Genomic DNA, 55,495 nt, shown 5'->3' with positions numbered 1-55,495 from the left:
AAGCACGATGGACACGATCTGCGTCCCCGACAGTTTTTCCTTCAAGATCACGGCGCCGAGGAAGATCGAAAACAGTGGGTTGATATAATAGCCGAGCGCGGCCTCGATTGCCCGCCCCGCCGCAATCGACCAGACATATATGCCCCAGTTGATCGTCACCAAAACCGCCGTGATCATCGCCATGAAGACCATGCGCGGCGATCGCAGCGCTCTCCAGATGTCCGCCGTGCGACCGAGCCAGAGAAGCACCAGGCCGGCGATCGGAACGGACCAGACGATGCGGTGCGCCACCACCTCCGGCGCAGGAATATGGGCCACTGCCTTCATGAAAAACGGCAGGATCCCCCAGAGCAGATAGGCAGTGAGCGCAAAGAAAAATCCGCGCAGGGAATCGCCGTTCGTCGCCTCGGGTGCGTTGCTCTGTTCGGCCATGGGGCTGGATCCTGCTTTGGTGTGGCGCGGCGCGAGGTTGCTTCCGCGCGACAGTTCAGGATGGGTTTTTAAAGCAACCGCGGTGAATACACCAATTCATTTCGGTGAAGGGTAGATGAAGCGGGCTTCATCTATGCCGCCGGCGGCGCGCCGCGTCGCCCTCGCAACCGGAGAACCGCCGGCCGGTCGTTTCGGCTAGCGTTCAGCACATCGCTACTGCGCCGCCACCCTGCCCGCTTCATCGCGGTTTTTCAGGAGCTTGTAGATGATGCTGTCCATCAGCGCCTGGAACGAGGCGTCTATGATGTTATCGGAAACGCCGACGGTCCACCAGCGTGCGCCCGTCGCGTCCGTCGATTCGATCAGAACGCGGGTGATGGCTCCCGTGCCCCCGTTGAGAATACGGACCTTGTAGTCCGCCAGTTCCAGATCCTCGATCTCGCTCTGGAACTTGCCGAGGTCCTTTCGCAGCGCCAGATCCAGCGCGTTGACCGGGCCGTGTCCCTCCGCCACCGACATCATCGTTTCGCCGTCGACGACGACCTTTACCACCGCTTCCGAGACGGTCTTGAGGTTGCCATTGGCGTCATAGCGGCGCTCGACCATGACGCGGAAACTCTCGACATGGAAGAACTGCGGAATGGTGCCCAGTGTGCGGTAGGCGAGCAGCGCGAAGCTCGCATCCGCGCCCTCATAGGCATAACCCGTCGCCTCACGCTCCTTGACGACCTCGATCAGCCGGTCGAGCTTCGGGTCGTCCTTGGAAACGACGATCCCGCGCAGCTTCAGCGCGTTGATGAAGTTGGCCTTGCCGCCCTGATCGGAAACCATCACCTTGCGCAGGTTGCCGACGCTTTCCGGCGGAATGTGCTCGTAGGTCCGCGGATCCTTCAGAAGCGCCGAGGCATGGATGCCGGCCTTGGTGGCGAAGGCGGAGGCGCCGACATAGGGCATCTGGTGATCGGGGGAGCGGTTCAGCAGCTCATCGAACTGGTGCGACAGGCGGGTCAGCCCCTGCAGGCGCTCCCGGTCGATCGAGACCTCGAAGCGCTCGGCATAGCTGTCCTTCAGCACCAGCGTCGGGATGATCGTCACGAGATTGGCGTTGCCGCAGCGTTCGCCGATGCCGTTCAGCGTGCCCTGAATCTGGCGCACACCCGCTTCCACCGCCGCCAGCGAATTGGCGACCGCCTGGCCGGTATCATTGTGGGCATGGATGCCGAGATTGGCGCCCGGAACCCCGGCGGCGATCACGGCGGCGACAATGTCGCGGATTTCCGGCGGCTGCGTGCCGCCATTGGTATCGCACAAGACCACCCAGCGCGCGCCGGCGTCATAGGCCGCCCTGGCGCAGGCGAGCGCATAGGCGGGGTTTTCCTTGTAACCGTCGAAGAAGTGCTCGCAATCGACCATCGCCTCCTTGCCGGACGCGGCGACCGCCTCGACCGACGCGCGGATCGATTCCAGGTTTTCCTCATTGCTGCAGCCAAGCGCGACGCGCACGTGGTAGTCCCAGCTCTTGGCAACGAGACAGACGGCGTCGCTTTCTGCTTCCAGAAGTGCCGCAAGTCCCGGATCGTTGGAGGCGGAGACGCCGGCGCGCTTGGTCATGCCGAAGGCGACGAAGCGTGCACTGCGCGTGCGCCTCTTTCCGAAGAAGGCGGTATCGGTCGGGTTGGCACCGGGATAGCCGCCCTCGACATAGTCGAGACCGAATTCATCGAGCATTGCGGCAATCGCAATCTTATCCTCGACCGAAAAATCCACGCCCGGCGTCTGCTGGCCGTCGCGAAGCGTCGTGTCGAAGAGGTAGATGCGTTCTTTCTTCATTTCGTGTTCCCTCCTTGGGAACGGTATTCATGTTTCATAGCCCCTCATCCGGCCTGCCGGCCACCTTCTCCCCGCGGGCGGGGAGAAGGCAGTTTGCTGCAACCGTTTGCGTACCCTCTCCCCGCCTGCGGGGAGAGGGTCAGGGTGAGGGGCAAACGCCTCAGATTTTCAGCCCCTGTTGTGGCCACCGATCGGTCTCGTGGTCGGGGTGCTGGAAGGAGATGATCGCCTCCTGCCGCGAATAGTAGTCCGGGTCGTCGTGGATCGGCTGCTCGAAGATCGTCTCCACCCAGGCCAGCCGCGCGCCATGGTTGACCTGGACCTGCGGCGCGAGATCGGAACGGTCGTCGAAGGTGCCGATGGCAATTTCGAGCCCGCCCGGATGGCGATAGGTCATCGGCGTGCCGCAGTTCCGGCAAAAGCCGCGATCGATGTTGACGGACGACTGGAAATAGCTCGGCTGCTCGCGCGTCCATTCCACACCATCCTTCGGCGCCGTGACGAGCGCGGAGAAGAAGCCGCCGAACTGCTTCTGGCACATGCGGCAGTGGCAGATCGACCGGCGCCCGAGTTGACCCTGGATGCGGAAACGGACGGCGCCACACTGGCAGCCCCCGGTGCGATAGGTTTCGGTCATGTCAGTCCTCCGGTGGCCAGTGGTCGGTATCGTAGTCCGGGTGCTGGCGGTTCGACTCCAGAACGGCGATGTGATGCTCGCGCCCGGCCGGCCCATCCGGATCCGTTTCCCGCTCGGGCAGGCGCGAGAGCTGCGAGAACCAGGGCACGCGCGACTCGACGCCGGACTGCGAATGCGGGCGCACGTCCTGGGGATCGTCGAGCGAGCCCAGCACGATGTTGAGGTAGCCTTCCGTCGGCATGTCGTAGAAGAGCGGCGTGCCGCAGTCCCGGCAGAAGCCGCGGCGCACGTGCTGCGACGACTGGAACCAGCCCGGCTCGCCGCGCGTCAGCCGGAAGGTTTCGCGGGCAGCGTTCGCGAGCGGCAAAAAGTAGTTGCCCGCCGCCTTCTGGCACATGCGGCAGTGGCACAGATGCGGATCGTCGAGCGTGCCCTCGGCGCGATAGCGCACCGCCCCGCACTGGCAGCCGCCCGTATAGATCCGCGCGATGCTCATGGCCGACCCTCCGGCGGCCAGGTCACGGTATCGTGGTCGGGGTGCTGGTTGGAGACGATCTGGAGGACGAAGGGAGCTTCCTCCAAATCCTCCTCCGTCGTGCGTCCAGGCAAGGCGTGGAGGCGATCCACGAAGGCGACCTTGCCTTCCGTGCCGAACTGGATGGTCGGCGGCAGTTGGGAGGGATCGTCAAAGGCGCCGGCGGCGATCGCGACTCCGTCCGGTGCCTCATAGGTCAACGGCGTGCCACACGCGGCGCAAAAACCGCGGCTTACGAAATTCGAGGACCGGAAGCGCTTCGGCTCGCCGCGCGTCCAGGCAAGCTCGGCGCCGCGCGTCGAGACCAGCGGCGCATAATAGGCGCCGAAGGCCTTCTGGCACATGCGGCAGTGGCAGATGGAGGCGTCCTTCAGCTTGCCCTGAACGCGGAAGCGAACAGCACCGCACTGGCAGCCGCCCGTATAGACGGTGTCGGTCATGGGGCGGTCTCCTGCCAGTTCTCCACTTTCAGGCCCCTGACGCGAATGAACTCGCGCACATTGTCGGTCACGAGGGTCAAGCCGAGCGATAGCGCATGGGCGGCGACGAACAGGTCCGTGTATCCGATCGGCTGGCCAATTTTCTCAAGCTCGAATCTCGCCTCGGCATACTTCCAGGAAACGTCTTCGTCGTATGGTACGATGGCGATCCGCTCCAGTGCGTTCTCGACAAGGCTGGAGAGCCGATTTGATCCCTTTTTCCTAAGCCCATATCGCAACTCCGACGCCACGATCGCGCTGGTGCACAGGCTGTCGGTTCCGACCTCGGCAACGCGCGTCGTGACTGCGCCGGCGGGGCTGCGCACCATCTGCGAAATGACATTGGTATCGAGCATGTAGCGGAATCCGGTCATAGGTCGACGTCCTCGGGAGGTGGCTGCTTCTCGTCCAGCTCCGGAAATTCCTCATCCCAAGGCTCCAGCGTCGCGAGCCACTCCAACAGGCTGCTCTTCTTCGCCTTCGGCTCGATGACCAGCCGGTCGCCCTCCTTGCGCATGATCGCCTCGTCGCCCGGTAGTTCGAATTCCACCGGGATCCGCACAGCCTGATTGCGGCCATTGCGAAACAGCTTGACAACCCTCTCGCCGGCTTCCGTCTCGTGGGCCTTTTCGACGCGGACAACATTCATGGCAGCCTCCGTGGGAGTGGCATATGCCGCAGCATATGCCTTTCATACCCTGTGCGCAAACCTCACCGCTTCACCTCCCATGTCGTCACCCGCTCGCCCGTCGCCGGGTCCTTGCCGTCCTTGAGCTGGACGCCTTTGGCCAGCAGGTCGTCGCGGATCTTGTCTGCCTCGGCGAAGTTTTTGGCTTTAAGCATTTCCAGGCGGAGTTGAATGATCGAGTCAACACTGGCCTCCAACGCCGCTGAAATCTCGACCTTTTTCGGCCTGACGCCGAGAAGTGCCGCGCTCGCCTGGAAGCTTGCGGCAGCAGCAGGATCATGGGCCGCCTTCTGCGCCAGCGCGTGCAGCGCCTGAACGGCAGCGACCGTGTTGAGGTCGTCGGCAAGGGCTGCAAGGACGGCCGGGTCGGCGTCACCCTCGCCCGCCTGCTCCGCTGGCCAGCGCGCCATCAGCCGCTCGGCCTCTTCCAGCCGCTTCACCGAGAAGTCGATCGGCTCGCGATAGTGCGTCATCAGCATGGCCAGCCGCAGCACCTCGCCCGGCCATTTTCGCCCGCCGAAGGTTTCGGTGTGCAGCAGGTCGTGGATGGTGACGAAGTTGCCTTCCGACTTCGACATCTTGCGGCCTTCGACCTGGACGAAGCCGTTGTGCATCCAGACGTTCGCCATGACCTTGGTGCCGTGGGCGCAGCGCGACTGGGCGATCTCGTTCTCGTGATGCGGGAAGATCAGGTCGAGCCCGCCGCCGTGGATGTCGAAGGTCTCGCCGAGATAGGCGGCCGACATGGCCGAGCACTCGATGTGCCAGCCCGGACGGCCCCGGCCCCACGGGCTGTCCCAGCCCGGCTCTTCCGGCGAGGACAGCTTCCACAGCACGAAGTCGCCGGGGTTCTTCTTGTGTCCCTCGACGGCGACGCGGGCGCCGGCCTGCTGCTCCTCCAGATTGCGCTTGGACAGTTCGCCATAGCCGGACCACGAGGTATCGAACAGCACCTCGCCGGCGGCCTGGTAGGCATGGCCCCGCTCGATCAGCCGCTCGATCAGCGTGATCATGTCGGCGCGGCCGTCCGACCGCTTCTGCACGAACTCGGTGGCGCGCGGCTCCTGCGTCGGCGGCAGCGTGCCGAGTGCTGCAACGTCGCTGTGGAACTGGTCGGCGGTCTTCTCCGTCACCCGGCGGATCGCCTCGTTCAGCGTGATCGTTCCATCCTTGATGTCGGCGCCGAAGTCGCGCAGCGCGCGGGCGTTGATCTTGTCGTCCACGTCGGTGATGTTGCGCACGTAGGTCACGTGCTGTTCGCCGTAGACGTGACGCAACAGGCGGAAAAGCACATCGAAGACGATGACCGGGCGGGCGTTACCGATATGGGCGAAATCGTAGACGGTCGGACCGCAGACATACATGCGGACATTGGTCGGATCGATCGGCTCGAACGGCGCCTTCGACCGCGTGAGCGTGTTGTACAAGGTCAGGACCGGTTTGTCGGCCATCAAAAATCTCCCATGGGGCAAGCGTCCGGTCGGCCCGGCCCGTTTGTCATCTGGGGATTTCAGGAGACGAAAACGGCCAAGCCAGCGGTGAGGCTAGCGAATAATGCTCCGGCAAATAATGCAGAGACCCGTTTTCATGGCAGGCTTTATCGCGCCGGTTTCATCGATGGTCAAGAGCACCCTGCGCCTTCCACGACACACATCTGGATTTTATTTCGTACGTGCGCCCTCACCCGCACCCGCTGCCGCCAATTCGTCATGATTGCGGCCTGTTTCCTCGAATGCGGATTCGCACCACCAGACACCGCAACGGTGACGCCTGTTTCCCCGGTGACACCAGCGCGGTGGGGCATGTGCGACAACGACGGCACATGATCCGTCGACACGACCAAGGAAGATCGAAGATGACCACGAAGACGAGCGACAAACCGAAATCCGGATGTGACCTCATCCATCGCTACCGGCCGCTGGGGCTGAAGGCGGTTCTCGCCGCGGCGCTGCAATTAAAGGCGCGCATGCGCGATTCGAACGTCCCCAACGCCTGAAGAAAAACGGCGCCACCGGCAGCACGATGGCCGGCGCCGCCGGCCCTCCGCGAACCCAAACCATTCCACAACCGCGAAACTATACTCTGCACACGTTAATAAGTGTGGACAAAGTACGCCCAGCATCGAAGCAAGGCCCAACATAACTCGATTTTCCGGCGAATTTTTACCAAATTCACGCATTAATACAAAATATAGACCCAGGAATCGGCACGAATATCTTGGTGTCGCCGCAATTGTAAATGGGAGCCAATGATGGTTACTGAACGAGCGAAGAAAACGCATCGTATCGAGAACGCCAAGCCGCTCGTGGAGCAATACAAGCCGCTGGGATTGAAGGCGGTACTGGCCGCAGCGAGCCAGCGCAAGCCAGCGGTCCAGAGCGTCAAGCGGGAGCTCCCCGCCGGCGTGAAGCTGGCCGAAGCGTAAGATTGCCGGCGCCGGTTGCGGTCTCCTCGCCGCGCGGCGCCATCGCCTCAGAGCAGAGAAAGCTGGCCGGAATCGTCGCCGCTTATGGATCTTTTCGTCGAAGCTGAGGGCGCAGCCAGCGCCCCGGCCAATGGCTCCTGAACATCGGGGTCGACGTTGGCCACCTTGTTGACCTTATCGGATACCGGAATGGCCTCGAAGAAGTCGTCTTCCACCGGCGCAAGAAGATCAACGACCTCACGCGGTTCCTGCGTCCTGCAATCCAACCAGCGGCCGAAATCCTCGGGACGGATGACCACCGGCATCCGATCGTGGATCCGCCCGATCGCCGCATTGGACCTCGTGGTCAGGAACGCACCGGTATCGACTTCGGACCCGTCAGCGGAAGACCAGGTTTCCATAAGGCCGGCGAACGCGACGAGCCGGCCGTTTCGCGGCCGGATCCAGTAGGCCTGCGACTTTTCCCCCGTCTCCTTCGGCGGGCGATGCCACTCGTAGAAACCGCTCGCCGGCACGAGGATGCGGCGATGGCGCATTGCGGCGCGGAACGACGCCTTGTCGATCGCCGTTTCGGCGCGCGCATTGATCAGAAGCGGAAATTCGCGCGGATCCTTCACCCAGGACGGCGTCAGCCCCCAGCGGACCAGCATCGCCTTGCGCTCCGGCAGGTTGCTGCCCGGCCCCTGGCGATCGCCGGAGATGATGACGAGGATCGGCTGGGTCGGCGCGATGTTGTAGCGCGGCGGGAATTCCTCCACGTCCACGACATCGAGAAACTCCTCCAGCCGCGCAGCCGGTTCCGTCAATGCAAATCGCCCGCACATGATAACCGATCCCGCCTGCTGTGCTCCGCCCCCCGCGGATGGTCGGCGGTGCGCGTCATTTCAAATCCGGATGCCGCTCGTTCGACCGGCACGCCAGTCTGGAACAATCTACGGGGAGTACCTATAAAGGGTCAATGAAGAGTCCGGATTCGCCGATGCCGTCCCAAGCAGCCTCCTCTGCCATTCTCGAGCGCGACGGTCGCTACCTGCTGGTGCTGCGGCGCAACCCGCCGGCGGCAGCCATGTATGCCTTCCCCGGCGGCCGTGCCGAATTGGGCGAGACGCCGGCCGAGACGGCGCTGCGCGAGTTCGCTGAAGAGACCGGCATCGTCGCGCGCAGCCCGCGCCTCTACGCCACGTATGAGCTGACAAGCAGCACGACCGGCTGCCACTATTTCCTGTCCGTCTTTCGCGTCCAAGCAGACCCCGGCGCAGTCGCCGTCGCCGCCGATGATGCGGCCGACCTCGGCTGGTTCACGGCTGAGGAGGTCGCCACGCTGCCCGCCCCCGAAAGCGTGCGCGACTGCATCCGTCGCCTGGAGGCTGACCGCGGACGGAAAGATAGCGCACCATTCCACTGCGCCGGAATGAGTTGAGCGCGATGGTGAAGCCTGCCCGCCTCGCTCTGCCGCTGCTGCTGCTGCTGTCCTCGACAGGCCTCGGGGCATCTCAGGACAAATCCACCCCCACCCCCGGCGTGGCCGCAACGACGTCCCAGCCCGCGCCGGAAAGCAAGCCCGCGCCCTATGACGGGCGGCTGGAGCGGCTTTCGGAAATACTCGGGTCGGTGCACTACCTGCGCAACCTTTGCCTGAAGGACGGCGAGGACACCTGGCGAAAGGCGATGGAGAACCTCATTTCGATGGAAGCCGGAAACGAGCAGGCCCGCAAGGAACGCCTCACTGCCGCCTTTAACCGCGGCTATCGCTCCTTCGCCTCGGTTTATGCCACCTGCACCGCGCAGGCCGTCGCCGCAGAAGAGAAATACCGTAACGAAGGTGCAACACTGGCCACCGAAATTACCGCCCGGTTCGGAAATTAGAGGATAATTAACCTCTTTTCGCCCTGCCCCGTGTCGTTTTGGGAAAAGGCTGATAAGGTTGTTAACAGTCTGGTAAAGAAGTAGATGCCGCGCATGGATCATATGATGGAACCTAGCCTCAACGATATCGACGAGATGATCGTGCATGAGAAGATGCAGGCCGCGCTGGAATACCAGAACGAGGCCTGGGCGGACGGCATGGCGGACGGCATCGAGCCGGAGATCATCGCCGACGCCGCCATCGCGCTGGCCATGCGCGAGACGATTCGCGTTCTCGGCGAGCAAGGTGCCGAGGCCATGCTGCAGTCCCTGCGCGAGCGGATGCTTGCCGGCGAGTTCTCTCCTGAGCGCACGCTTCAATAGGGGCGAGAGATCGGGACAATGCACAGGTTCTTCGACCGCATCAGGCTGCTTCGCGGCGGCGTGTTCGCTGTTTCCCTGTCGTTGACGATCACGGGAACACTCGGCCTCACCTCGCCTGCCTTCGCACTCAGCGAGTTGCAGCAGGTTCCCGGACAGAACACCGAAGACAAGGTGAGCGAACCGCCCGCAGACGACGGCACGGCGACCGAGACCGTTCCGGACGAAGGCGCGCGGCGACTGCAACTGCCGATGCCCGACCCGCTGATCCGCAAGGACGCGGCCGAGCAGGAGGCAACGGAGCCCGAAACCGGCAAGGCGGTCACCGAGCCTGAAACGCCGGTCGAAGTGATCTACGACATCGACAAGGCGCCCCAGCCGGTTCGCCGCATGCGGGAATTGATCGTCGAGGCTGCGGCCTCCGGCGATATCGAGCGTCTGCGACCGCTGCTCGGCAAGGGAGCGACACAGACGCAGGTTTCCGTCGCAGACGGCGACGAGGACCCGGTCATCACGCTGAAGGGCCTTTCCGGCGATCCGGACGGCATCGAGATCCTGGCAATCCTGCTCGATGTCCTGGCAACGGGATTCGTCAAGGTCGACGCCGGCACGCCGAACGAGATGTATGTCTGGCCGTATTTCACAGCGAAGTCGCTCGACAACCTGTCCCCGCCGGAAAAGGTGGAGCTTCTTCGCATCGTCACGGCGGGTGACTTTGCCGACATGCAGGAATTCGGCAGCTACAATTTCTATCGCGTCGGGATCGCGCCGGACGGGCAGTGGAAGTTCTTCGTCGCCGGCGATTGAGCCGGCTCGGTTCGTGCGACCGGCGCGCACCCTATCCTTGGGCCTTGCGAAGCCGGATCCGACATTCTACCTCTCATTTGTAACACATGAATTTGTGCGTGCTTCGTCGCGCCACCTGAGAACTGGATCAAACCATGCCTGCCGTCACACTTGCCGGGCGCGCCCACATCACCGTCACTGGCGGCGACGCCGAGGATTTCCTGCAGGGGCTGATCACCTGCGACGTCATCTCGTTGCCCGAAGGCGAGGCGCGGGCTGCTGCACTTCTCACGCCGCAGGGCAAGATCCTGTTCGACTTTCTCGTCAGCCGCGCGCCATCCGGCGGTTTTCTCATCGAGGCGGGCGAAGAGCAGCGCGACGCACTGATCAAGCGACTGGCCATGTACAGGCTGCGCGCCGCCGTCGAGATTTCGCCCCTGGCGGAGACAGAGACGACCATCACCTGGGATGACGCGGGCGACGGCGCCGTCGACGGCCGCTTTCTCAAGGCAGGCAAGCGGGTGCTGCGCCGGCCGGGCGCCGGCGGCAGCGATGAAGCCGCCGCCTACGACGCGCTTCGGATTGCGCACGGCATCGTCGAATCCGGCAAGGACTTTGCTCTTTCGGACGTCTTTCCGCACGATGTCCTGCTCGATCTCTCCGGCGGGGTTTCCTTCCGCAAGGGCTGCTTTGTCGGCCAGGAAGTGGTGTCCCGGATGCAGCATCGCGGCACGGCCCGGCGGCGGCCGGTGATTCTTCGTGCGGCGGCGCCGCTTCCGGCACCGGGCACAGAATTGATCGCCGAGGGCAAGCCGGTCGGCACGCTTGGCACGGTGGTCGGGCGGGATGGGCTTGCCATTGTTCGCATCGACCGCCTCGCCGACGCCATGCACGCGGGCGTGCCCGTCCTCGCCGGCGAGGTTGAGGTGGAAGCGCGGCTTCCGGAGTGGACCGGGCTCGATTTTGCCGACGAAAGCGCCGAGGCACCGACGCAATGAGCGGCGCGTCACGGCCGAGGGCCGAGCCCCGGGCCTGGCAGCGGATGCTGTCCGGCCGCAGGCTCGATCTGCTCAATCCCTCACCGCTCGACGTCGAGCTTTCCGACATCGCCCATGGGTTGGCGCGCGTCGCCCGCTGGAACGGCCAGACCTCCGGCGACCATGCCTTTTCCGTCGCCCAGCATTCGCTGATCGTGGAAATCATTTTCCGCCAGCAGAACCGCTGCACGCCGGACGATTGCCTGATGGCGCTGCTGCACGACGCCCCCGAATATGTGATCGGCGACATGATCTCGCCGTTCAAGGCCGTCGTCGGCGGCGGCTACAAGACGGTGGAGAAGCGGCTGGAGGCGGCCGTGCATCTACGGTTCGGCCTGCCGGCTGAAACACCCCGCACCCTGAAGGACAAGATCAAGAAAGCGGATCGCGTCGCCGCCTTCTTCGAGGCAACCGAGCTTGCCGGTTTCTCCCGTGTCGAAGCGGCGAAGTTCTTCGGCGAACCACGCGGCGTCACGCTGGACCTGCTGATGATCACCCCCATGCCGGCCGTCGAGGCGCAGCGGCGGTTTGCCGAGCGCTTCGAGGCGATCGAGGCCGCCCGTGCCGGCGCGGCCCTGGAGTGGCCGGCATGAGCAGGATCGTCGTCGCGCCGCTTTCGCGCATCGCCGAAATGGCCGTGCGGAACCGCTGCCGGGAGATGATCAGCCTCGTTGCGCCGAAACAGGACTTCCACCGCCCGGCGGTGATCGATCCGGCGCGTCATCTCGTGCTCGGCGTCAATGACATCGCCTTTGCCGGCACTGGCGATCTGGTTGCCCCGCAGGAAGCTCATGTCGAGGCGATCATCGCCTTTGCCCGGACCTGGGACCGGCAGGCGCCGCTCCTGATCCATTGCATGCTGGGCGTTTCCCGCTCGCCGGCCGCCGCACTGATCGCGGCTCTCGCGGTCTCCCCCGACCAGCACGACGATGCCGTTGCGCTGCGCCTGCGCGCCGCCTCGCGCCAGGCAACGCCCAACAGCCGGATCGTCGGAATCGGCGACGCGCTCCTGTCACGCGATGGCCGGCTTGTCCGGGCGGTAGAGCAGATCGGACGAGGCGCAGACTATGTCGGCGAGCAGCCGTTTTTCTTCGACATCGAGCCCGCTGTGACCCAAACGGACGCTGGAGCCGGCCCATGATCGTGCCGCCGCCATCGCCGCCCGTCGAGATCGGTCTGAACGCGGCAGTGGTGGCCATCTTTAATCGGGGACCGGCGATCCTCACTGTCGGCGGCGGGGCTGGCGAGCGGGAGGCCCTGCCCTTCGGCCCGTTCGAACCGACCCGTCATCGCACCTTTGAGACCAGCCTGCGCGCGAGCGTCGAGCAGCAGACGGCGCTGAAGCTCGGCTACATCGAACAACTCTACACCTTCGGCGATCGTGGTCGGCAGAAATCCCCGAGCGAGGCCGGCACGCACATGGTCTCGGTCGGTTATCTGGCACTGACGCGGATGGATGCCGAGGCGACCGAAAGACTGGAGGCGACCGGCGCCCACTGGCGCGACTGGTACGCCTTCCTGCCTTGGGAGGACTGGCGGCACGGCCGGCCGGCGGTGCTTGACCAGACGATCATTCCCGCCCTGTCGGAATGGGCGGCAGAGAGCTGGCAGAACGATGGAAAGTCGCTTCCCAATCGCCGGACGCGCCTGAGGCTCGCCTTCGGCCTCGACGACTTCCCCTGGGATGAGGAGCGGGTTCTGGAACGCTACGAACTGCTCTACGAGGGCGGGCTTGCGGAAGAAGCGGTGACCGACGGTCGGGCGCCCGGCAAGGCGGCGGTGGGCCTCGCCATGCAGCACGATCACCGGCGCATCCTGGCTACGGCGGTCGCAAGGCTCCGGGGCAAGATCAAGTATCGCCCGGTCATCTTCGAGCTGATGCCGTCGGAATTCACGCTGACGGAACTGCAGGCGACGGTCGAGGCGATCTCGGGCCGCCACCTGCACAAGCAGAATTTCCGTCGCCTCGTGGAGGGAGCAGAACTGGTGGAGCCGACGGGTGGAAGCACATCGGCGACAGGCGGCCGCCCGGCGGCGCTGTTCCGCTTCCGCAGGCAGATTCTGCAGGAGCGCCCGGCGCCGGGACTGAAGGTCGGCGGGCGGTAAGTCTCCGCGCGCTGCCAGCCGCTACTTTATCACCGCGCAGGCCACGCGATCACCAGCCCCGCCGGCCGGATCGGTGCGGTAGTCGTCCGACCCGGCATGGACGACAATCGCACGGCCGCGAATGCCCTTGTCCTTGTCGTCGAGCAGAACGGATGCGTCGAAAACCTGGGTCCGCAACACGCCGTCATCGCCGACATACTGGTTTGGCATGTCGCCGGCATGAGGCCCGTCCGCGGCAAGGTAACCGTGTTTCTTGCCGAGCGGATTGAAGTGGGCGCCCGCAGACTTGTATCCCGTCGCCGGATCGCAAACGCCTGTCTCGTGGACATGCAATGCAACCCACTTGCGCGGCGGCACGCCACTGAGTTCTATCTCGAACAAAACGCCGCCGTCGCTCTGGGTGAGCGTAGCCCGGCCGCTATCGGTACCGGAAATGCCGAGGAATTCGGCCGTAGCGGTATTGCTGTCTTGAGCGTAGGACGCAGGGGCTGCGAGCAGCACTGCGGCAAGCGGGACGATGGAGATACAGCGCATCGGATGTCCTTCCCAATTGCAGTGGTTTCGGTACATCAACTCACCGTGCCGGAGAGGTGTTCCCGACGCGGTCGATACTTCAGGCCGCCGTCAACTCACAACCACGTCCAGCCCGATGTCGAGCGTCGGCGCCGCCATGGTGATCTTCGAGGTGGAGATGTAGTCGACGCCGGTTTCGGCGATGGAGCGGATCGTCTTGAGGTTGACGTTGCCGGACGCCTCCAGTTTCACCCGGCGCGGGTCGCCGACATAGTCGTCATTTGTCAGGCCGGCACAATCGCAGTTGATCTCGACGGCGCGGCGCAGCAGTTCCGGTCCCATGTTGTCGAGCAGGACCACGTCGGGAGCGGCCTCCAGCGCCTCCTCTAGCTCCTCCAGCGTGGTCACTTCGACTTCGACCTTGACCAGGTGACCAGCGAATTCACGCGCGGCGCGGATGGCGCCGGCAATGCCGCCGGAAACCGCGATGTGATTGTCCTTGATGAGGATCGCGTCATCGAGCCCGTAGCGATGCGACGAGCCGCCGCCCATGCGAACGGCGTATTTTTCCAGCGCCCGCAGGCCGGGAATGGTCTTGCGGGTGCAGCAGACCCGCGCCGTGGTATGGGCGATTTCGTCGGCGAAGGCCGCGGTGTAGGTGGCGACCCCGGACAGATGCATGAGAAAATTCAGAGCGACGCGTTCAGCCGCCAGCACGCCGCGTGCCGGACCGGAAACACGGGCAAGCACGGTGTCGGGCTCGACCCGATCGCCATCCCGGACCAGGGGCTCGAAAACGATCGCAGGGTCCATCAGCCTGAACGCGGCTGCGGCGAGTTCCATGCCAACGATCACGCCGGGCTCGCGCGCGTTCAACTCCGCCTTCGCCGTCATGCCGGCTGCGACCGTTGCCTGGCTGGTGATGTCGCCGGCACGGCCGAGATCCTCGACCAGGGCGGCGCGCACCTGATCCTCGATCAGGAACGGGGAAAGAACGGGGAGGTTGGGTACTGTCATCGCTATCGTCCAATCTGCGGGCAGCTTCCCAGCCCGCCAGAGCCTATGCCGCTGCCGTTTCCGCCAGTTCGGCCACGACCTGGTCGGCATCCGCCAGCGTCATGTAGGTGCGGTGCTTCCATTCCTTCCGCTGGTCGGGGAAATCGGCGCGGAAGTGACCGCCGCGACTTTCCTCGCGCAGATAGGCACCCACCGCAATCAGCTTGGCCGTGGTGACGATGTTGTGGAAGCGCATCCGGCTGTTCTCGCGCTCGAGGGTGGCGATGGCACGGATCGCCTCCTTCAGTCCGTTGCGATCACGGATCACGCCGACCTGCGCACTCATCAGCTTGCGCAGGGCCGTCAGTGCGGGGCTGTCTTCCACTGTCACCAGATCGTCGCTTTCGCCGGCCTTCTTGCCCCAATCGCCGGTTTTCGGCTCGGGCAGCATGCCCTTGATGTTTTCGGCGATGCGGGCGGCAAAGACCACGGCTTCCAGAAGCGAGTTCGACGCCAGGCGGTTGGCGCCGTGGACACCGGTGGAGGTCACCTCGCCGGCGGCCCAGAGCCCGTCCACAGAGGTGCGACCTTCCGCATCCGTCAGCACGCCACCCATGTGGTAGTGGACTGCCGGCACGACCGGAATCGGCTGCGTCACGGGATCAATGCCGGCAGCCATGCAGGACGCATAGACGGTCGGGAACATCTCGGGAAAATGCTTGCCCACCGCCTTGGTGCAGTCGAGGAAAGCACCGCGACCGGCCTGGACCTCGGCGAAGACGCCGCGCGAGACAATGTCGCGGGGCGCAAGTTCGCCATCCGGGTGGATGTCAAGCATGAAGCGGCGGCCGGCGGAATTGACGAGTTGAGCGCCATCACCACGCAGCGCTTCCGTGGCAAGCGGCGCGGGGTCGCGGCCGATGTCGATTGCCGTCGGGTGGAACTGGACGAACTCCGGATCGGCAATGATGGCGCCGGCGCGGGCGGCCATGCCCACACCTTGGCCGCAGGCCTCCCATGGATTGGTCGTCACCGCATAGAGATGGCCGACGCCGCCGGAGCAGAGCACGACGGCGCGGGCGGGAAAATGCACGCGGTTCTTCGACTGGCCGGCGTCAGGCCGGGCGATCACGCCGGAGACGAAGCGCCCTTCCCGCACCAGTTCTTCGACCACATAGCCTTCCAGCACCCGGATCGACGGCGTCTTGCGAACAGCGGCGATCAGCGCCTCCATGATCGCCTTGCCGGCCATGTCGCCGCGCACGCGCACGATACGCCGCTCAGAATGGGCCGCCTCGCGCGACAGGAGCAGCTTGCCCTCGAGATCGCGATCGAACGGAACACCGTATTCGAGCAGGTCATGGATGCGCGCCGGCCCTTCGGAAACCATGAAGCGCGCCATTTTCTCGTCGACGATGCCGGCACCCGCTTCGATCGTGTCGGCGACGTGCTTGTCGAAGGTATCGCCCGCGCTCATCGCCGCGGCGATGCCGCCCTGCGCCCAGGCCGACGAGGCGCCCTGGCCAATCGGTGCGGCGGCGAGGATCGTCACCGGCCGCGGGCTCAGCTTCAGCGCGCAAAACAGCCCGGCCAGCCCGCCGCCGACGATGACGATGTCGTCGATGGCGTTCCAGGACTGCGGACGAAAACTGTCGATCGGCATTCCACACTCCTCCGGCTACCGCATATTCCCTCCCCGCGACGAGAAGGGCCAGCCCTACTGCTTCAAATTCACCATCCGCTCGACGGCAAGGCGTGCACGATCGGCAATCGCCGGGTCGATCACCACCTCTTCCGTCATGTTCACCAGGCTGTCGAGAATTTTCGGCAGCGTGATGCGCTTCATGTGCGGGCAAAGGTTGCACGGCTTGATGAAATCGACGTCCTTCACCTCGGCCTGGATGTTGGAGGCCATCGAGCATTCGGTGACGAGCAGAACGCGCGGCGGCCGCTTGTCCTTGACGTAGTTGATCATGCCCGAGGTGGAGCCGGAGAAATCGCAGACGGCGATCACGTCGGGATGGCATTCCGGATGGCCGATGATCTCGATCGAGGGATCGGCTTCCTTGTAGGCAAGGAGTTCGGCCGGCGTGAAGCGCTCGTGCACCTCGCAATGGCCCTTCCAGGTCAGGATCTTCTTGTTCGTCTGCTTGGCGACGTTCATCGCCAGGTACTCGTCGGGAATGCAAAGAACCGTATCGCTCTCCAGGCTTTCCACGACGGCAAGAACGTTGGAGGAGGTGCAGCAGATGTCGGTCTCCGCCTTCACCTCGGCAGAGGTGTTGACATAGGTGACGACAGGCACGCCGGGATAGCGCTCCTTCAGCAGCCGCACGTCGCCGCCGGTGATCGATTCCGAAAGCGAACAGCCGGCACGAAGATCGGGAATGAGGACCGTTTTCTCCGGGTTGAGCAGCTTCGACGTCTCGGCCATGAAGTGCACGCCGCACTGGACGATGATCTCCGCGTCCACTTTCGTCGCGTCGCGGGCGATCTGCAGCGAGTCACCGACGATATCCGCGACGCAATGGAAGATCTCGGGCGTCTGGTAGTTGTGCGCGACGATAACCGCGCCGCGCTCCTTTTTCAGCCGGTTGATGGCGTGGACGTAAGGGGCGTAGACCGGCCACTCGATCGCCGGAATGAATTGCTTGACCCGCTCGTACAGTTGCTCGGTCTCGCGAGCGATTTCGGGGGTGAAGGAGAGATCCGGCATCGCAAGAACGCCGAAGCGCTCGGCAGCGCTGCGCGGCGTGGTCCTGCCGACACTTGAGGCAGCGGTTTGGGTCATACCCCCTCCCTTTCCACCGCCTCTCGGGCGGCGGCTGTTTTGCTCACATTGAGCATAAATGGCATCCAACAAAACCGGCAGAGCCGGCCCGGCTGATTTAGAAATTTTTGTGACGCTTCGCAAGGGAGCGCCCGCCATTTCCGGCGGGCAAATTTGTCTCAGGCCATCGCCGGACGACGAACGGCCTGTTCGCGGATCGGCCAGTGCACGATCGCCGCAAAGACGCCCAGCGCTACGCCGAACCACCAGACCGGATCGTAGGTGCCGAAGTGGTCGTAGAGGTAGCCGCCCATCCAGACGCCGAGGAACGAGCCGATCTGGTGCGACAGGAACACGACGCCGCCGAGGAGACCAAGGTGACGCGTGCCGAACATGATCGCCACCAGCGCGTTCGTCGGCGGCACCGTCGAGAGCCACAACAGCCCCATGACGATCGCAAACAGGATGACCGACAGCGGCGTCTGCGGCAGCAGAATGAAGGCTGCGACGGCGACCGAACGGGCGAGATAGATCAGCGCCAGAAAATAGGGCTTGGAATAGCGCTGGCTGATCACGCCGGAGGCGAGCGATCCGATGATGTTGAAGAAGCCGATCAACGCCAGCGCGATCACCGCATAGCGCGCGTCGATGCCGATATCGCCGATATAGGCGGGGAAGTGCGCAGTGATGAAGGCCACCTGGTAACCGCAGACGAAGAAGCCGGAGACGAGCAGGAGATAACTCTTGTGGCCGAGCGCCTCCTTGAGCGCCTCCCCGATCGATTGCTTGTACTCCGCTTCCTTCTGCGTGCCGGAGGACGAGTTGCCCCGGAGCGGCATCGCAAACATCGGGACGAGGAGCATCAGCACGCCGAGGATGATGAGGCTATCCGACCAGCCATAGGCCGAAATCAGCCCCTGGGTCAGCGGTGCGAACAGGAACATGCCGGCGGAACCGGCGGCCGTCGCGATACCGAAGGCCATCGGACGCTGCGCCGGCGTGACGTTGCGCGCGAAGGCGGAAAGCACCACGCCAAAGGACCCGGCCGCCACGCCGAGACCGACGAGGACGCCGCCGCCGATGTGCAGCGTCAGGGGCGAGCCGCCCAGCGACATCAGAAACAGGCCCGACGCGTAGAGAATGCCTGAGAGCGCCAGCACGCGCCACGTGCCGAAGCGGTCGGCAATCGCGCCGAAGAAGGGCTGACCGAGCCCCCAGAAGAGATTCTGGAAGGCCATCGCCAGACCAAAGGTCGTCCGGTCCCAGCCGGTCTCCTGCAGCATGGGAAGCTGGAAGAACCCCATGGCGGACCGCGGGCCGAAGGTGAGCAGGGCAATGATGCAGCCCGCGCCGATGATAAGCCATGGCATTTGCGAGCGGCTGGCCGCGGCGACTGTGGAGGTAGGAGCAGACATAGGAATCTCCGGATGTACGGGCGGCAAAAATAGCGGCGACGAACCATCCAAAAAAGTGAATTAAATTGAGCCGGTCATCAGCGAATCTGATGCTGCTCGCAAGGCCGACCGGCGAACCGCATTCAGCCACGAACTTTCATCGGCCAGCGCCCGGCGCGCCGGCTGATCACGATGACCGTGTCCCCAACCCGCAGCGTCCCCTCCCCGCGCGGCACGGCATTCCAGCCGAACAGCACGCCGGCGACGCGACGGTCGGCCGACATGCGCTTTTCGGCAAGCCCCTGGATCGGGTTGCCGCCGATGCGATCGCCGGTCATCTGGTCCTGCGTGGTCATGATGCAGCGGGAGCAGGGCTTGACGAGATCGAAGACGACGCCGCCGATCTCGACCGCCTCCCACAGATCCTCGTCCCAGGCCTCTTCGTGTTCGATCAGGATGTTGGTGCGGAAGCGGTCTATGCCGACCGGTTCCTGGCCCTGGTCGACAAGCGTGCGATTGAGGTCGGCGAGCGAGCCGGTGGTGGTGATGAGGATCGGAAAGCCGTCGGCAAACCCGACCGGCGCCGGCCGGCCGGCCCACGTCTCCCCCTCGTAGCGGCTTGCCTGCGCATCCATGTGGACGAGCCGCACATCGCGACCGAGCCACTCCGAGAGCGCCCGGTTGGCGGCCTCGTCGGCAAGGGCCGCATCGACGGAACTGTCCCAGACCGTGACCTGCAGCCGGCGCGCGGGATCAAAGCCGGGCACGATCTCCCGACCCTGCAGGACGAGGCGGATCGTGCCGTCCAGCGGATAGGCTTCCACCCGCGCGAGAAGCTGCAGCTCCCGTTGCGTGATGAAGCGGCCGTCCGGATCGGTCACCATGAAGCGCCGGTCGTCGGCGAAACCGTCACGGCGCACCGAAACTTCGGACTTGGCGATGGCGCGCCCGCTCTTCAGCGGGTGGATGTTGAGGCCGGAGATCTTCATTTCCTGGGACTTCATTGCGGCATCCGATTCCATCGAGCAAGAGGTGCCGCAGTCTTAGCCGAATTGCCGCACGACAGGAACAGTCGCCAGGTGCGGAGGCAACGGGCTATCCCCGGAAGGTCGCGCCCCCGGCATCGAGGCCGCGACCGGCGTCGCGTCTGTCCATCAGAGCGATCGGCCGACGCAGCAGGGCGCGCCTGAACCGGCTGGCCCGCCAGACTTCGCCGACCCGTCGCCGGCCCGGCGCCTCGATCACATTGTAGCTGACCCAGGCGGCAAGAAGGGAGGTGACGAGCGTCAGAACGGCCAGCATCGGCAGGGGCAGCAGTGCGGCGAACGTCTGGCGCGTCAGGAACATGACGGGGACATGGAGAAGATAGAGCGAGAAGCTCGTCACGCCGAGGAAGCGCAGCGGCGCCGAAGAAAGCACGCGCGCCGTCAAGGGATGCTCGCGCGCGACCAGGGCGACGATCAGCGCCGAGGCGAAGGCCGTGGGCAGGCCCCAGAAGGGTTCCCCCGAGACCGTCACCATGTGCTTGTAGCCGAAAAAGACGACCAGAAGAATGACTGCCATGACGCCGATCGCTGCCTTCGGCGGACGATCGGACAGGGCGGCGTGAAGCCGCCCGGCAACGACGCCGAAGAGAAAATAGGGCAGCTTGGCGTGCAGCAAGATCCCCGGCCCCGGAAAATCGAGCAGGCTGACAACGGCGACCACGCCCATCAGAGCGAAGCCGATGACCTGGTGGCGGCGCGGATCGCGCAGAAAAAGCCAGATCACCGGAAAGGCGACATAGAACTGGATTTCCGGCGGCACCGACCAGAAGACGCCGCTCTTGCCAAGCAGCATCACGTGAAGAACAAAATCCAGCGGACCCGCAATGGGCTGGGGATAGCCGAGCTTCGCCACCAGCGACAGAAACCCGACGAGGCAAACGGCAGCGAGGTAGACGGGGTAGATCCGGGCGAAGCGGCTGACGAGAAAGTCGCCCACGCTCTCGCGTGTCACCGAACGGCCACCGTAGAGATAGGCCATCAGGAAGCCGCTCAAGGCGAAGAATATGCCGACCGCCTCGGTGCCGATGTCGAAATAGGGAAGCGGCCCGAATTCGGGAAAGATCAGCGTGATGTGCGACACGAGCACGATGGCCGCCGCGAGTCCGCGCAGCCCGTCAAGGCTTCCGATGTGACCTGGCCCGTTCATCCTGCCCGCCGCCTGCCCTGTTTCTGGAATCAGGGCGGGCACAGCATGGATCATCACCGGTTTATGGCGGGTTAAGCCGATGTGCCATCACGCGCCCGGCGGCGCGGTGGTTGCGCGCTCCCCGTCCCGTCTGGACAGGATCTTCTGATAGAACAGACCAATGCCGATCAGCACCGCACCGAGGCCGATGAACGACAGGGCACGCAGGATGCCTTCGAGATTGGCCATGTCGAAGAGGAAGACCTTGATCACGGCGATCAGCACCAGCGCCGCCGATGCAAGGCGGATGCTCTTGGCGTCGAAGCGCGAGCCGAGCGCCAGAAGCGCCACTCCGAGCAACAGCCAGACGACGGAATAGGTGTAGGTCTCGCCCGGCAGGAACCCCTTCCAGTCGGCAATGCCCTCGCCGTGCCAATAGCGACGGACAGACAGCGAAAGCCAGGCGAAGACGAGTGCTGCGCCAGTCATCGCCAGCAGCAAGACATAGGGCGCCGGCCGCGTTGCGCGGGCGTACCAGGCAAGTCCGGCAAAGGCGATGCCCGGCAACAGGTAGCCGACGAGCAGCAGATTGAAGAACGGCCAGCGACCGGTGAGTTCGCCGGTGAAATAGGGGTTGAGCGCGACGAAGTGCGCCGACAGGATCGCCAGCATCGAAAGGCCGCCGGCCACCATCGAGCCGTAGCGGAAGACCGGGCTTGGCGATTTCAGGTCCAGCGTCATGAAGACGGCCGAGGCGCCGGCGGCAAGCAGCGTATAGATCGACTGCTCGCCGAGCGTGGGCATGGCGCTGTCGAGCACGCCGCCATTCATTGCGTGGCGGACGAGAATGGCGACCGCCAGCAGGACGAACAGGCTCGCCAGCGCCTGCAGGAGATTGCGCACCCGCGCGTGCGGCCAGTCGCGCAGTTCGTAGGCGGCAATCGCAAGCAGCAGAGCGGGCACGCCGTAGCCGGCGAGAAGCTGGTTGAACAGCGGCGTCGTCGACAGGTTGGCAGCCCCCACGACCGTCGGCTCCCAGGCGATGCGGACGGCCACGACAAGGGCGGCGCCCACCATCATCCATGGCAGTGCCGGCCAGGGACGAAGCCGCGTCGCAAAAACCAGGGCGAGACCGAGGAAGGCTGTGAGCAGCGTCGTCGCAAGGCCATCGGTCAGGGCGAAAAGCGCCAGCACGAGAAAAGCGAAGCCGCCGGCCACGAGCGCCCCCTGCGGGACCGGGGCGGTTTCCCGGGTCGAATGCCTGCGGGAAAAGATGTCCGCCCCAACAATGCAAGCCACGCCGAGCAACAGGGCAAAAAGCCCGTGCTTGAGGTCGAACGACAGATTGCCGAAGGCGAGAAAGCTGACCGTCGCGATGGCAACCGGAAAAAGGGCGATCAGCACGCCCCAGAGGGCCGCATAAGCCGGCATCCTCTCCTTCCACAGCCACAGCGCCGCGGCACCGATCGCCGCGAAGCCGGCGGCAAGCAGCAGAACGAGGTCGACCGGTTGCGAAGCTGCGGCTTCGAACGCCAGCGACCGGTCCAGCACGCCAAAGGCAAGGCCGGCAAAACCGGCAACGGCCATCGCGCCGGACAGGGCGCACAGAGCGCTCAGCACTGCCGGATAGAACGCCCAGGAACGCACCGCGCCGACTGCCGCCAGCGCGAGGACAAGCGCAACGAACCCCGCCGCCGACGAAGCGGGCAAAGGATAGAGAAAGGCGAGGATGATCGCCGGAACGACGACTGCCAGCGCCGCGCTGAGAGATGCCGGCCACCAGGCCGGAACCAGCCACTGCTGCCATCGCGCGGCAATGGGGTTCGCTGCCGGGGCGATCGGTGTGGCGGCGGCGAGGAGCGCCTCGCCCGGGGGGCTCCCTGAAACATCCGCTCCGCCACCGGAACCCGGCCAGACGATCGCGATCCCCGCCAGCATGACGCCAAGCGCCAGCGTCAAGGGCATTGTCGCCAGCGGTTCCGCGGCGGCGAGATAGAGGATCGCCCACAGGCCGAGACCCGCATTGGCGAGCGTCGGAACGGTCTGCCAGCGGCGCAGGCGCGACGCGGCGACCGTCGCCAGCCAGGTCAATGCCAGATAACCGAATAACCGCCAGGGATCGGGCTCGGGCACCGCCACCAAAAGCGGCGTCGCCATCGAGGCGAGCAGGCCGAGACCGGCAAGCGCCTGGCCGTGCAGCAGCGAGAGCGCGATCGTGGCAAAGGCGATCGCGGCAAGAAGCAGGAACGCGACCGGCGCGCCGAAATACGCATAGAAACCGTGGGCGGCATAGGTGACGCCGAAAAGAGTGAGTGCACCGGCGGCAGTCAGAATGCCGGGGATCATGGCGCTCTGGAAGGCGTTGGCGATCAATGGCTGAGTGCGCCGGCGGATGAACTCGGCGGCGGCAATCAGCGCCAGACCGAACAGGGCGGCGAGCGCCAGGCGCACGGCCGGGCTGAGCAGGCCGCTCTCGATTGCATACTTCACCATGAAGATGCCGCCGAGTGCGAGCGCCAGCCCGCCGACCCAGACGGCCCAGCGCGCGCCGATGCGGCTTTCAAGGCTTTCGCGCCCCGCCGTCTCCGAGGCAAGGCCGTCGGTGCCATCAGCCATTGTTGGGCGGCTAGCGCCTGCAATGGCAACATCTCCCGCCTGCATCGAGGCGTGTCCGGGTTTCGGCAACGGCGCCCCGCGCGACTCGCCTGCCCGCACCCATGGGCTTGGAACCGGTGCTTCAGCCTCTTTCAGTATGCCGTCTTCAGTTAGGCCGCCATGCGCCGCTTCGCCCGTTCCGGCGCGAGCTTGAGATGCCGTCGACATGGCGCCGCCGGCCTTGATCGCCTCGATCTCCTGCCGCAGTTTCTGAATCTCTTCCGTGAGTTTCGCCGCGTTCTTGCGAGTCTTGTTCATCACGGTGACCGCAAGCACGATGGCGACCAGCGCCAGAATGTCCGCCATTGTTACTCCGTTGTCCGGGGCCCCTGCCGCCGGTTACGCCCAGATGGGTTTCGACATTCATCCAGATGGGTTTCGACATTCATTCGGTTATCGCCGAGGAGGGAGCGGAGGCAAGCGCCTTCAACGTCGCCTGGACAAAACCGTCGCGGGCACTGGAAAGCTGCAGGCCGCGCGGTTCGCAAACATGCCGGTTGAGGAAAAAGGCGGTCAGCCGAAACCCGTCGGACAAGGCCTGCCGGTCGGCCGCCGTGCTGGCCTGCCTTGCCAGAAAGGCCGGCAGCGCCAGCATCTTGTCGGCCCACGGCGCACCGGCATCGCGGCTGACGGCACGACCGGATTTTGGCGAAACGAAAACCAGTTCCTCGGCCGCACCGGTCGCGGCGCATCGGGCGAGGTCGAGACCGAAGCCAAGATCCTCGAGCACCGCCAGCTCGAAGCGGACGAAAAGCTCGCCCGCATCCCTCGGATCCTCCAGATGCTCCAGGATCACGCCAAGCATATCGTAGAGATGGGCGTGCGGATCGCGTTCAGGCAGGAAGCGCAGGAGTGCTGCCATGGCCTGCACGCCGTAGACGGCGACCGCCGTCTCCATCAGGCGGCCGGCGCGCAGTTGCAGCGGCTCGATGCGGAACTCGCCGAGATGCTCGTCAAGCCGCGCCCGCCAGGTCACCGCCACCGAATTGCCGGGCTGGAGCACCGGCTGCATCGTCCGCGTGCGGCCGGAGCGGACGACGCCGAGGTGACGCCCGTGCGCACGCGTCATCATTTCGGCGATCACCGATGTCTCGCCGTGACGGCGCACGCCCAGCACGATGGCCTCGTCACTCCATTGCATGGCAAAGCCTTACGCCCGGCCGGCGGCAGGGGCAAGCGCGGAAGGCTGTGGATGGCTGCGGCCGCGCGCCGCCAATGCGTGACCTTTCAGCCACACCGGGCCACCGGGGAACCCCCTGCCGCATTTTTGCTTCGTTCTTGCCGCGCCATCGTCAGAATTGGCTTTAGAAGAGGCGGCAGGAAAAAAGACAACAGGTTAATCATTATGTGTGTGTCCGCCAGTCGTGCAGCCGTTTGGGCGCGTCCCCTCGCCCTCCTCCTGTTTTGCTTCGCGCTTGCGGGCTGCGTCACCACCAAGCCGGAGAAGAAGGGACCCCATCCCATGCATCTGGCGATGTACGGGCCGCTGCCGGAGGAAAAGTTTCCGCTTCCGGCGATGGACATCTCCGGCGTCGATCCGAAATATTTCCGCCAGCAGGTCGCCTATCCGACCACCGAGTTGCCCGGCACGATCGTCATCGATACCCAGAACCGCTTCCTCTATCTCGTGCAGGAGAACGGCATGGCGATGCGCTACGGCATCGGCGTCGGCAAGGCCGGGCTGGAGTTCGAGGGAACGGCGCGGATCGGGCGCAAGGCGGAATGGCCACGCTGGACGCCGACGCAGAACATGATCAAGCGGGAACCGGAGCGCAACGCCAAGTGGGCCGGCGGCATGGAGCCCGGCCCCACCAATCCGCTCGGACCGCGGTCGCTCTATCTCTTCGAAGGCGGCAAGGACACGCTGTTCCGCATCCATGGCACCTCCGAGCCTTGGTCGATCGGAAAAGCGGTTTCAAGCGGTTGCATCCGTCTGTTCAACCAGGACATCATCGACCTGTACGGCCGTGTGCCGGTCGGTTCCCGTGTCGTCGTCCAACAGCACCAGGCGCCGATGGACGTGCCGCCCGGCGGAATGCCGGTCGCCGATGCCGCGACCGGTTACAGCACGGCGCCCGCCGCGCTGTAACCGCCGACGTGACCCGACGCGCACGACGCGTTGGGCATCGACCGATGTCGGTTTGCGCGGGTCCGCCTAGACGAAATCCTGCTGCTCGGCCGCGACGACGCCCTTGAGTTCGCTCGGGTAATAGCCCTCGCGCAGATTGATGCCGTATTCAACATAGGCCTTCATGCAGGCGAGCATCTGCGACCAGCCCTCGCAGTTCATGTAAGAACTCTTCTGGCCGCGGGCGTTGTCGCGCCAGCCGGTCTCCGCGATCGTCACCATCGTGCCACCGTCGTCGAGCGGGACGAAACGCATCTCGACCCGCGTCATGTAGGGCGCCTCGCCCTCGTCGACCATGGCATCCCAGCGGAAGACGATCAGTGCGTTCTCCTCCACCTCGTCGACGATCACCGGCGCCATGCCCCACCAGGTGACCGTCGTGCCGGCCACGAGCGGCGCGCTCGCGCCGCCGATGGTGGTGAAATAGCCGCTCAGCTTCTGCGGATTGACCACCGCATCGAAGACCTCGGCGACCGGCTTGCCGATACGCCCGTTCACACGAAATTCCAGCGTCATGCCGTCCTCCCTCGGGGCGGAAACGCCCCTTTCGATCTTGTGTGCCGCCCATATATGTTATAAAAATATAACATGATGTCAAGTGAACCGCGCGACGACGCCGTCTTCAAGGCGCTGGCCAACGGAAAGCGCCGGCAGATGCTGGACGCGCTCAAGGACGCGCCGCAGACGACCGGCGCGCTGTGCGAGACCTTTGCCGAGATGGACCGCTGTACCGTGATGCAGCATCTGAAGGTGCTGGAGGATGCGGGACTGGTGATCGCGCGCCGCGAGGGCCGCGAGCGCTGGAACCATCTGAACGCCCTGCCGATCAAGGCGATCCACGACCGCTGGATCAGCCAGTATGCCGGCCACGCGATGAGCGTGCTCGAGGCGCTGAAGGAAGAGGTGGAGAAATAGCCCGGATCGACGGCGGCGCGCCCCATGCAGGACGCAGAGCCATCCCTCCCTTACGATGGCGGGCCGATGATCTCAGCCGCGACTTCGGGAGCCGAGCGCTAAAGCGCTGCTAGAGGGCCGACGGGCAGCGCGCGCCGTAAATCTCGCTGATGGACGGCAAAAGCGTCATCACCTCGCGCTGATGGCGCTCGTCCAGCGGCTCGACGTTCTCTTTCCAGAACGCCTCTGCCTCGGGCGGTTCGCTTTCCCAGATGCGGGTGGTGACGTGATTGTCATCGACCTTCGAGAGCCTTCGCCCGCCAAGACGGAGGTATCTTGTCGCCAGTTCGGCTGCATGTGTCTGTTCCATGACGCGCAACCTTCCGTGATCGGTGAAACCGGAGCATCGTATCACCACCAGCGGCTTGTCACTAACGGCAAATGAAGGGGGCCATTTTCCTCGGGACCTGCAATGGCGGTGAAACCTTGGCGGCGTGCCGGGCACTTGACCGCCCCTTGGCGCGGTATGCGGCGTCTGCTGCGCGGCGTGTCACACTGTCGATGGCGGCCGTTCATCGCGCCGTTGCAAGTGTGCTAGAATTTCAAGCCAGATCGTGGAAACAGATCGGATGGCGGCAGCATGAACGAGGCAAACGGGAATCTGCGCGACAGCTCGGGTGCGGTGATCCGGCCGCCGATCGCCTGGGCACTCGCGGTGATCGTCGGGCTCACGCTCAACCGGCTCTACCCGCTGCCATTCCTGGCGGCAGGCGTGCCGGCTGGCTGGTTCGGCGGCATCGTGTTCCTGGGCGGGGCCGCGCTGCTGTTCTGGGCTGCAACGACCTTCCGCCGCGCGGGAACGCAGATCCAGACGACCGAGCCAACAACAACGATCGTCGACGCGGGGCCATACCGCTATACACGCAACCCGATCTATATCGGCATGTTCCTCGGCTTGATCGGCCTCGCCGTCGCCTTCGACAGCCTCTGGCTCGTAGTCCTGCTGGTGCCGTTCTATCTCGTCATCCGCTACGGCGTCGTTGCTCGAGAAGAAGGCTATCTCGAACGCAAGTTCGGCGACGCCTATCTCGCCTACAAGACCCGCGTCCGACGTTGGCTGTAGCGTAAGTACGCCGTCAGCCCCCGGGTGTGCCGCCGAATGACCGCTACTTCCGCTTCAACGCCTCGGCCAGCGCCGCGCCGAAGGCGCCCTGGCTCGGTGTCTGCGGCTTCGGCTGCGGCATGCGATTATTGTTGCCGCGCGGTGCGTCGCGGCGCTCGCCGCGCGCAGGCTGCTCGCCGCCGCCGTCCTTGCGCATCGTCAGCCCGATGCGCTTGCGCGGCACGTCGACCTCGGTGACGCGCACCTTCACCACGTCGCCGGCCTTGACCACCTCATGCGGGTCCTTGACGAAGCGATCGGCGAGCTGGGAGACATGCACGAGGCCGTCCTGATGCACGCCGATGTCGACGAACGCGCCGAAGGCGGCGACGTTCGTCACCGTGCCCTCCAGCAGCATGCCGACCTTGAGGTCCTTGATGTCGTCGATGCCATCGGCAAAGGTTGCGGTCTTGAACTCCGGGCGCGGGTCGCGGCCGGGCTTTTCCAGTTCCGCCAGAATGTCCTTCACCGTCGGCAGGCCAAACCGCTCGTCGACGAAGAGCTGCGGATCGAGCTTCTTCAGGGCGGCGCTGTCACCCATCAGGGCGCGTACGTCGCGGCCGCAGGCGGCAACGATCTTTTTGGCAACGCCATAGGCTTCCGGATGCATCGACGAGGCATCGAGCGGCTCCTGGCCGTCCGGAATGCGAAGGAAGCCGGCGCACTGCTCGAAGGTACGCGCGCCTAGGCGGGACACCTTCAGAAGCTCCTTGCGGCTCTTGAACGGGCCGTTGGCGTCGCGATGGGCGACGATCGCCTCGGCCGAAGATTTGCCGAGGCCCGAGACGCGCGCCAGCAGCGGCGCGGAGGCCGTGTTGAGATCGACGCCGACGGCGTTCACCGCATCCTCGACCACCGCATCTAGCGAGCGCGAGAGCTTGCCCTGGTCGACGTCGTGCTGGTACTGGCCGACGCCGATCGACTTCGGCTCGATCTTCACGAGCTCGGCCAGCGGGTCCTGCAGGCGGCGGGCAATGGAGACGGCGCCGCGCAGCGACACGTCGAGGTTGGGAAACTCCGCCGCCGCGGTCTCGGAAGCCGAATACACGGAAGCGCCGGCCTCGGATACGATCACCTTGGTCGGCTTCGATCCGGGGAGCTGCGTCAGCATGTCGGCGACCAGCTTCTCCGTCTCGCGGCTGCCGGTGCCATTGCCGATGGCGATCAGCTCGACCCTGTGCTTGCGGATGAGCGAGGCGAGCTCGGCCTGGGTGCCGCGAATGTCGTTCTTCGGCGGGAACGGATAGACCGTGGTGGTCTCCAGCAGCTTGCCGGTGTTGTCGACGACGGCGACCTTGACGCCGGTGCGGATGCCCGGATCGAGACCCATGGTGGCGCGGGTGCCGGCGGGGGCGGCCAGCAGCAGGTCCTTCAGGTTGCGGGCAAAGACGCGGATCGCCTCCTCTTCGGAGCGCTCGCGCATCTCGCGCATCAGGTCGAGCGACAGCGACATGGAGAGTTTTACGCGCCAGGTCCAGCCGATCACCTCGGCGAGCCACTTGTCACCCGGCTTCGTGCCGAGCGCGTAGAAGGAGGCGATGATGCGCTCGACCGGCTTGACCGGCTCGGTGCTGTCCTGGTCGACGACGATGTCGACGGAGAGCACCTCCTCGTTCCAGCCGCGCAGCATGGCAAGCGCGCGGTGGCTCGGCACGCCCGACCAGCGCTCCGTATGGTCGAAGTAATCGGAGAACTTCGCGCCCGCCTCCTGCTTGCCCTCGACGACGCGGGAGCGCAGGTAGGCGTTGTCCTTCATGTGGTCGCGCAGCCGCTTCAGGAGATCGGCGTTCTCGGTGATCTGCTCGGCAACGATGTCGCGCGCGCCTTCGAGCGCGGCCTTGGCATCGGGCACCTCGGCGGACAGGAAACCGGCTGCGAGTTCGGTCGGCACCTTGTCGCGTTCGGCAAGAATTTGCTCGGCGAGCGGTCCGAGCCCACGCTCGCGGGCAATCTCGGCCTTGGTGCGGCGCTTCGGCTTGTAGGGAAGATAAATGTCCTCCAGTTCGGCCTTGGTGGAGACGGCGGCGATCTTGGCAGCCAGCTCGTCGGTCAGCTTCCCCTGCCCCGAGATCGACTCGAGGATGGAGGCGCGGCGCGCCTCCAGTTCGCGCAGATAGGCCAGCCGTTCGGAGAGGATGCGCAGTTGGGTGTCGTCGAGACCGCCCGTCACTTCCTTGCGGTAACGGGCGATGAAGGGCACGGTCGCCCCCTCGTCCAGCAGCCCCACTGCCGCCTGCACCTGGGCGGAGCTTGCCTTGATTTCGGCGGCGATCGTGTTGGCGATCTTCAGCGGGGTTGCAACCATCTTGCTCTCCTAATGCATCCATGCCGACAGGCCTCGGCCCCGGAGGTTCCAGGCACCCGTACCGGCGGACGGCGACCATAATGCGGCCCCCCTCCCCCGCCAACCGACACGCGGCGCGGAGTCCACAACATATCGAAGCGCGCGGCGCCCGGAAGCAACCGGTGGCCGGTTCGTTTCCATGCGATCTCGCCGCCTGCAAAGGCAAAACCGAACAACAGAATCGGCGGCGCAACACAGGCATTCGCCAGAACAGCGCAACGCAGGGTTTTCCCGTAACAATTCGTCAATTCCTGCCGCCTATCCTTCGCGAACTGGGACAGGGGGATGGGGGAGGCATGCGATCCAACTTGATTTCGGCGACGCTGTCGCTGACCGTGCTCCTGATCCCGCACGCGAGCCGCGCCGAACAGCTCCAGCTGCTGATCTGGGAGTCCTACATCGACGAGTCGATCCTGACGGACTGGACGGCGAAAACGGGCGTCGAGGTGCATCAGACCTACTATGACAGCGGCGATGCGCGCGACGAGGTGTTGTCCGATCCCAACAGCGGCGTCGATCTGGTCGTTACCGGGGAGAACGGCGCCAAGCTTTTCGGCGACCGCGGCATCCTGAGCACGCTTTCGACGGCGAAGGTCCCTTCGCTGTCGGAGTATGACCAAAGCTGGGTCAGCCGGTGTGGCGGGTATGGCGTTCCCTACCTTTGGGGAACGATGGGCATTCTTTATCGCTCCGACATGATCCCCAAAACCCCGACCTCATGGGTCGACCTGATGCAGCCGGCGGAAGCGCTCCGTGGCCATATCGCAATGTATCAGGATCACAACGAGGCATTCGTGCCGGCGCTGGTGCTGCTCGCCAAATCGATCAATGCAAATGACAACGAAACGCTCAAGCAAGCCTATCAACTGATGAAGGCCCAGGCGCCGTTCGTTCTCACCTACGACTACATCGTCACCTCGATCCAGAACCCGTTGGTGGGACCGCAGGTTCAGATGGCGTTGGGGTACAGCGGCGACCAGCACACCCTGAACCAGAAGGTCGGCAAAGGGGGCCAGTGGCACTACGCGATGCCGAAGGAAGGCACGCTTTCCTGGCTGGACTGCCTAGCGGTGACCGACCGGTCGCCGCGAAAGGACCTGGCGCTTGCTCTCCTCGACCATATCGCAAGTGCCGCCTCCGCAGCGCGCAATGCGATGGCGCTGAACATGCCGACTGCGAACCGGGAAGCGCTGGCACGCCTGCCGGAGAGCATTCGCAACGATCCTGAGATCTATCCTGCGCCGGAGATAATGGCCAAGAGCCAGTATCAGCAGGAATTGACCGTTCCGTCGGTTCAGGCCCGCCGACGCATCATCAACAGCCTGGTTCAGTTCCGTGACACTCGGTAAACGCGCTTTCACACTGATCTTCCCCGTTGTGCTGACCGGCTACGTGCTGGCCGCCTCGCTTCTTTACGTCAGCCAGAGCGCCTCGATCATGGCGCTGGAGCGGGCCCGGCTGTGGCAGCAGCTTGGTCTGCTGGGCGCCGTGTTCCAGAACGACGTGACGCAGAACAAGAGCCTGATCTATTCGATGATCGAGGGCAGCGCGATCCGCCTCTTCATCAATGAGGCGAATGCGGGTTATCGCAGCAACGCCATCGGGGTGCGGATCCAGGAAAGCATCACGTCGTTGTCCGACGATCCCACCCGCTTCGTTTCGATGGCGATCATCCGACCGCCAGGAACGATCGACTACTACTACGAAAACAGCGAAGACCCCTTTGCCGAGATTTCGGCGGCCCAACGGGAGCACGCGCGAAAGATCATCGACAGCCCGCAGCTTTCCGACTGGTCCTACATCGAGCCGGAGAAGGGCGATCCGCTCATCGTTCATTCCGAGTTTCTCGACCCACTCACGCTCAACCGTCCCGTTTCGAGTGCCAAGGCCGCATCGATCCTGCTCCAGACCGGGGTGCGCCCCCGCCCGTTCCTGGACATGAAGAAGGCGCTTGAACGGGAGTACGCCACCGCCCTCGAAATCTCGACCTACCCGTTGACGGCGCGGGGCGCGCTATCTGCGACCGTCAAGCTCGGGCCGGCGCTCCATGCGCGACTGACGCCGCCGACCGGCCATCTCGACCAAAAGCTCTTCAAGCTCAAGCTGCTGCTTGGCCTGGGCGCCATTGGTCTCAGCCTGCTGACGATCGGCATCGTTCTTGCCCTCGTGCGCCGCTACATCACCAATCCGATCGTCCGCCTGGATCGACAGCTGACCGACGTCATGTCCGGCGCACGCACCGAAATCGCCACCAGCGGCGAAACCGGCGAGATCGGCCGGCTTTCGGCGAATATGAAGCAGTTGCACGACGAAGCGGTTGAGTCCTTCGGACTGGTCCAGGCCGCCTCCTGGACCGACACGCTGACGACCATTTCCAACCGCGAACACTTCAACGTCCGCTCGACGCAGATTCTCGACGCCGCGCGCGACTCCAATGCCAGTTGCACCCTGCTTTTCATCGACGTCGACAACTTCAAGTTCGTCAACGACAAACACGGCCACAAGGTCGGCGACGAACTGCTGAAAACCCTGGCGTCTCGGATCCTGGCAATCGTGACGGCGGTGGCTGATCGGCGGGCGTTGCCGGAGGTACTCGTCGCCCGACTGTCGGGGGACGAATTCGCCATCATGGTCCAGTCCCAGCCCGGCGACGGCACGATCGACGAAATCACCACGAAGATCCTCGACCTCTTCTCCGACGGGTTCGAGATGGTCGACAAGTCCTTTCCGGTCACCGCCAGCATCGGCATTGCCGTGTTTCCCGAGGACGCGGCCAGCCTGCCGGAGCTCCTGGCCAGCGCCGATGCGGCGATGTACCAGGCCAAGGCGCAGGGCAAGAACGGCTCGGCGCGCTACTCGCGCTCCCTGCACGAAAAGCGCACGCGCCGGCGCCGGATCGAGGAAGAGCTGCGGACCGTCAATCCCGACGAGGAGATGCACCTCGTCTTCATGCCGATCGTCGACGGACACGGCAAGGTTACGGCCTGCGAGGCGTTGCTGCGCTGGAATTCACCGCTGTTGGGGCAGGTCACCCCGGACGAGTTCATCCCCATCGCCGAAACCACGGGCCTCTTCAGCAAGATCGACACCTGGGTGATCGACCGGGCGATGTCCAATTGCGGGCAGATCAAGCAGTTGTTCGGGCCGGAGACGGTGCTGTGCATCAATATCTCGTCCGCCGAACTCTACACCAAAACAATCGCTGACCGCCTCTGCGACGGCCTCGAGCGCTACGGGATCGATGCGGGTTCGATCGAAATCGAACTGACGGAAACCTTCGCCGTCAAACTCGGCGACCAGTCGCAACGCAACATCGAGACGCTGCGGGCCAAGGGGTTCCGCATCTCGATTGACGACTTCGGCGCCGGCTACACGTCCGTCCAGCAAATCATCGACTACCCCGCCGAGACGATCAAGCTCGACAGGGAGTTGGTCGAGAGCCTGACCAACGGCGTCGCCCTGGCGACGTTGCGGGCGCTGATTGCGCTCTGCCACGCACAGGACATGCAGGTCGTGGCGGAAGGGGTCGACACGACCGAGAAGATGACGCTGCTGGCCGCCGCCGGCTGCGACCTGTACCAGGGCTACCTCATCAGCCAGCCGCGTACGATCGAGGATCTCGGCATCTGGGCGATGCAGCGGCTGATGGTCCAGGCGACGGAAGCCGCCGGAAAGACCGCTGCCCGGGCTGCGAGCGGCGCATGAAGGCCGACCCGCCGCCAGCTAGGCTCAGGACCTGTTAAATCCGTTCTGAGCCCGGGCTATCGGGGGAACTCCAGCCCCATCTCACGGAAGCGCTCCGGGTCGTCGCCCCAGTTTTCGCGGACCTTGACGAACAGGAACAGGTGCACCGGCTGCTCGAGGATTTCGGACAGTTCCTTGCGAGACGCCATCGAGATTGCCTTGATCGCCTCACCGTTCTTGCCGAGCGCGATCTTCTTCTGACTGTCGCGCTCGACGTAGATCACCTGCTCGATACGGACGGAGCCGTCCTTGCGCTCCTCCCACTTCTCCGTCTCGACATGCGATGAATAGGGAAGCTCCTGATGCAGGCGCAGGAACAGCTTTTCACGGGTGATCTCGGCGGCAAGCTGGCGCATCGGCAGGTCGGAAATCTGGTCCTCGGGATAGTACCAGGGGCCTTCCGGCAGCGCCTTGGACAGATAGTCCAGCACATCCTCGCAGCCCGAGCCGTTCAGCGCCGAGATCATGAAGGTGCGCTCGAATTTTACGACCTCGTTCGCGGCCGCCGCGAGCTTCAGCAGATCCTCCGGCTTCACACGGTCAACCTTGTTCAGCACCAGGATCTTCGGCTGGTGCACGTCCTTGAGGCCCTCGAGGATCGCTTCCGCATCGCCCTTGAGGCCACGTTCGCTGTCGATCAGGAACATGATCTGGTCGGCGTCCTTCGCCCCGCCCCAGGCGGTGGTGACCATGGCGCGGTCGAGCCGGCGGCGCGGCTTGAAGATGCCGGGCGTGTCCATGAAGACAATCTGGGCGTTGTCGTGGATGGCAATGCCACGCACGATCGCCCGCGTCGTCTGGACCTTGTGACTGACGATGGACACCTTGGCGCCGACGAGACGATTGACCAGCGTCGACTTGCCGGCGTTGGTCGCACCGATCAGCGCCACGAAGCCGGACCGGGTGAGGCCGCCGGATCCGGCGGCATCGTGTTGTTGTTCTGTCATGATCGTTCCATTGCTCTTGCCGCTTGCGCCTTCTGCATGATGCACACAGGTCGCTGCCGCACTCAAATCATTTCGGGATCGGTCCAAGCCGCGCCCTCTGCGCATCCTCGCCGGCCTTCAGCGCGCGGTCGGCTCAACCGTCTGTCTTCTGCCAGATCCCCTCGCGCTCCAGCACCTTCTGCGCCGCCACCTGCTCCGCCGCTCGCTTGGACCGCTCGGTCCCGGTTGCCGGCGCCACGCCGGCAATCTCCACCGTGACGGTGAAGCGCGGGTCGTGATCGGGGCCGGACCGCTCGTCGACGCGGTAGACCGGGGTGGTGGCGAAATTGGCGTGCGCCCACTCCTGCAGTTCGGTCTTCGCATCGCGCCGGCCACCGTGCTCGCTTGTGGCCCGGTTCTGCCAGTTGCGCAGCACGAAACCGCGCGCCGCCTCAAGGCCGCCGTCGAGATAGATCGCCGCAATCAGCGCCTCGACCACGTCGGCTCGCACGTTCATCATCGGCTTGCCGGTCAGCTTCTTCACGTCGGAGCCGGTGCGGATGAATTGGTGCAGGCCAAGGTCGTCCGATACCCTTGCGCAGGTGTCGGCGCTGACCAGCTGGTTGAGACGAACCGACAATTCGCCTTCGCTCGCCTCGCGGAAGGTCTGGAACAGCAGCTCGGCGACGCAGAGGCCGAGCACGCGGTCTCCCAGGAACTCAAGCCGCTCGTAGTTGCTGCCCTTGGCCGAACGGGCGCTGGCATGCGTGATCGCCCGATCCAGCCGATCCTGATTGGTGAAGGCGTATCCGATCGCGGTCTCGAGCCGGACACGGTTCTCTTCGTTCAGCGGCTTGGCCGACTTCATTCGACGACCTTGAACAGCCGATCCCAGCGCAGGTTCGCCGGCCACTTCCAGATTTCGCGGAAGGCGGTGTCGTTGCCGAGCGAGAAGAAAATCAGGCTGGCGCGGCCGATCAGATTCTCGGCCGGCACGAAGCCGACGTCGAAGCGGCTGTCGGCGGAATTGTCGCGGTTGTCGCCCATCATGAAGTAGTGGCCTTCCGGCACGATGAACTCGCGGGTGTTGTCGCCGATGGTGCCGATCCGGGTGTCGAGCGTGTCGAAGGAAACACCGTTGTCCAACGTCTCGCGGAAAACAGGAACGTTCTCTCCGGTGTCATACTGGTCGTCGGCGCGGAAGAAGCCGTCCGGCTGGCGTGGTACCGGCTTGTCGTTGATGTAGACGACGCTGTCCCGCACCTGGACGCGGTCGCCCGGCAGACCGATCACACGCTTGATGTAATCGATGTCCGGGTTCGGCGGAAAGCGGAAGACGACGATGTCGCCGCGCTCCGGATCGCTTCCGAAGATGCGGCCGGAGAACAGGTTCGGCGAGAACGGCAACGAGTACTTCGAGTAGCCGTAGGAAAACTTGTTGACGAACAGGTAGTCGCCCACGAGCAACGTCGGCATCATCGAGCCTGACGGGATGGTGAACGGCTGGAACAGGACGGTGCGGATCACGACCGCGAGCAGGAGCGCCTGGATGATGACCTTGACGTTTTCCCACAGGCCGCTTTCAGCCTTCTTATTCTTCTCTATCACGCCTGATTTGTCCTCTCGTGCAATATGGCGCTCTCTCTAGCGCATGTTCAATGGAAAGGAAATCGCAGCCGTGAAAATGCCGCAGCCTCTATGACGCTTCTTTCGCCGGCAGAGCCTCGATGATGACAAAGGCCTGCGCCAGCGGAAAGTCGTCGGTGATGGTGATATGGATATGCGCCTCATGCCCCGCGGGCGTCATCGCCTTCAGCCGTTCTCCTGCCCCGCCGGTCAGCCGCATGGTCGGCTTGCCGCCTGGCAGGTTGACGACACCCATGTCCTTCCAGAACACGCCCTGCGCCAGCCCCGTGCCGAGCGCCTTGGAACAGGCCTCCTTGGCGGCAAAACGCTTGGCATAGGAAGCCGCACGGTTCTTGCGACCATCGGATTTCCTGCGCTCGATTTCCGTGAAGCAGCGATGGGTAAAGCGCTCGCCGAAGCGCTCCAGCGACTTCTCCACCCTGCGGATATCGATGAGGTCGCTGCCAATGCCGATAATCATGCTCGCTCTCCGGTCAAATCTCTTCGCCACGCACTCCGGCAGCGTTCCTCGGACGGCCGGCGCGGCTTGGCGCGGTGAAGGGCACCAAAGGCGGACAGGGTGCCGGCGGCAACGCCGACCGCGACCGCGTGCGGCGAGGCGGACAGCCGCACGGTCCGCCTTCCGAAACAACGGAACGGCCGATCAGGGCCCTTTCGCGGCCAAAGGATTCGCGGGCCCGGTCACGCCAGGTCGCCGGCTTGCGGCGTCGGAACAACATGGGCCAGACTTAGCGCATCTCCACAAGAATCGAAATCGAGAACTGCGTGGACCTTCGACGCTGCGTTCATTTGTGCCGGTGTGCAGATTTGCCGCAAAAGCGGGGCTCCGGCGGCGCACAACAACTGCACGCGGGATTGGCAGAACTTAGTAGTACTTGCGGAACAGGCCGCGGTCGATCTGGCGCTGGCGATACTCGAGATCGAGGCGGTCGACAGAGCCGTTCAAATAGGCGGCCTCGCGGTCGGCCGGGGTCGGTAGGCGCAGGGCGCTTGTAAAATTCCTGATCTGCTTCAGCATTGGAAAACCCTTCTTTTTCTGACCTCCCAAGCAAAAAATAGGGAAGGCCGCCCGGGATAACCAGCGTCAGCACGGGATCGCAGGCATGCAGAGCGCGCATATCGACGGGCAAAAAATGGGCAATTCTCGTTCGCTTTGCAGCAGCTCGAATCCGGTTCCCGCATTCGGAAGCAGGCTTCAGGCGAAGACGCGGGACACCGTCGAGACGCAGTGCAGTTCCTTGATCTGGCTGATGATCTGGTTCAACTGGCGCAGGTCCCAAACCTCAAGGTCCATCTGCACCTCGGTGAAATCGGCGGCCACGCGCGTCATCGTCATGGAGCGAATGTTGACGTCGCCGGTTGCGAGCACCTGCGTGACCTCGGCGAGCGACCCCGGTTCGTTCAACTCGTTGAAGACGATACGCGCCATGAAGCGCGTGTTGTTGGCCTCGTCCAGATCCCAGCGGACGTCGATCCAGCGCTCGGGCTCGTCGTCGAATTTCTGCAGCGCCGGCGACTGGATCGGGTAGATCGTGATGCCCTTGTCCTTTTCCATGATGCCGACGATCCGGTCGCCCGGGACCGCCCCGCCTTCGCAGAAATGCACCTCGGCATTGCCGGAAAGGCCACGGATCGGGAGCGCCTCCGGTCCCTCGCGCATGGCGGCGTCAAGCTGCGCCTTGGACTTGCCCGGCAGCTTGAACACCATACCGGCAACGCTGCGCATCGGGAACCAGCCCTCCTCCTGGCTCGGCTTCACGGTCACGCGCTCGTCCTGATAGTCCGGGAAGACGGCGCGCAGGACGTCGAGCGAGGACAGTTCGCCGCGGCCGACCGCGGCAATCGCGTCCTCGACGTCCTTGTGGCCGACGCGGTGAACGACGGATTTCAGTCCGTCGCGCGAGAAGGCCTTCCCGGCGCGGTCGAACGTCCGCTCGAGAATGCGATAGCCGAGCCCGGAATACTGCTTGCGCACCGCCGCGCGGGTGGCCCGGCGGATAGCCGCCCGCGCCTTGCCGGTGACGACGATCTCCTCCCATGCCGGCGGCGGCACCTGGATGCCAGAGCGAATGATCTCGACCTCGTCGCCGTTGTTCAGGCGGGTGACGAGCGGCATGATCCGTCCGTTGATCTTGGCGCCGACGCAGGTGTCGCCGATATTCGTATGAACGGCATAGGCGAAATCGATCGGCGTCGCGCCCCGTGGCAGCGTGATGAGCTGGCCCTTCGGCGTGAAGCAGAACACCTGGTCCTGAAACAGTTCCAGCTTCGTGTGCTCGAGGAATTCCTCGGGATTGTCGCCTTCCGCCAACGATTCGATCGTTCGGCGCAACATGGCATAGGCGTTGGAGGGCAGCGCGGTCTTGTCGCCGTTGCCGTTGCCCGCTTGTCCGTCCTTGTAGAGCGCGTGTGCCGCGATACCGTATTCGGCGATCTCATGCATCCGCCGGGTGCGGATCTGCAGCTCGATGCGCTGGCGCGACGGACCGATGATGGTGGTGTGGATCGACTGGTAGTCGTTCTGCTTCGGCGTCGAGATGTAGTCCTTGAAGCGGCCCGGAACGACGCGCCAGCGCGTGTGCACGATGCCAAGGGCGCGATAGCAGGCGGGAACGTCGTCGACGAGGATCCGGAAAGCATAGACGTCCGACAGTTGCTCAAAGGAGAGCGACTTCGACTGCATCTTGCGGAACACCGAATAGGGCTTCTTCTGCCGCCCCTTGACGACCGCGGTCGTCAGCCCATTGGCAACCAACAGTTCGCCAAGCTCCGCCTCGATCTTGCGGATCAGGCCCTCGTTGCGCTGCGACATCTCCGCCAGCCGCCGCGTGACGGTCTCGTAGGCCTCCGGGTTGATGTGGCGGAACGCCAGGTCTTCCAGTTCCTCGCGCATGTCCTGCATGCCCATGCGGCCGGCGAGCGGCGCATAGATGTCCATCGTCTCCTCGGAAATGCGCGCCTTCTTCTCGTCCGACATATGGTCGAGGGTACGCATGTTGTGGAGCCGGTCGGCGAGCTTGACGAGCAACACGCGCACGTCGTCGGAGATCGCCAGCAAGAGCTTGCGCAGGTTTTCCGCCTGCTTGGCCTTCTTGGTGACGAGGTCCAGCTTCTTGATCTTGGTCAGCCCCTCGACCAGCGCGCCGATGTCCTCGCCGAAGAGCTCGTCGATTTCGGCGCGGGTCGCCGTCGTGTCCTCGATCGTATCGTGCAGGAGTGCCACCGCGATGGTCGACTCGTCGAGCTTCATCTCAGTGAGGATGGCCGCCACTTCGAGCGGATGGGAAATGTAGGGATCGCCGCTCGCCCGTTTTTGCTGGCCATGCTTCTGCATGGCGTAGACATAGGCCTTGTTCAAAAGGGCCTCGTTCGCATCGGGCTTGTATTTCTGAACCCGTTCGACGAGTTCATATTGGCGCATCATCCGGGTGTCGCTCCTCCTGCGCCGCACGCCGAACGGGCACGAGACGCGGTAACATTCACTGCGCACAAACCGGTGCGAAACTCGACACTGTCAGGTCTGCGGCTATCTCAACGAAAAAGTGCGCCGGTCGCTGGGACGGCGCACTCGCTTCACAAATATGAGACGGCTACTCCGTCATCAATAGTCGTCGCTCTTTTCCGGGGGCACAAGGCCCTCGATGCCGGCCAGCAGTTCTTCCTCGGACATACGGTCGAAGGTGACAACCTCCGGCTGGTCCTCCTCGTCCTCGGCCACCGCGAATCCGGCAGCCTCGTCGGCGGCGATGGAAGCCGCATCGGGCTCCGGCTCGTCCACCTCGACATGCTTCTGCAGCGAATGGATCAGGTCTTCCTTCAGGTCGGCCGGCGAGAGCGTCTCATCGGCGATCTCGCGCAAGGCCACGACCGGGTTCTTGTCGTTGTCGCGATCGACGGTGATCGCAGCGCCCTGCGAAATGAGGCGCGCGCGGTGGCTTGCAAGAAGAACCAGCTCGAAGCGGTTATCTACCTTGTCGATGCAGTCTTCAACTGTGACACGGGCCATTGCCTGTCCTTTGCGGTCGAGAATTTCGGGGTTTGCATGCCCGATACAATCAATGGGCCGAAAATTCAAGTTTTTCCTTGCCGGGCCCTGCCCCCCTGCCCGAACCGGGGCACTGCCGGCGGCCGACCGACCGCCGCAGACACCCCCGGTCGCCGCCCGGGCCAGCAAACGCCGACCCGTTCATAAATTCGTCACTTTCAACCTGCGTTTGCTTGGAAAATTCTAGGCCCTGACCTAAATCGCGTATATGATTGCTTATTAATGTTTGTGATCAGGAAATGCTTAATAGCGTCGGACTCGTCCATTTTTTCAAGCGCTTTCGGTATAAGGATACGTCTGAATGTTTGATCCCCGCGAAAAGATCGCACTCTTCATCGACGGCGCCAACCTCTACGCTGCATCGCGCACACTCGGTTTCGACATCGACTACCGCAAGCTGCTGAAGGCCTTCCAGAAGCGCGGTTACCTGCTGCGCGCCTACTACTATACGGCACTGATCGAGGACCAGGAATATTCCTCGATCCGACCGCTGATCGATTGGCTCGACTACAACGGCTACAAGGTCGTGACCAAGCCGGCCAAGGAATTCACCGACTCGCTCGGACGCCGCAAAATCAAGGGCAACATGGATATCGAACTGGCGATCGATGCCATGGAGCAATCCGAAACCGTCGATCATCTGGTGATTTTCTCCGGGGACGGCGATTTCACCACGCTGGTCGAAGCACTGCAGCGCAGGGGCCGCAAGGTCTCGGTGGTTTCCACGCTGTCGACGCAGCCGCCGATGATCGCCGACGACCTGCGCCGCCAGGCCGACTACTTCATCGATCTCGTCACGCTCAAGGCCGAAATCGGCCGTGACCCTTCCGAACGCCCAGCGCGTACGACCGATCACCCGGCGGACGAGGTGACCAGTTGAGGACGAACTGGCGGGCACCGACCCCCGCCGGATCAGTGCAATACGCGTAAAATCCGACCGAAACCGCTCAACATTTCTCAACGGAATGCCGTTAAGGAAACCCCAGACGCAGGAGACACGTCAGGGAAATGCTGAGCGCAATTTCAAACATCAACGGGGTCACACACCAGGTCGCGACCAATCGGCCGCAGGCCAATGCGGCGCGCACCGAAACAGCGGCGGCCGCTCTTGCTGCACTGTCGCCCGCCCGGCCGCTTCCCTCCGTTTCCGATCCGTTTGACGACGACGGCTTTGCCTTTCTCTACCGCCCGAACGGCCTGCCGTCGGACACGGACGCGCCTCCCCTTGCAGCGCCGGCGCAAGCCACTGCCAATGGCGGCAGCGCGCCCAGCCGCCTTGCGGTCGAGAGCACGCAACTTTCGTCCCTGTTGTCATCGCTGATGTCACCGGCGCCGACGGCAAGCTCCGCCGCCGCGCCGGCCGCGACCGAGCTACCGCTTCCAGCCGCGCACGAAACGCTGATCGTCAAGCTTTACCAGCAGTTCTGATGTCGGGGGCTAAACCGTCGGGCCGCCGGAGAGCGGATTTCGGGTGAAGGCCAAGCCGCAGCCCTTAAAGCATGGCGCGCAAAAGTGTGCAGCGGTTCTGCGAAAACGACATGCAAAAAACAAGGACTTAAAGCGCGGGAAGCGAATCCGAAGGATCGCGACCCGCTTTAGTTCGCTGCAGCGCGTCAGTCTTTAGACGCGCCCCAATGTCGGACGACAGGCGTTAGCCGCGTTCCTTCAGCAGTCGGCTCTTCTGCCGGTTCCAGTCGCGTTCCTTCGCCGTCTCGCGCTTGTCGTGCAGCTTCTTGCCCTTGGCGAGCGCCAGTTCCAGTTTGGCGCGGCCGCGGTCGTTGAAATAGATCTTCAAGGGCACCAGCGTCATGCCCTCGCGATTGACCGCGTTCTGCAACCGGTGCATCTCGCGCTTGGACAGCAGAAGTTTGCGACGGCGGCGCGTCTCGTGGTTGAAGCGATTCGCCTGCAGGTATTCCGGCAAATAGGAGTTGATCAGCCAGATCTCGCCGCCCTCGTCGGAGGCGTAGGATTCGGCGATGTTGGCCTTGCCATCCCGCAACGACTTGACCTCCGTGCCGGTCAACACCAGCCCGGCCTCGTAGGTATCGACGATCTCGTAGTTGAAACGGGCCTTGCGGTTTTCCGCCACCACCTTCTTTACCGTCGTCGGCTTGGCCTTGGTCGCCATCATCAGCCTCAGTCCAGGAGGCCCGCGTGCCGCAGGGCCGCATCCAGTGCCGCTTCGGTCGAGGGTTCCAGTGTTGAAAGGAGCGGCGAGCGCACCACGCGGCTCATGCCGCGGACGCGATTGAGCGCATATTTCGCGCCGCAAACGCCGGGCTCCATGAAGATCGCCTTGTGCAGCGGCATCAGGCGGTCCTGGTACTCCAGCGCCGTGGCGTAGTTGCCGGCCAGCATTGCGGCCTGAAATTCGGCGCACAGCCGCGGGGCGACGTTGGCGGTCACCGAGATGCAGCCGACCCCGCCGTGCGCGTTGAAGCCGAGCGCGGTCGCGTCTTCGCCGGAGAGTTGGACGAAACCCTTGCCGCAGGCGATGCGCTGCTCGGAGACGCGCTCGATCCTTCCGGTGGCGTCCTTGACGCCGATGATCGTCGGATAGGTCCTCACCAGCGCCCCCATGGTCTCCGGCGTCATGTCGACCACCGAGCGGCCAGGGATGTTGTAGATGACGATCGGCAGCTTTACCGCCTCGGCGATGGCCGCGAAATGCGCGAACATGCCCTTCTGCGTCGGCTTGTTGTAATAAGGCGTGACCACGAGGATCGCGTCCGCACCCGCCTTTTCGGCGTGTTCGGCAAGCTCGATCGCCTCGCTGGTGTTGTTGGAGCCGGCGCCGGCGATCACCGGCACCCGCTTCGCCGCCACCTCGATACACAGTTCGATCACACGCTTGTGTTCGTCATGCGACAGCGTCGGCGATTCACCGGTGGTTCCGACGGGAACCAGCCCGTGGCTGCCTTCGGCGATCTGCCACTCGACGTGGGCGGCGAAGGCGGCTTCGTCGACCGCCCCGCTTTCGGTGAAGGGGGTGACGAGAGCGGGCATGGAACCCTTGAACATCGAGAACTCCTGAGGCCAGAGCGGTTGCGAGCGAACCCATGCTTTGGCCGTATTCCATGGTTAAAAGCTGCCGCAACATAATCATGAGACGATCGGGCGGCAAGCGGCGGCTTTTGCGTTTTTTCGTTTCCTAATACCTGTTCGCGAATGCCGCAGAGTCGGCAAGACGGCAGCCGGCGAGGCAGTTTCGACGGGGAGTGACAGCCACCGGGGTAACACTTCATTAACACAACAATCCGTTAATCAATCGAAATCGTTTCGCAGCGCGCGGCGCATGAATTCAGCGGGCCGGATCCTCATGACGACCACCAACAGCTTGGCAGTGCTCCTTCTGCTTGCGGCCGGCGGCCTGGGTACGGCGGCGCTTGGCGCACAGCTTCCAACCGCCGACGCGCCGTTGCCGCGGGTCAAGCCGCTCGGGTTCGCCCCCGGCCAGGCCACGCACGGAGCCGCCGGCGCAAACCCGCTCGCCACCGAAACGACCCCGATGGCGACAAACCTCAAGAGCGGCCTCGACGTGCTGTCCAACAAGGACGCCGTAACGGCATTGGGCATTCGCGACGGCATGCCGGACGGCCTCGACCGTCACATCCTCACCTGGGCCATCGCGGTCTCCGGCCAAAAGGGTGTTCCTTCCCGTGAGATCGCCGATGCACAGAAGGTCCTGAAGGGATGGCCGGGACTGAAGGTCCTGCGCGCCAATTCGGAGCGCGCCATGGCGCGCGAAAACCCGACGACCCGCAACGTCCTCGCCGCCTTCGGCACGACCCGCGCCGAAACGGCGGAAGGTGCGATGGTGCTGGCACGCGCCCGTCTTGCCAGCGGCGACGCCGCCGGAGCGGCGCAGACACTGCAACCGTTCTGGCACGACGACGCGCTCGACCCGCAGACCGAAACAAAGATCCTCGACGAGTTCGGAGGGCTACTTACGGTCGCCGACCACCGCAAGCGGATGGACATGCTGCTCTATCGCGAGCGAGCGCAGCAGGCGCAGCGGTTCGGCGATCTGGCCCGCGCGCAATCGCTCTATCGCGCCTGGGCCGCGGTCATAGGCAAGGCAAAGAATGCCGATGCGCTGGTAACGGCGGTCGATCCGTCCTGGCACAAGGACCCGGCCTATGCCTTCCTGCGGGCGGAGCTGGCGAACCGGGCCGAGAACTACACGTTGGCCGCGCAGTTGCTGTCGCGCAGCCTGCCGGAAGACGCGGTGGCAAACGCGGCGGGCGCATGGTGGGTGGAGCAGCGCATCGCCAGCCGCGGCCTTGCCGATCGGGGAGATTACAAGGCGGCCTATCGCCTCGCAGCGAACCACGCCGCCACCTCCGAGACCGACGTCGTCGAAGCGGAATTCCACGCCGGCTGGTATGCGCTGCGCGGGCTGAAATCGCCGTCGACCGCATCCGCCCATTTCCAGAAGATTCTGCGCGTCTCGAACCGGCCGCTTGCCGTCTCGCGCGCCTGGTACTGGATGGGGCGGGCCGCAGAGGCCGGCGGTGAACCGCAGGCGCAAGAATACTACGGCAAGGCGGCAACCTTCAGCGGCACCTATTACGGCCAGCTCGCCGCTGCCCGGCTCGGCCGGACGACGCTGAACGTCGCCTATCCCACCCCGACCGCCGACGAACGCGCCCGCTTTCGCGCGCGCGAGGCGGTGCAGGCGATCGACAGGCTCAATGCCGCCGGTCACGGCTGGAGGGCCGCCAGCATCTACCGCGCCCTGGCCGAAGAACTGCAAAGTCCGGGCGAACTGGCGCTGCTTGCGGCACAGGCGGAACGGGCGGGCAACCACCAGCTATCGCTGCAGATCGGCAAGATCGCTTTCGGCCGCGGCATCGACGTCGCGGCCCTTGCTTTCCCGGTCGGCGTCATTCCCCCGAGCGCCAACATTTCCGGCGCCGGCAAGGCGCTCGCCTACGCAATCGCAAGGCAGGAAAGTGCTTTCAATCCGGCGGCCGTGTCGCCCGCCAACGCCCGGGGACTGCTGCAATTGATGCCCGGCACGGCGCAGGGCGTCGCCAAGCGCTACGGCCTCGCCTATTCCAAGGAGCGCCTGACCAGTGACGCCGCCTATAACGCCACACTCGGGGCACATTTCCTCGGCGAACAGATCAACGACTTCAACGGCTCCTACATTCTCACCTTCATCGCCTACAACGCCGGCCCGCGTCGCGTCGACCAATGGATCCAGCGCTACGGCGATCCGCGCGGCAAGCCGATCGATGAGGTCGTCGATTGGGTCGAACAGATCCCCTTCTCGGAAACGCGAAGCTACGTGCAGCGCGTGATGGAAAACTACCAGGTCTACAAGACCCGGCTTGGCCAGACGGCCGACATCGTCCAGGATCTGCGCATGGGACGGTAAGATGCATGCTCGTCGCGCAGAAGTGTGCAGCGGTCTTGCTTACAGCATGGAGCGAGGACTTGAAACGCGGGAATCGAATCCGAAGAATCGCGACGCGCTTTAATCCGACGCCCTCGATTTTATCGGAAGGTCCATGTTTCCGCGGATGATTCCGGAGCAGCGCCTACCGGGGGGAAGGGAGCGTCATACCAATGCTGGCGGAACGAGAGACGGCATTTGAGCAGCGCTGGTTTCCGGCGCGCGACGGCTTGATGCTCCATGCCCGCGACTATCGCCCCGCCGATCAGGATGCGCCAGGGGCGCCGATCGTCTGCCTTGCCGGGCTCAGCCGCAACGGTCGTGACTTTCATCAATTCGCATCACTGATCTCCGCACATGGGAAAAGGTCGCGACGCGTGTTGGCGCTCGACTATCGCGGACGCGGGCGCTCCGGTTGGGACGAGAACAAGGCGAACTACAATCTGGCCGTGGAGTGCGAAGACGTGCTGACGGCAATGGAAGCCTTCGATATCGCACGCGCCATCTTCATCGGCACCTCGCGCGGCGGACTGATCCTGCATCTCCTTGCGGCAGCCAAGCCGGAACTGCTGGAGGCCGTGATCCTGAACGACATCGGACCGGCGATCGAAACCGAGGGCCTGAAGGAAATTACGGCCTATCTCGGGCGCAGACCTGAACCGAAGGACTGGAACGATGCCGCAGGCATCCTGCGCGCCACGCACGGCTCTGCCTTTCCCGCGCTGACGCAGACGGACTGGCACGAGATGGCGATGGCGATCTATACTGAAAAAGATGGGCAGATCGCGCCAGACTTCGATCCGGCAATCGCAATCCAACTGCGGGCGCTGGACCTCTCACAGCCCCTGCCCGACCTCTGGCCGCAATTCGACGCGTTCACCCCCACGCCGCTGCTGGCGATCCGCGGTGAACATTCGCGGCTGCTGTCGGTGGCGACCCTGAACGAAATGGCGCGCCGCCATCCGGCGATGCGGCGCTGCACCGCTAGCGGACAAGGGCACGCTCCGCTGCTGCATAAACCCGATGTTTATGCCGCAATCGCAGATTTTCTCGGCAGTCTTTGAGACACCGTCCGTGCCACCGCATCATCGCAACCAGCGGCCGCCACATCAGACTGGCGTTCTTCCGTGCGTATCCCCGAATGCGAAAAGCCCGGCTCGAAAGCCGGGCTCCGTCCAAACTGACCGAGGTCAGATCAGATTAGAACGAACGCTGGAAGCGGATCTTGCCACCCCAATCGTTGGCTTCTTCGCCAGCGATGTCGGAGTAGTTGTTGACCCAGGAGACTTCCGGCGAGATCGTGAAGCCCGGGACGACTGCGTAGGACAGACCGACCGTTGCTTCAGCGTCGCCAGCGTCGTTGCCGGATACGCCGTCCATGAAGTTCACGTCAGCATAGATGGCGAGCTTTTCGGTTGCCTGGTACTGCGCACCGAGCCAGACAGCCCAGTCACCGTTCCACTGAGCGTAGTCGTTGGTGGTGTCGCCGTCGGTGTTCCAGCCGGCCATGACGAATGCGCTGAAGGCGCCGAACGTTGCGTTGATACGGCCCTTGATGGCGCCTTCTTCGACAACGCTGTCGTAGCCGCCAACGAGGAAGGCCTGGAAGCCGCCAGCCGAGTAGCCCATACCGCCAACGAGGTTGGGGATGTATTCGTCAGCGTTCAGCTCATTGGCGTCGGTGTTGTCTTCGACAGCGGCCGTGAAGGAGAAGCCGTTGCTCGTGTCGCCGTAGGTGTAGCGGATCTGCGTGCGAGCCGTGTCACCGTAGTTGACGAGGATGTAGTCGTTCTGAGCGTAGCCACCGCCGATGTAACCGCCAGCGAACAGCGAGTCGGTGTAACCGATCAGGAGGCCAGCGAACTCGATGTAGCCGTGAGCGAGGCTCGTGCCGCCACCATTGTTGTTGTCACGGTCGAAGTTGATTTCGGCGTAGGTCTTCAGTGCACCGTATTCGGTGTCGGTAGCCGACGATACGCGCAGGTTGAAGCGCGAACGCGTGCCCCAGGAGTCGCCGCCGCCGGAAGCGGTACGGACGATTTCCCCGGTTACCGGATCTTCTTCAAACTTGAAGGTGTCCTGGCCGAGAACGTCGCCGCCGTTGAAGTCGACGCGGATGTAGCCGCCGATCTTGAGGCAGGTTTCGGTGCCCGGGATGTAGAAGTAGCCGGTGCCGAAAGCGTCGCAAACGCGAACGTATTCCATCGGCTCGGGCTCGGCAGCGACGATCGCGTCAGCGGCCTGTGCGCCGGATACTGCTGCGAGAGCGGCAGCGGAGCCGAGAAGAAGGCTCTTGATGTTCATTTTCTGACCTCCAGTCAAAAGTTTCATTCGGGTCTGGGTCTTTTTGCTGAAGGACAGCGTTTCCCTGCCCCATCCCCAATTCCAGGAAGCGGACGATCACCGCCCCTGCTTCCGGAGTTGAAAATACAAGACGAGGATGCGGAGGCAATCTCCAAACGGCCGGAAGGAAGCGTTTGCCTCACCCTTCCGGTTCCCCTGTTGCGCAAAGGACACAAAATTGTAACCAGGGGACAGAGAAATTTACCAGCCGTTAATAAAGTCCCTTACGATCCGGACACTTAGCCGAACAGACGCTGCGCCGTGCGCAGGCCTTGTGGAGGTCGATTCCCGCGAGATTCGCGGTCGAAAGTCGTCAAATTCCCAAAGCTTCCCGACGAAGTGCCAGCGCCGTCGCCCCAACTGGACGGCGGAGAACGCGGCGGCACGTGTCTCGATTCGAGAATCACCGGGCACAGCAGAGGGGTGGAAACCCGGCCGTAGCCGGGTCTCCGATACGATCGGTCGGATCAGAAGTTCCGCTGGAAGCGGAGAACGCCGCCCCAGTCTTCCGCCTTCGGGCCGAGCTTTTCGTCGGCGTCGCTGCGGTAGTTGACTTCCGGAATGATCGAGAAGCCCGGAACGACCTGGTAGGCCACGTTGACGGCAGCTTCGACGTTGTCGCCGTCGTCGAAGTTGACCGAAGCGTTCAGCTTGGCCTTCTCGGTCAGGCTGTAGGAGCCGCCGAGCCAGACGGCCCAGTCGCCATCCCAGCGAGCGTAGTTGTTCTTGAAGTCGCCGTCGGTGTTCCAGCCGGCCATCGCGAACAGCGAAACCTGGCCGAACGAGACGTCGCCGCGAACCTTGACAGCGCCTTCTTCCATCGACTCGTCGTAACCGCCGACGGCACGGAGCTGCCATGCACCGCCGTTGTAGCCAACAGCAGCAACGATGTCGGGCATGTAGTTGTCGTCGGCGACGTTGTAGTCGGCGACATCATCGCTGTCCGTGTCGCTGTCGTCTTCGACGGCGAGCGCGAAGCTGAAGCCGTTGCCGGCGTCGTAGGTGTAACGGATCTGCGTCCGGTTGAAGTCACCATAGTCGACATCATAGTAGTCGTTGATGGTGTTGCCCGCGTCGCCGGTGAAGGCGGTGTAGAGCGTGGAGGTGTAGCCGACGAGGACGCCGCCGAGCTCGATGTAGGCCTGGTCGAGGTAGGTGTCGCTGGAGTCGCTGTTGTTGTCGTCGCGCTGGAAGATCAGCTCGCCGTAGGTCTTAAGAGCACCGTATTCGGTGTCGGTCGCCGTCGAAACGCGAAGGTTGAGACGGGCGCGGCTCTTCCAGGAGTCGCCGCCACCACCGGGGAAGGTGTTCTGGCCGTTGATGTCGCCACCCTGGAAGTCAACGCGGACGTAGCCGCCGAGCTTCAAGCAGGTCTCGGTGCCGGGGATGTAGAAGTAGCCCTTGCCGAAAGCGTCGCAAACGCGAACGTATTCCATCGGCTCGGGCTCGGCGGCGATGATCGCGTCCGCGGCCTGGGCGCCGGAAACTGCTGCGAGTGCCGCAGCGGAGCCGAGGAGAAGGCTCTTGATGTTCATTTTTGACCTCCAGTCAATTCTGATCTGATTGCGCCGGCGGGCGAACTCCTCGTCCATCCGTCCGACTGACGCATGTCCGGGTTGGGAGCCCCGACCTGCTGGGCGCCACATTGCAGCCGGGCAGACGCCGCGCAACCGCCAAATTCAAATATTACTTGAGTCAATCCGGACACAGAGGAGGCTTGTTGCAATAATAACACGCCGTTTTTTAGCGATTTTTCACTATGATACTGATTATAATTGTATATTAGCGCCCATATCAGAAACAAAACTGTCTCTTAGTTACAATTTTGTTCCTTATATTTACTTTGGAATGCGGTAGGCGCCACCGTTTATTGCTTACATCTTACACTTTTACTTACAACCACTGACGCTTGAATTACTTGACGATCCGGCAACACGGAGCGCTGTCGCGCCGTCGCCGGCTGCCGGCTTGCTTGCAAGGCTCCGATCGGCGAACATCAGAGCCGACAGTTCGCCAACCGAAGGGGACCCGCAAATGCCCGCCATCAGATCCTGCGCCATCGCCGTTGCCACGCTCGTCTCGTGCGCTCCCATGGCGCGGGCGGAAGATGCGATCCGAGCCGGCGAGCACCGGGCGTCGCGTGAGGAGGCCAATCCCTGCGCAGCGTTCGGCCCCGGCTACTCCAGGCTCGGCAGCACCGAAACCTGCATCAAGATCGGTGGCAGTGTCCGCGTGGAGTTCGGCGTGGGCGACATCGAACGCGGGCGACCCAGCGAAAACTAGTCCGCCCCGAACTGCCCACCCCAAGAAACGATTCGATTCTTCGACAGAATGTGCGCAGACTGAATGTTTCCGCGTGTGCGCGCGAGGCGCAGGGAAAGGCGCGGCTGGGTTTCCATTCCGCCGGTTCTCAACGGAGGCGGCAATGCGTACAGGACGTATCCTGCTGGCCTGCGCTGTGGCCTTTGCCACCGCCGAGGCGCGCGCGGACGACGCCGTCGTCGCCACGCCGCCGGAACCTTCGGCCTATGTCCGCGTCTGCGACGCCTTCGGAGAAGGGTATTTCTTCATTCCCGGGACCGAAACCTGCCTGAAGATCGGCGGCTATCTCCGCGTCGAGGCGGCCGCTGGCGATCCCAACCAGCAGGACACCTTTCCCGGCGGCGGCGGTGATTCCTGGTCCACGCGCGCCCGTCTCGACCTGCGCGCCAGCACTGCGACCGATACCGAATACGGCCCGCTGACCACCTTTGCGGAGGCGGAGATCCAGAACGACGACAACGGGCCGACCGAGATCAACCTGGAAAACATCTATCTCGAGCTGGGCGGCTTGCGGTTCGGCTTCTCGGATACGCTCTATACCGAGTTCACCGGCGACGCGGGCAACACCATCAAGGACTACTACGACGTCGACTATGGCGACTTCGGCCGCACCCAGGTGCGCTATACCTATGACACGGAGGCGGGCTTTGCCTTCGCCGTCGCCGCCGAAGACGGCAGCGACGACAACGCCTCCCCGGCCTTGCCGGACAGCCGGGGTGACGACGATTACATGCCGGACCTGGTCGTCGCCGGCGGATACGACGCCGATGCGTTCGACATCCGCGCCGTCGGCGGCTACGACGCGTCGATGGAGGCGGGCGCGATCAAGCTGCGGCTGGATGGCAGCCTCGGCCCCGTCGACCTCTTTGCCATGGGTGGGTGGAACACCGATGGCGACGCGGCCAACACCTATGCGCGCTGGAGCGGCGACTGGGCGCTCTGGGTCGGCGGCTCCTTCAAGATGACCGAGAAGGCGACGATGAATGCCTCGGCGAATTTCGACGACGGCGGCGATGCCGAAGCCTCGCTCAATCTGTCCTACACGGTCGTCCCCGGCTTCACCGTCACGCCGGAACTGAATTATCGCAACAAGATGGACGAGAAGGCCGGCCCGGACGCCGAGGACTGGGGCGGCGTGATCCGGTTTCAACGAAACTTCTGATCGTGGCGGCAAACGAAAAAAGCCCGGCACCAATCGGTACCGGGCTCCTTTTCGCAAAACCGTTGCGCGCTTTTGCGCGCAATGGCCTAGCGCTGGAAGTTGACCACGACGGGGGCATCGACGGCGGCCGTTTCCGCATCGGCAGCACCCAGACCGGTGGCCACCACCGACACCCGGAACTTGCCGGCCAGTTCCTGGTCGAAGATCGCGCCAACCACGATGTTGGCATCGTGATGGACCTCGTCGCGAATGCGGGAGGCGGCTTCATCCACCTCGAAGAGGGTCATGTCCATCCCGCCGGAGATCGAGATCAGCACGCCCTGCGCGCCCTTCATCGAGGCTTCATCCAGCAGCGGGTTGGCGATCGCAGCCTCGGCCGCCTTCATCGCCCTGCCCTCGCCGGTGGCTTCGCCCGTCCCCATCATCGCGCGGCCCATGTCCTTCATCACCGCTCTGACATCGGCGAAATCGAGGTTGATCAGGCCTTCCTTGACGATCAGGTCGGTGATGCAGCTGACGCCGGAATAGAGCACGCGGTCGGCCATGATGAAGGCATCGGCAAAGGTCGTGTTGGCGGTGGCGACGCGGAAGAGATTCTGATTCGGAATGACGATGACGGTATCGGCGCTCTCGCGCAGGCGCGCGATGCCCTCCTCGGCCATCTGCATGCGTTTGCGCCCCTCGAAGCTGAAGGGCTTGGTGACGACGCCGACGGTGAGGATGCCGGCGTTGCGGGCGGCCTGCGCAATCACCGCAGCCGCACCGGTGCCCGTCCCACCGCCCATTCCGGCGGTGACGAAGCACATATGCGTGCCGGACAGGTGATCCATGATCTCGTCGATCGATTCTTCCGCCGCGGCGCGACCGATCTCCGGATGGGCGCCCGCTCCGAGGCCGCCGGTGACATCGGCGCCGAGCTGGATGATCCGCGAGGCCTTGGACATGGTCAGGGCCTGGGCGTCGGTGTTGGCGACGACGAACTCCGCCCCCTGCAGGTTTTCCGCGATCATGTTGTTGACGGCGTTGCCGCCACCGCCGCCGACACCGATCACGGTGATCTTCGGCCGCATCTCCGCAATCTCGTAGGGGCGGGCATTCGTCATGTGTGTCTCCTCGTAGCATCGGGGGCGGCGCGTTGCCTCGGTCGTCCGCGGCCGCGAATCACTGCGCCCCCGTTTGTGGATAGTGGATAACAGATATCGGCTGCAAATGGGCGAAACCGGCAGTCGGCATTCCGATCATGCCGACGCAACCAGAAGAGCCGGCAAGTGCGGCTTTCTCACGGCACGAAGGCCGAACCTCGCAGCTGAGCCGCGCGCCTGCTTGCCGGTGCCAAAAATGCGACGGCAATGTCGGCACGACGAACCGCCGCGGGCGGGGCCCGATCGCTTGATCCGATCGATCTCACCTGATCTCGTGCTTCCTTTGCTGGAATGCCTCGAACCGCCTGGCTTCCTCCTCCGTCAGGAACGCCGTGTGCACGGTGTTGTCGTCGATGCGCACGGTCACGATCCATCTTCCGTTCTGCTGCACGACTGTCACGGCCTTTTCCGGCCTGTTCCCGATTTTCAAGTTCGCCTCCGATGTCCCACCAAAAGCTTTGCCCATGGTCAACGAAGCAGGCAGGTCGTGCAAGCAGGGCGACGGCAACCAGCGGTAAATGATTCGTGAACCCGCACTCCAGGTTATGCGGCGAAGTCGCCCCGTGCGGGCGAGGTGCTGAGCGCCGTTGCGGACGGGTTGGAGGAATACGGGACACTGCGGCCAAGGCATCTGCAATTTTAGCAATCGCGCTAACGGTAGATAAATAGACCGGGACTAATTTAGATAAGCATCACGCACGACGTGAATCGAGATGAATGGGGTCTCTGCACGCAAAATAGGGCGCCTTATCGAGGATGACGCCGGCAATTTTGGCATGATGACTGCCCTGCTGCTTCCGGTCCTCTTCCTCGCCGGTTCGGTGGCAGTGAACGTGACGTCCGCCGTGAAGGAAAGCTCCAAGATGCAGGCGGCGCTGGATGCGGCGGCGATCACCGCCGTCAAATCCTTTGCCGAAGGAGAGAGCGAAAGCGACGCGCGGGCTTCGGCCAACGCGTTGTTCTTCGCCAATTTTGGACGACGCTCCAACCTGGAAGCAGAGAAGCTTTCCGACCCGGACGAAGGAGCGACGATCCAGGTCGAATTCTCGGAGATAGGCCTGGAACCGGCTGCCACCGCATCGTACACGGCGGACTACGATCCGCTTTTCTGGGGTCTGCGTCCCTATCAGATCAGCCGAGAAAGCGTTGCGGTGCGCGCGCTGGACAAGGAGGCCTGCATGCTGGCCCTCCACCCGACGGCCAGTCGCGCCGTCGATGTCAGCGGAAGCGCGATCGTCGACACCTCCAACTGCACGATCACTTCCAACTCCGTCGACGCACAATCCATCTATGTGGGCGGTGCCGCCACCCTGAAGGCTGAGTGTCTTTATGCAAGCGGCAAGGTGTCGACAACGCTTGCCAGTGTCAATCTTGCCTGCGGCAAGGCGCGGGAGGGCGTGCCGCCAACACCGGACCCGTTCAAGAGGAAGGCCATGCCGACGGTGGGGAGTCTGGTCAGCCTGGCTGGGTGCGGCCAGAACTTCGTCGGAAATGGCGGCGGCAACGGCGACTGCAACGGCACCGGCAAGACGCCGAACAAGGTGCCGGACGGTTACAGCGTCACCTTGAAACCCGGCACCTACCGTGACCTGGAGGTCAAGGGAAAAGTCCGCCTGGAACCGGGGAACTATATCATCGACGGTGGCGTCCTGAAGTTTACCGCCCAGTCGATCATCAGCGGAGACGGGGTGACCTTCTTCCTGCTCAACGGCGCCCAGATCGACATTCACGGCGGGGCGAACTTTCACGTCACCGCGGCCACAAGCGGCCCCTGGGCCGGCTTTGTCATCGTCGCGGCCAGGAACAATACCCAGACCGCCGTCATCAACGGCAACAGCGCCTCCTCGCTGACCGGCATCATCTACATGCCGGCGTCGAAGGAGATCAAGTATGCCGGGAGTGGCACGACCTGCGGTGAGTGCGTCCGCATTGTCGCGCAAGAAATCACGATGATCGGCAACAGCACCTTCAAGATCGACTGCAAAACGGAACTGGCCGACAATACGATCAACAATCCTGGCGCGATCCGGCTGGTGCGCTGAGCAGCGTTTCGCGGCTACACCGCGCTCTGTCCGGTCATTTCCTGGCGGCGCCTTCGTGGGCGCCGTCGTCGTACGTCAGAAGTCGGAGGGATTCGAACTGGCGAGAACCTCTGTCTGGACAGGCAAAGACGGCCAACCCTCGCACCGGGGCGCTCAGGCCGTCTCCTGCGTTCCGGCACTTCCGTCGCGGTCGTGGATCGGCAGATAGCCGCTCTCCTCCAGCCACTCCCGAACGATCAGCGCGATCGCGTATTCACGCTTCCATTTGAAATCGCCGCACGCTTGCGCAAGCGCATCTTCCACGTCCTGGTCAAAGAGCAGACCCACCTTCACCCCATGCGTCTTGTCCTTGGTTGGGGTCACGACAGTTCGCAAACGGTCTCAATCAGGCCGCTGTGCACACTCTCCTCGAACAACGAGAGCGCGAAATGGATGGCGGAGGGGATGGGTCTGACGTCCAACCTTCTCCAGTATAAGTCATTGATTTTATTTGATGCGCACAGCTGCTA

The 55,495-nt window shown here is 63.9% G+C and carries 57 protein-coding genes and 1 pseudogene (1 of these 58 cut by a window edge); 22 read left to right on the top strand and 36 right to left on the bottom strand.

The window, feature by feature from the left end; genetic code table 11:
- The 8 genes from rarD to cysS all read right to left on the bottom strand — a co-directional run.
- A protein-coding gene (gene rarD / locus JNC62_RS18010; protein WP_374840451.1) for an EamA family transporter RarD crosses the window boundary here: on the bottom strand, window positions 1-432 show its 5' portion. The gene continues 507 nt to the left of window position 1, outside the view; only the first 432 of its 939 coding nucleotides appear in the window; its start codon is at window positions 430-432; its stop codon lies off the left edge, out of view.
- A 213-nt stretch (window positions 433-645) separates the two neighbouring features.
- Window positions 646-2,262 carry a citramalate synthase gene (gene cimA, locus JNC62_RS18005; RefSeq protein WP_374840449.1) on the bottom strand — a complete coding sequence of 539 codons (1,617 nt, stop codon included), beginning with the start codon at window positions 2,260-2,262 and terminating at the stop codon, window positions 646-648.
- A gap of 160 nt (window positions 2,263-2,422) precedes the next feature.
- Window positions 2,423-2,899: a GFA family protein gene (locus JNC62_RS18000; protein ID WP_374840447.1), complete on the bottom strand. Its 477-nt coding sequence runs from the start codon at window positions 2,897-2,899 to the stop codon at window positions 2,423-2,425.
- A 1-nt stretch (window position 2,900) separates the two neighbouring features.
- Entirely contained in the window at window positions 2,901-3,395 is a 495-nt protein-coding gene (locus JNC62_RS17995; RefSeq protein ID WP_374840445.1) for a GFA family protein, read from the bottom strand.
- Window positions 3,392-3,874, bottom strand: a complete 483-nt coding sequence (locus JNC62_RS17990; RefSeq protein WP_374840443.1) for a GFA family protein — start codon at window positions 3,872-3,874, stop codon at window positions 3,392-3,394. Before JNC62_RS17990 ends, JNC62_RS17995 begins: the two co-directional genes overlap by 4 nt.
- Window positions 3,871-4,287, bottom strand: a complete 417-nt coding sequence (locus JNC62_RS17985; protein ID WP_374840441.1) for a type II toxin-antitoxin system VapC family toxin — start codon at window positions 4,285-4,287, stop codon at window positions 3,871-3,873. Before JNC62_RS17985 ends, JNC62_RS17990 begins: the two co-directional genes overlap by 4 nt.
- Window positions 4,284-4,562 (bottom strand): antitoxin, encoded by a 279-nt coding sequence (locus JNC62_RS17980; RefSeq protein WP_374840437.1) that lies wholly within the window; start codon window positions 4,560-4,562, stop codon window positions 4,284-4,286. The genes JNC62_RS17985 and JNC62_RS17980 overlap by 4 nt, the downstream gene beginning before the upstream one ends.
- A gap of 62 nt (window positions 4,563-4,624) precedes the next feature.
- Window positions 4,625-6,052 carry a cysteine--tRNA ligase gene (cysS, locus tag JNC62_RS17975; RefSeq protein WP_374840434.1) on the bottom strand — a complete coding sequence of 476 codons (1,428 nt, stop codon included), beginning with the start codon at window positions 6,050-6,052 and terminating at the stop codon, window positions 4,625-4,627.
- 404 nt (window positions 6,053-6,456) lie between these two features.
- Between cysS and JNC62_RS17970 the strand changes: the two genes are divergently transcribed.
- Together JNC62_RS17970 and JNC62_RS17965 are read left to right on the top strand one after the other, a co-directional pair.
- The gene (locus JNC62_RS17970; RefSeq protein ID WP_374840432.1) at window positions 6,457-6,597 is read left to right on the top strand and encodes a hypothetical protein; all 141 of its coding nucleotides are present in this window, start codon (window positions 6,457-6,459) and stop codon (window positions 6,595-6,597) included.
- A gap of 255 nt (window positions 6,598-6,852) precedes the next feature.
- A complete protein-coding gene (locus JNC62_RS17965) occupies window positions 6,853-7,026 on the top strand; it encodes a hypothetical protein (protein ID WP_374840431.1) in 174 nt (57 codons plus the stop codon).
- A gap of 47 nt (window positions 7,027-7,073) precedes the next feature.
- On the opposite strand, the gene JNC62_RS17960 is transcribed toward JNC62_RS17965, so the two are convergent.
- On the bottom strand, window positions 7,074-7,850 hold the full coding sequence (locus JNC62_RS17960; protein WP_374840429.1) for an SOS response-associated peptidase: 777 nt from the start codon (window positions 7,848-7,850) through the stop codon (window positions 7,074-7,076).
- Between the two features lie 155 nt (window positions 7,851-8,005).
- On the opposite strand from JNC62_RS17960, the gene JNC62_RS17955 reads away from it, so the two are divergent.
- The 8 genes from JNC62_RS17955 to JNC62_RS17920 all read left to right on the top strand — a co-directional run bounded on the left by JNC62_RS17955 (window position 8,006) and on the right by JNC62_RS17920 (window position 13,181).
- A complete protein-coding gene (locus JNC62_RS17955; protein WP_374840426.1) occupies window positions 8,006-8,446 on the top strand; it encodes an NUDIX hydrolase in 441 nt (146 codons plus the stop codon).
- 5 nt (window positions 8,447-8,451) lie between these two features.
- Window positions 8,452-8,892: a TIGR02301 family protein gene (locus JNC62_RS17950; RefSeq protein WP_374840424.1), complete on the top strand. Its 441-nt coding sequence runs from the start codon at window positions 8,452-8,454 to the stop codon at window positions 8,890-8,892.
- Window positions 8,893-8,985: 93 nt separating this feature from the next.
- A complete protein-coding gene (locus JNC62_RS17945; protein ID WP_310418280.1) occupies window positions 8,986-9,255 on the top strand; it encodes a hypothetical protein in 270 nt (89 codons plus the stop codon).
- A gap of 18 nt (window positions 9,256-9,273) precedes the next feature.
- Window positions 9,274-10,059, top strand: coding sequence for a hypothetical protein (locus JNC62_RS17940; RefSeq protein WP_374840421.1), 786 nt, complete (start codon window positions 9,274-9,276; stop codon window positions 10,057-10,059).
- Between the two features lie 134 nt (window positions 10,060-10,193).
- The gene (ygfZ, locus tag JNC62_RS17935) at window positions 10,194-11,036 is read left to right on the top strand and encodes a CAF17-like 4Fe-4S cluster assembly/insertion protein YgfZ (protein ID WP_374840418.1); all 843 of its coding nucleotides are present in this window, start codon (window positions 10,194-10,196) and stop codon (window positions 11,034-11,036) included.
- The gene (locus tag JNC62_RS17930; protein WP_374840416.1) at window positions 11,033-11,668 is read left to right on the top strand and encodes a YfbR-like 5'-deoxynucleotidase; all 636 of its coding nucleotides are present in this window, start codon (window positions 11,033-11,035) and stop codon (window positions 11,666-11,668) included. Before ygfZ ends, JNC62_RS17930 begins: the two co-directional genes overlap by 4 nt.
- Window positions 11,665-12,216 carry a tyrosine phosphatase family protein gene (locus JNC62_RS17925; protein ID WP_374840414.1) on the top strand — a complete coding sequence of 184 codons (552 nt, stop codon included), beginning with the start codon at window positions 11,665-11,667 and terminating at the stop codon, window positions 12,214-12,216. Before JNC62_RS17930 ends, JNC62_RS17925 begins: the two co-directional genes overlap by 4 nt.
- A complete protein-coding gene (locus JNC62_RS17920) occupies window positions 12,213-13,181 on the top strand; it encodes an NUDIX hydrolase (protein WP_374840411.1) in 969 nt (322 codons plus the stop codon). Before JNC62_RS17925 ends, JNC62_RS17920 begins: the two co-directional genes overlap by 4 nt.
- A gap of 21 nt (window positions 13,182-13,202) precedes the next feature.
- On the opposite strand, the gene JNC62_RS17915 is transcribed toward JNC62_RS17920, so the two are convergent.
- The 9 genes from JNC62_RS17915 to recO form a co-directional block, all read right to left on the bottom strand.
- A complete protein-coding gene (locus JNC62_RS17915; RefSeq protein WP_374840408.1) occupies window positions 13,203-13,715 on the bottom strand; it encodes a superoxide dismutase family protein in 513 nt (170 codons plus the stop codon).
- Window positions 13,716-13,805: 90 nt separating this feature from the next.
- The gene (gene nadC, locus JNC62_RS17910; RefSeq protein ID WP_374840405.1) at window positions 13,806-14,711 is read right to left on the bottom strand and encodes a carboxylating nicotinate-nucleotide diphosphorylase; all 906 of its coding nucleotides are present in this window, start codon (window positions 14,709-14,711) and stop codon (window positions 13,806-13,808) included.
- A gap of 43 nt (window positions 14,712-14,754) precedes the next feature.
- Complete coding sequence (locus tag JNC62_RS17905; RefSeq protein WP_374840402.1) at window positions 14,755-16,353, bottom strand: L-aspartate oxidase; 1,599 nt, start codon at window positions 16,351-16,353, stop codon at window positions 14,755-14,757.
- 54 nt (window positions 16,354-16,407) lie between these two features.
- Window positions 16,408-17,481, bottom strand: a complete 1,074-nt coding sequence (nadA, locus tag JNC62_RS17900) for a quinolinate synthase NadA (protein ID WP_374840399.1) — start codon at window positions 17,479-17,481, stop codon at window positions 16,408-16,410.
- Window positions 17,482-17,639: 158 nt separating this feature from the next.
- Window positions 17,640-18,875, bottom strand: coding sequence for an MFS transporter (locus JNC62_RS17895; protein WP_374840397.1), 1,236 nt, complete (start codon window positions 18,873-18,875; stop codon window positions 17,640-17,642).
- Between the two features lie 122 nt (window positions 18,876-18,997).
- Window positions 18,998-19,843: an MOSC domain-containing protein gene (locus JNC62_RS17890; RefSeq protein WP_374840574.1), complete on the bottom strand. Its 846-nt coding sequence runs from the start codon at window positions 19,841-19,843 to the stop codon at window positions 18,998-19,000.
- A gap of 106 nt (window positions 19,844-19,949) precedes the next feature.
- Window positions 19,950-21,047 (bottom strand): acyltransferase family protein, encoded by a 1,098-nt coding sequence (locus JNC62_RS17885; protein WP_374840394.1) that lies wholly within the window; start codon window positions 21,045-21,047, stop codon window positions 19,950-19,952.
- Between the two features lie 87 nt (window positions 21,048-21,134).
- Entirely contained in the window at window positions 21,135-23,987 is a 2,853-nt protein-coding gene (locus JNC62_RS17880) for a DUF2339 domain-containing protein (RefSeq protein ID WP_374840393.1), read from the bottom strand.
- Between the two features lie 79 nt (window positions 23,988-24,066).
- Window positions 24,067-24,822, bottom strand: a complete 756-nt coding sequence (recO, locus tag JNC62_RS17875) for a DNA repair protein RecO (protein WP_374840391.1) — start codon at window positions 24,820-24,822, stop codon at window positions 24,067-24,069.
- Window positions 24,823-25,026: 204 nt separating this feature from the next.
- Here recO and JNC62_RS17870 point away from each other — a divergent pair, with 204 nt between their 5' ends.
- A complete protein-coding gene (locus JNC62_RS17870; RefSeq protein ID WP_374840389.1) occupies window positions 25,027-25,770 on the top strand; it encodes a L,D-transpeptidase in 744 nt (247 codons plus the stop codon).
- 66 nt (window positions 25,771-25,836) lie between these two features.
- On the opposite strand, the gene JNC62_RS17865 is transcribed toward JNC62_RS17870, so the two are convergent.
- Window positions 25,837-26,325 carry an SRPBCC domain-containing protein gene (locus JNC62_RS17865; RefSeq protein ID WP_374840387.1) on the bottom strand — a complete coding sequence of 163 codons (489 nt, stop codon included), beginning with the start codon at window positions 26,323-26,325 and terminating at the stop codon, window positions 25,837-25,839.
- Between the two features lie 75 nt (window positions 26,326-26,400).
- On the opposite strand from JNC62_RS17865, the gene JNC62_RS17860 reads away from it, so the two are divergent.
- Complete coding sequence (locus JNC62_RS17860) at window positions 26,401-26,724, top strand: ArsR/SmtB family transcription factor (protein WP_374840573.1); 324 nt, start codon at window positions 26,401-26,403, stop codon at window positions 26,722-26,724.
- A 109-nt stretch (window positions 26,725-26,833) separates the two neighbouring features.
- Here JNC62_RS17860 and JNC62_RS17855 read toward each other — a convergent pair whose 3' ends face one another.
- A complete protein-coding gene (locus JNC62_RS17855) occupies window positions 26,834-27,073 on the bottom strand; it encodes a hypothetical protein (RefSeq protein WP_374840385.1) in 240 nt (79 codons plus the stop codon).
- A 270-nt stretch (window positions 27,074-27,343) separates the two neighbouring features.
- Here JNC62_RS17855 and JNC62_RS17850 point away from each other — a divergent pair, with 270 nt between their 5' ends.
- Window positions 27,344-27,826 carry a methyltransferase family protein gene (locus tag JNC62_RS17850; protein WP_374840383.1) on the top strand — a complete coding sequence of 161 codons (483 nt, stop codon included), beginning with the start codon at window positions 27,344-27,346 and terminating at the stop codon, window positions 27,824-27,826.
- Between the two features lie 43 nt (window positions 27,827-27,869).
- Here the strand turns inward: JNC62_RS17850 and JNC62_RS17845 are convergent, their stop codons facing one another.
- Window positions 27,870-30,170: a Tex family protein gene (locus JNC62_RS17845; RefSeq protein ID WP_374840382.1), complete on the bottom strand. Its 2,301-nt coding sequence runs from the start codon at window positions 30,168-30,170 to the stop codon at window positions 27,870-27,872.
- A 335-nt stretch (window positions 30,171-30,505) separates the two neighbouring features.
- Between JNC62_RS17845 and JNC62_RS17840 the strand changes: the two genes are divergently transcribed.
- Window positions 30,506-31,558, top strand: a complete 1,053-nt coding sequence (locus tag JNC62_RS17840; RefSeq protein ID WP_374840381.1) for a polyamine ABC transporter substrate-binding protein — start codon at window positions 30,506-30,508, stop codon at window positions 31,556-31,558.
- A complete protein-coding gene (locus tag JNC62_RS17835) occupies window positions 31,545-33,914 on the top strand; it encodes a putative bifunctional diguanylate cyclase/phosphodiesterase (protein ID WP_374840379.1) in 2,370 nt (789 codons plus the stop codon). The genes JNC62_RS17840 and JNC62_RS17835 overlap by 14 nt, the downstream gene beginning before the upstream one ends.
- Before the next feature lie 56 nt (window positions 33,915-33,970).
- On the opposite strand, the gene era is transcribed toward JNC62_RS17835, so the two are convergent.
- The 8 genes and pseudogenes from era to rpoZ all read right to left on the bottom strand — a co-directional run bounded on the left by era (window position 33,971) and on the right by rpoZ (window position 40,532).
- Window positions 33,971-34,900, bottom strand: a complete 930-nt coding sequence (era, locus tag JNC62_RS17830; RefSeq protein ID WP_374840377.1) for a GTPase Era — start codon at window positions 34,898-34,900, stop codon at window positions 33,971-33,973.
- Between the two features lie 133 nt (window positions 34,901-35,033).
- The gene (gene rnc / locus JNC62_RS17825) at window positions 35,034-35,747 is read right to left on the bottom strand and encodes a ribonuclease III (RefSeq protein ID WP_374840376.1); all 714 of its coding nucleotides are present in this window, start codon (window positions 35,745-35,747) and stop codon (window positions 35,034-35,036) included.
- The gene (lepB, locus tag JNC62_RS17820) at window positions 35,744-36,487 is read right to left on the bottom strand and encodes a signal peptidase I (protein WP_374840375.1); all 744 of its coding nucleotides are present in this window, start codon (window positions 36,485-36,487) and stop codon (window positions 35,744-35,746) included. Before lepB ends, rnc begins: the two co-directional genes overlap by 4 nt.
- An 88-nt stretch (window positions 36,488-36,575) precedes the next feature.
- Entirely contained in the window at window positions 36,576-36,986 is a 411-nt protein-coding gene (gene acpS, locus JNC62_RS17815; protein WP_374840374.1) for a holo-ACP synthase, read from the bottom strand.
- A 101-nt stretch (window positions 36,987-37,087) separates the two neighbouring features.
- A pseudogene (locus tag JNC62_RS17810) lies at window positions 37,088-37,245 on the bottom strand (DUF2062 domain-containing protein); the annotation flags it as partial.
- 146 nt (window positions 37,246-37,391) lie between these two features.
- Window positions 37,392-37,544, bottom strand: a complete 153-nt coding sequence (locus JNC62_RS17805; RefSeq protein WP_374840373.1) for a DUF3563 family protein — start codon at window positions 37,542-37,544, stop codon at window positions 37,392-37,394.
- A 177-nt stretch (window positions 37,545-37,721) separates the two neighbouring features.
- Window positions 37,722-39,950: a RelA/SpoT family protein gene (locus tag JNC62_RS17800; protein WP_374840372.1), complete on the bottom strand. Its 2,229-nt coding sequence runs from the start codon at window positions 39,948-39,950 to the stop codon at window positions 37,722-37,724.
- A gap of 177 nt (window positions 39,951-40,127) precedes the next feature.
- Window positions 40,128-40,532 (bottom strand): DNA-directed RNA polymerase subunit omega, encoded by a 405-nt coding sequence (gene rpoZ / locus JNC62_RS17795; protein WP_374840370.1) that lies wholly within the window; start codon window positions 40,530-40,532, stop codon window positions 40,128-40,130.
- 340 nt (window positions 40,533-40,872) lie between these two features.
- Here rpoZ and JNC62_RS17790 point away from each other — a divergent pair, with 340 nt between their 5' ends.
- Both JNC62_RS17790 and JNC62_RS17785 read left to right on the top strand, forming a co-directional pair.
- Entirely contained in the window at window positions 40,873-41,451 is a 579-nt protein-coding gene (locus JNC62_RS17790) for a LabA-like NYN domain-containing protein (protein WP_374840369.1), read from the top strand.
- Window positions 41,452-41,579: 128 nt separating this feature from the next.
- Window positions 41,580-41,999 (top strand): hypothetical protein, encoded by a 420-nt coding sequence (locus JNC62_RS17785; RefSeq protein WP_374840368.1) that lies wholly within the window; start codon window positions 41,580-41,582, stop codon window positions 41,997-41,999.
- Window positions 42,000-42,222: 223 nt separating this feature from the next.
- Here JNC62_RS17785 and smpB read toward each other — a convergent pair whose 3' ends face one another.
- Complete coding sequence (gene smpB, locus JNC62_RS17780) at window positions 42,223-42,702, bottom strand: SsrA-binding protein SmpB (RefSeq protein WP_374840571.1); 480 nt, start codon at window positions 42,700-42,702, stop codon at window positions 42,223-42,225.
- Between the two features lie 8 nt (window positions 42,703-42,710).
- Complete coding sequence (gene dapA / locus JNC62_RS17775; RefSeq protein WP_374840366.1) at window positions 42,711-43,595, bottom strand: 4-hydroxy-tetrahydrodipicolinate synthase; 885 nt, start codon at window positions 43,593-43,595, stop codon at window positions 42,711-42,713.
- A 298-nt stretch (window positions 43,596-43,893) separates the two neighbouring features.
- On the opposite strand from dapA, the gene JNC62_RS17770 reads away from it, so the two are divergent.
- Both JNC62_RS17770 and JNC62_RS17765 read left to right on the top strand, forming a co-directional pair.
- On the top strand, window positions 43,894-45,957 hold the full coding sequence (locus JNC62_RS17770) for a lytic transglycosylase domain-containing protein (RefSeq protein WP_374840365.1): 2,064 nt from the start codon (window positions 43,894-43,896) through the stop codon (window positions 45,955-45,957).
- A 191-nt stretch (window positions 45,958-46,148) separates the two neighbouring features.
- On the top strand, window positions 46,149-47,039 hold the full coding sequence (locus JNC62_RS17765; RefSeq protein ID WP_374840364.1) for an alpha/beta fold hydrolase: 891 nt from the start codon (window positions 46,149-46,151) through the stop codon (window positions 47,037-47,039).
- Window positions 47,040-47,175: 136 nt separating this feature from the next.
- Here the strand turns inward: JNC62_RS17765 and JNC62_RS17760 are convergent, their stop codons facing one another.
- A complete protein-coding gene (locus JNC62_RS17760) occupies window positions 47,176-48,279 on the bottom strand; it encodes a porin (protein ID WP_374840363.1) in 1,104 nt (367 codons plus the stop codon).
- Between the two features lie 506 nt (window positions 48,280-48,785).
- Window positions 48,786-49,853, bottom strand: a complete 1,068-nt coding sequence (locus JNC62_RS17755) for a porin (protein WP_374840362.1) — start codon at window positions 49,851-49,853, stop codon at window positions 48,786-48,788.
- Between the two features lie 499 nt (window positions 49,854-50,352).
- Between JNC62_RS17755 and JNC62_RS17750 the strand changes: the two genes are divergently transcribed.
- Window positions 50,353-50,601 (top strand): porin, encoded by a 249-nt coding sequence (locus JNC62_RS17750; RefSeq protein WP_374840361.1) that lies wholly within the window; start codon window positions 50,353-50,355, stop codon window positions 50,599-50,601.
- A 142-nt stretch (window positions 50,602-50,743) separates the two neighbouring features.
- Window positions 50,744-51,802 carry a porin gene (locus JNC62_RS17745; protein WP_374840360.1) on the top strand — a complete coding sequence of 353 codons (1,059 nt, stop codon included), beginning with the start codon at window positions 50,744-50,746 and terminating at the stop codon, window positions 51,800-51,802.
- 86 nt (window positions 51,803-51,888) lie between these two features.
- On the opposite strand, the gene ftsZ is transcribed toward JNC62_RS17745, so the two are convergent.
- Both ftsZ and JNC62_RS17735 read right to left on the bottom strand, forming a co-directional pair.
- Window positions 51,889-52,905 (bottom strand): cell division protein FtsZ, encoded by a 1,017-nt coding sequence (gene ftsZ, locus JNC62_RS17740; protein ID WP_374840359.1) that lies wholly within the window; start codon window positions 52,903-52,905, stop codon window positions 51,889-51,891.
- 301 nt (window positions 52,906-53,206) lie between these two features.
- The gene (locus JNC62_RS17735) at window positions 53,207-53,374 is read right to left on the bottom strand and encodes a hypothetical protein (RefSeq protein WP_374840358.1); all 168 of its coding nucleotides are present in this window, start codon (window positions 53,372-53,374) and stop codon (window positions 53,207-53,209) included.
- Window positions 53,375-53,720: 346 nt separating this feature from the next.
- On the opposite strand from JNC62_RS17735, the gene JNC62_RS17730 reads away from it, so the two are divergent.
- Window positions 53,721-54,986 carry a pilus assembly protein TadG-related protein gene (locus tag JNC62_RS17730; RefSeq protein ID WP_374840357.1) on the top strand — a complete coding sequence of 422 codons (1,266 nt, stop codon included), beginning with the start codon at window positions 53,721-53,723 and terminating at the stop codon, window positions 54,984-54,986.
- A gap of 153 nt (window positions 54,987-55,139) precedes the next feature.
- Here JNC62_RS17730 and JNC62_RS17725 read toward each other — a convergent pair whose 3' ends face one another.
- On the bottom strand, window positions 55,140-55,349 hold the full coding sequence (locus JNC62_RS17725) for a hypothetical protein (protein ID WP_374840355.1): 210 nt from the start codon (window positions 55,347-55,349) through the stop codon (window positions 55,140-55,142).
- Window positions 55,350-55,495: the final 146 nt, after the last annotated feature.

It is taken from the genome of Mycoplana ramosa, assembly GCF_041930185.1.
In the GTDB taxonomy this organism is placed as follows: Bacteria; Pseudomonadota; Alphaproteobacteria; order Rhizobiales; family Rhizobiaceae; genus Mycoplana; species Mycoplana ramosa.
Note: the sequence above shows the minus strand (reverse complement) of the source record. Positions and strands in the feature narration are given on the sequence as shown.

Bases quoted from the DNA above. Each gene is read 5' to 3' on its own strand.
- cimA (WP_374840449.1), bottom strand. From the start codon at position 2,262: ATGAAGAAAGAACGCATCTACCTCTTCGACACGACGCTTCGCGACGGC.
- JNC62_RS18000 (WP_374840447.1), bottom strand. From the start codon at position 2,899: ATGACCGAAACCTATCGCACCGGGGGCTGCCAGTGTGGCGCCGTCCGT.
- JNC62_RS17995 (WP_374840445.1), bottom strand. From the start codon at position 3,395: ATGAGCATCGCGCGGATCTATACGGGCGGCTGCCAGTGCGGGGCGGTG.
- JNC62_RS17990 (WP_374840443.1), bottom strand. From the start codon at position 3,874: ATGACCGACACCGTCTATACGGGCGGCTGCCAGTGCGGTGCTGTTCGC.
- JNC62_RS17985 (WP_374840441.1), bottom strand. From the start codon at position 4,287: ATGACCGGATTCCGCTACATGCTCGATACCAATGTCATTTCGCAGATG.
- JNC62_RS17980 (WP_374840437.1), bottom strand. From the start codon at position 4,562: ATGAATGTTGTCCGCGTCGAAAAGGCCCACGAGACGGAAGCCGGCGAG.
- cysS (WP_374840434.1), bottom strand. From the start codon at position 6,052: ATGGCCGACAAACCGGTCCTGACCTTGTACAACACGCTCACGCGGTCG.
- JNC62_RS17970 (WP_374840432.1), top strand. From the start codon at position 6,457: ATGACCACGAAGACGAGCGACAAACCGAAATCCGGATGTGACCTCATC.
- JNC62_RS17965 (WP_374840431.1), top strand. From the start codon at position 6,853: ATGGTTACTGAACGAGCGAAGAAAACGCATCGTATCGAGAACGCCAAG.
- JNC62_RS17960 (WP_374840429.1), bottom strand. From the start codon at position 7,850: ATGTGCGGGCGATTTGCATTGACGGAACCGGCTGCGCGGCTGGAGGAG.
- JNC62_RS17955 (WP_374840426.1), top strand. From the start codon at position 8,006: ATGCCGTCCCAAGCAGCCTCCTCTGCCATTCTCGAGCGCGACGGTCGC.
- JNC62_RS17950 (WP_374840424.1), top strand. From the start codon at position 8,452: ATGGTGAAGCCTGCCCGCCTCGCTCTGCCGCTGCTGCTGCTGCTGTCC.
- JNC62_RS17945 (WP_310418280.1), top strand. From the start codon at position 8,986: ATGGATCATATGATGGAACCTAGCCTCAACGATATCGACGAGATGATC.
- JNC62_RS17940 (WP_374840421.1), top strand. From the start codon at position 9,274: ATGCACAGGTTCTTCGACCGCATCAGGCTGCTTCGCGGCGGCGTGTTC.
- ygfZ (WP_374840418.1), top strand. From the start codon at position 10,194: ATGCCTGCCGTCACACTTGCCGGGCGCGCCCACATCACCGTCACTGGC.
- JNC62_RS17930 (WP_374840416.1), top strand. From the start codon at position 11,033: ATGAGCGGCGCGTCACGGCCGAGGGCCGAGCCCCGGGCCTGGCAGCGG.
- JNC62_RS17925 (WP_374840414.1), top strand. From the start codon at position 11,665: ATGAGCAGGATCGTCGTCGCGCCGCTTTCGCGCATCGCCGAAATGGCC.
- JNC62_RS17920 (WP_374840411.1), top strand. From the start codon at position 12,213: ATGATCGTGCCGCCGCCATCGCCGCCCGTCGAGATCGGTCTGAACGCG.
- JNC62_RS17915 (WP_374840408.1), bottom strand. From the start codon at position 13,715: ATGCGCTGTATCTCCATCGTCCCGCTTGCCGCAGTGCTGCTCGCAGCC.
- nadC (WP_374840405.1), bottom strand. From the start codon at position 14,711: ATGACAGTACCCAACCTCCCCGTTCTTTCCCCGTTCCTGATCGAGGAT.
- JNC62_RS17905 (WP_374840402.1), bottom strand. From the start codon at position 16,353: ATGCCGATCGACAGTTTTCGTCCGCAGTCCTGGAACGCCATCGACGAC.
- nadA (WP_374840399.1), bottom strand. From the start codon at position 17,481: ATGACCCAAACCGCTGCCTCAAGTGTCGGCAGGACCACGCCGCGCAGC.
- JNC62_RS17895 (WP_374840397.1), bottom strand. From the start codon at position 18,875: ATGTCTGCTCCTACCTCCACAGTCGCCGCGGCCAGCCGCTCGCAAATG.
- JNC62_RS17890 (WP_374840574.1), bottom strand. From the start codon at position 19,843: ATGAAGATCTCCGGCCTCAACATCCACCCGCTGAAGAGCGGGCGCGCC.
- JNC62_RS17885 (WP_374840394.1), bottom strand. From the start codon at position 21,047: ATGAACGGGCCAGGTCACATCGGAAGCCTTGACGGGCTGCGCGGACTC.
- JNC62_RS17880 (WP_374840393.1), bottom strand. From the start codon at position 23,987: ATGGCGGACATTCTGGCGCTGGTCGCCATCGTGCTTGCGGTCACCGTG.
- recO (WP_374840391.1), bottom strand. From the start codon at position 24,822: ATGCAATGGAGTGACGAGGCCATCGTGCTGGGCGTGCGCCGTCACGGC.
- JNC62_RS17870 (WP_374840389.1), top strand. From the start codon at position 25,027: ATGTGTGTGTCCGCCAGTCGTGCAGCCGTTTGGGCGCGTCCCCTCGCC.
- JNC62_RS17865 (WP_374840387.1), bottom strand. From the start codon at position 26,325: ATGACGCTGGAATTTCGTGTGAACGGGCGTATCGGCAAGCCGGTCGCC.
- JNC62_RS17860 (WP_374840573.1), top strand. From the start codon at position 26,401: ATGTCAAGTGAACCGCGCGACGACGCCGTCTTCAAGGCGCTGGCCAAC.
- JNC62_RS17855 (WP_374840385.1), bottom strand. From the start codon at position 27,073: ATGGAACAGACACATGCAGCCGAACTGGCGACAAGATACCTCCGTCTT.
- JNC62_RS17850 (WP_374840383.1), top strand. From the start codon at position 27,344: ATGAACGAGGCAAACGGGAATCTGCGCGACAGCTCGGGTGCGGTGATC.
- JNC62_RS17845 (WP_374840382.1), bottom strand. From the start codon at position 30,170: ATGGTTGCAACCCCGCTGAAGATCGCCAACACGATCGCCGCCGAAATC.
- JNC62_RS17840 (WP_374840381.1), top strand. From the start codon at position 30,506: ATGCGATCCAACTTGATTTCGGCGACGCTGTCGCTGACCGTGCTCCTG.
- era (WP_374840377.1), bottom strand. From the start codon at position 34,900: ATGACAGAACAACAACACGATGCCGCCGGATCCGGCGGCCTCACCCGG.
- rnc (WP_374840376.1), bottom strand. From the start codon at position 35,747: ATGAAGTCGGCCAAGCCGCTGAACGAAGAGAACCGTGTCCGGCTCGAG.
- acpS (WP_374840374.1), bottom strand. From the start codon at position 36,986: ATGATTATCGGCATTGGCAGCGACCTCATCGATATCCGCAGGGTGGAG.
- JNC62_RS17805 (WP_374840373.1), bottom strand. From the start codon at position 37,544: ATGCTGAAGCAGATCAGGAATTTTACAAGCGCCCTGCGCCTACCGACC.
- JNC62_RS17800 (WP_374840372.1), bottom strand. From the start codon at position 39,950: ATGATGCGCCAATATGAACTCGTCGAACGGGTTCAGAAATACAAGCCC.
- rpoZ (WP_374840370.1), bottom strand. From the start codon at position 40,532: ATGGCCCGTGTCACAGTTGAAGACTGCATCGACAAGGTAGATAACCGC.
- JNC62_RS17790 (WP_374840369.1), top strand. From the start codon at position 40,873: ATGTTTGATCCCCGCGAAAAGATCGCACTCTTCATCGACGGCGCCAAC.
- JNC62_RS17785 (WP_374840368.1), top strand. From the start codon at position 41,580: ATGCTGAGCGCAATTTCAAACATCAACGGGGTCACACACCAGGTCGCG.
- smpB (WP_374840571.1), bottom strand. From the start codon at position 42,702: ATGGCGACCAAGGCCAAGCCGACGACGGTAAAGAAGGTGGTGGCGGAA.
- dapA (WP_374840366.1), bottom strand. From the start codon at position 43,595: ATGTTCAAGGGTTCCATGCCCGCTCTCGTCACCCCCTTCACCGAAAGC.
- JNC62_RS17770 (WP_374840365.1), top strand. From the start codon at position 43,894: ATGACGACCACCAACAGCTTGGCAGTGCTCCTTCTGCTTGCGGCCGGC.
- JNC62_RS17765 (WP_374840364.1), top strand. From the start codon at position 46,149: ATGCTGGCGGAACGAGAGACGGCATTTGAGCAGCGCTGGTTTCCGGCG.
- JNC62_RS17760 (WP_374840363.1), bottom strand. From the start codon at position 48,279: ATGAACATCAAGAGCCTTCTTCTCGGCTCCGCTGCCGCTCTCGCAGCA.
- JNC62_RS17755 (WP_374840362.1), bottom strand. From the start codon at position 49,853: ATGAACATCAAGAGCCTTCTCCTCGGCTCCGCTGCGGCACTCGCAGCA.
- JNC62_RS17750 (WP_374840361.1), top strand. From the start codon at position 50,353: ATGCCCGCCATCAGATCCTGCGCCATCGCCGTTGCCACGCTCGTCTCG.
- JNC62_RS17745 (WP_374840360.1), top strand. From the start codon at position 50,744: ATGCGTACAGGACGTATCCTGCTGGCCTGCGCTGTGGCCTTTGCCACC.
- ftsZ (WP_374840359.1), bottom strand. From the start codon at position 52,905: ATGACGAATGCCCGCCCCTACGAGATTGCGGAGATGCGGCCGAAGATC.
- JNC62_RS17730 (WP_374840357.1), top strand. From the start codon at position 53,721: ATGATGACTGCCCTGCTGCTTCCGGTCCTCTTCCTCGCCGGTTCGGTG.